Origin of the sequence: Streptococcus sp. A22 (assembly GCF_043674215.1) — a bacterium.
Taxonomy (GTDB): domain Bacteria; phylum Bacillota; class Bacilli; order Lactobacillales; family Streptococcaceae; genus Streptococcus; species Streptococcus suis_V.
Window position 1 is genome coordinate 1 of the sequence record NZ_JBIMJQ010000019.1, and the last position, 42,773, is coordinate 42,773.

Annotated in this window: 51 protein-coding genes and 1 tRNA gene; 2 read left to right on the plus strand and 50 right to left on the minus strand. The window is 45.8% G+C overall.

Annotated features, from left to right (window positions below; all coding sequences use genetic code 11):
* Window positions 1-121: 121 nt before the first annotated feature.
* The gene (locus ACHBHN_RS08005; protein WP_105110993.1) at window positions 122-478 is read right to left on the minus strand and encodes a DUF2500 domain-containing protein; all 357 of its coding nucleotides are present in this window, start codon (window positions 476-478) and stop codon (window positions 122-124) included.
* Window positions 479-600: 122 nt separating this feature from the next.
* Here ACHBHN_RS08005 and ACHBHN_RS08010 point away from each other — a divergent pair, with 122 nt between their 5' ends.
* The gene (locus tag ACHBHN_RS08010) at window positions 601-1,410 is read left to right on the plus strand and encodes a peptidylprolyl isomerase (protein WP_394733904.1); all 810 of its coding nucleotides are present in this window, start codon (window positions 601-603) and stop codon (window positions 1,408-1,410) included.
* A gap of 26 nt (window positions 1,411-1,436) precedes the next feature.
* Here the strand turns inward: ACHBHN_RS08010 and ACHBHN_RS08015 are convergent, their stop codons facing one another.
* The 18 genes from ACHBHN_RS08015 to ACHBHN_RS08100 form a co-directional block, all read right to left on the minus strand.
* On the minus strand, window positions 1,437-2,126 hold the full coding sequence (locus ACHBHN_RS08015) for a 5'-methylthioadenosine/adenosylhomocysteine nucleosidase (protein ID WP_105123221.1): 690 nt from the start codon (window positions 2,124-2,126) through the stop codon (window positions 1,437-1,439).
* Between the two features lie 8 nt (window positions 2,127-2,134).
* On the minus strand, window positions 2,135-2,458 hold the full coding sequence (gene macP / locus ACHBHN_RS08020) for a cell wall synthase accessory phosphoprotein MacP (RefSeq protein WP_172021571.1): 324 nt from the start codon (window positions 2,456-2,458) through the stop codon (window positions 2,135-2,137).
* A gap of 8 nt (window positions 2,459-2,466) precedes the next feature.
* Entirely contained in the window at window positions 2,467-3,012 is a 546-nt protein-coding gene (locus ACHBHN_RS08025) for an NUDIX domain-containing protein (protein WP_172010053.1), read from the minus strand.
* Between the two features lie 9 nt (window positions 3,013-3,021).
* Window positions 3,022-4,404 (minus strand): bifunctional UDP-N-acetylglucosamine diphosphorylase/glucosamine-1-phosphate N-acetyltransferase GlmU, encoded by a 1,383-nt coding sequence (gene glmU / locus ACHBHN_RS08030; RefSeq protein ID WP_172010054.1) that lies wholly within the window; start codon window positions 4,402-4,404, stop codon window positions 3,022-3,024.
* A 301-nt stretch (window positions 4,405-4,705) separates the two neighbouring features.
* Window positions 4,706-5,017: a hypothetical protein gene (locus ACHBHN_RS08035; protein WP_394733905.1), complete on the minus strand. Its 312-nt coding sequence runs from the start codon at window positions 5,015-5,017 to the stop codon at window positions 4,706-4,708.
* A 199-nt stretch (window positions 5,018-5,216) separates the two neighbouring features.
* A complete protein-coding gene (locus ACHBHN_RS08040) occupies window positions 5,217-5,657 on the minus strand; it encodes an ASCH domain-containing protein (protein WP_394733906.1) in 441 nt (146 codons plus the stop codon).
* Entirely contained in the window at window positions 5,657-6,202 is a 546-nt protein-coding gene (locus ACHBHN_RS08045) for a GNAT family N-acetyltransferase (protein ID WP_394733907.1), read from the minus strand. The genes ACHBHN_RS08040 and ACHBHN_RS08045 overlap by 1 nt, the downstream gene beginning before the upstream one ends.
* Before the next feature lie 127 nt (window positions 6,203-6,329).
* Complete coding sequence (locus ACHBHN_RS08050) at window positions 6,330-6,920, minus strand: DJ-1/PfpI family protein (protein ID WP_394733908.1); 591 nt, start codon at window positions 6,918-6,920, stop codon at window positions 6,330-6,332.
* On the minus strand, window positions 6,917-7,297 hold the full coding sequence (locus ACHBHN_RS08055; protein WP_394733909.1) for a hypothetical protein: 381 nt from the start codon (window positions 7,295-7,297) through the stop codon (window positions 6,917-6,919). The genes ACHBHN_RS08050 and ACHBHN_RS08055 overlap by 4 nt, the downstream gene beginning before the upstream one ends.
* Window positions 7,294-7,992 (minus strand): 3-oxoacyl-ACP reductase, encoded by a 699-nt coding sequence (locus ACHBHN_RS08060; RefSeq protein WP_394733910.1) that lies wholly within the window; start codon window positions 7,990-7,992, stop codon window positions 7,294-7,296. The genes ACHBHN_RS08055 and ACHBHN_RS08060 overlap by 4 nt, the downstream gene beginning before the upstream one ends.
* Window positions 7,985-8,221, minus strand: a complete 237-nt coding sequence (locus ACHBHN_RS08065; RefSeq protein ID WP_004194840.1) for a DUF2829 domain-containing protein — start codon at window positions 8,219-8,221, stop codon at window positions 7,985-7,987. Before ACHBHN_RS08065 ends, ACHBHN_RS08060 begins: the two co-directional genes overlap by 8 nt.
* A 3-nt stretch (window positions 8,222-8,224) precedes the next feature.
* Window positions 8,225-9,049, minus strand: a complete 825-nt coding sequence (locus ACHBHN_RS08070) for a class I SAM-dependent methyltransferase (protein WP_394733911.1) — start codon at window positions 9,047-9,049, stop codon at window positions 8,225-8,227.
* 46 nt (window positions 9,050-9,095) lie between these two features.
* A complete protein-coding gene (locus ACHBHN_RS08075; protein ID WP_394733912.1) occupies window positions 9,096-9,890 on the minus strand; it encodes a hypothetical protein in 795 nt (264 codons plus the stop codon).
* Between the two features lie 16 nt (window positions 9,891-9,906).
* A complete protein-coding gene (locus tag ACHBHN_RS08080; RefSeq protein ID WP_394733913.1) occupies window positions 9,907-10,209 on the minus strand; it encodes a PadR family transcriptional regulator in 303 nt (100 codons plus the stop codon).
* Between the two features lie 288 nt (window positions 10,210-10,497).
* A complete protein-coding gene (locus tag ACHBHN_RS08085) occupies window positions 10,498-12,501 on the minus strand; it encodes an FtsX-like permease family protein (RefSeq protein WP_105137781.1) in 2,004 nt (667 codons plus the stop codon).
* A 1-nt stretch (window position 12,502) separates the two neighbouring features.
* Window positions 12,503-13,261: an ABC transporter ATP-binding protein gene (locus tag ACHBHN_RS08090; RefSeq protein WP_394733914.1), complete on the minus strand. Its 759-nt coding sequence runs from the start codon at window positions 13,259-13,261 to the stop codon at window positions 12,503-12,505.
* Window positions 13,262-13,471: 210 nt separating this feature from the next.
* Entirely contained in the window at window positions 13,472-14,452 is a 981-nt protein-coding gene (locus ACHBHN_RS08095; protein ID WP_105137779.1) for a sensor histidine kinase, read from the minus strand.
* Window positions 14,445-15,128, minus strand: a complete 684-nt coding sequence (locus ACHBHN_RS08100) for a response regulator transcription factor (RefSeq protein WP_105123205.1) — start codon at window positions 15,126-15,128, stop codon at window positions 14,445-14,447. Before ACHBHN_RS08100 ends, ACHBHN_RS08095 begins: the two co-directional genes overlap by 8 nt.
* Before the next feature lie 98 nt (window positions 15,129-15,226).
* On the opposite strand from ACHBHN_RS08100, the gene ACHBHN_RS08105 reads away from it, so the two are divergent.
* Window positions 15,227-16,543, plus strand: a complete 1,317-nt coding sequence (locus ACHBHN_RS08105) for a DUF2974 domain-containing protein (protein ID WP_105160683.1) — start codon at window positions 15,227-15,229, stop codon at window positions 16,541-16,543.
* Window positions 16,544-16,593: 50 nt separating this feature from the next.
* On the opposite strand, the gene ACHBHN_RS08110 is transcribed toward ACHBHN_RS08105, so the two are convergent.
* The 31 genes from ACHBHN_RS08110 to ACHBHN_RS08260 all read right to left on the minus strand — a co-directional run bounded on the left by ACHBHN_RS08110 (window position 16,594) and on the right by ACHBHN_RS08260 (window position 42,561).
* Window positions 16,594-17,559: an ABC transporter substrate-binding protein gene (locus tag ACHBHN_RS08110; RefSeq protein ID WP_105160639.1), complete on the minus strand. Its 966-nt coding sequence runs from the start codon at window positions 17,557-17,559 to the stop codon at window positions 16,594-16,596.
* A gap of 13 nt (window positions 17,560-17,572) precedes the next feature.
* Window positions 17,573-18,325, minus strand: a complete 753-nt coding sequence (locus ACHBHN_RS08115; RefSeq protein ID WP_394732542.1) for an ABC transporter ATP-binding protein — start codon at window positions 18,323-18,325, stop codon at window positions 17,573-17,575.
* Complete coding sequence (locus ACHBHN_RS08120) at window positions 18,325-19,293, minus strand: iron chelate uptake ABC transporter family permease subunit (RefSeq protein ID WP_105160637.1); 969 nt, start codon at window positions 19,291-19,293, stop codon at window positions 18,325-18,327. Before ACHBHN_RS08120 ends, ACHBHN_RS08115 begins: the two co-directional genes overlap by 1 nt.
* A complete protein-coding gene (locus ACHBHN_RS08125) occupies window positions 19,290-20,243 on the minus strand; it encodes an iron chelate uptake ABC transporter family permease subunit (protein WP_105160636.1) in 954 nt (317 codons plus the stop codon). Before ACHBHN_RS08125 ends, ACHBHN_RS08120 begins: the two co-directional genes overlap by 4 nt.
* Before the next feature lie 150 nt (window positions 20,244-20,393).
* Window positions 20,394-20,858 carry a phage tail protein gene (locus tag ACHBHN_RS08130; RefSeq protein ID WP_105160635.1) on the minus strand — a complete coding sequence of 155 codons (465 nt, stop codon included), beginning with the start codon at window positions 20,856-20,858 and terminating at the stop codon, window positions 20,394-20,396.
* A gap of 43 nt (window positions 20,859-20,901) precedes the next feature.
* The gene (locus ACHBHN_RS08135; RefSeq protein WP_105160634.1) at window positions 20,902-21,837 is read right to left on the minus strand and encodes a manganese-dependent inorganic pyrophosphatase; all 936 of its coding nucleotides are present in this window, start codon (window positions 21,835-21,837) and stop codon (window positions 20,902-20,904) included.
* 117 nt (window positions 21,838-21,954) lie between these two features.
* Window positions 21,955-22,923 (minus strand): acetylxylan esterase, encoded by a 969-nt coding sequence (locus tag ACHBHN_RS08140; protein WP_105160682.1) that lies wholly within the window; start codon window positions 22,921-22,923, stop codon window positions 21,955-21,957.
* Window positions 22,924-22,927: 4 nt separating this feature from the next.
* Window positions 22,928-23,824, minus strand: a complete 897-nt coding sequence (locus ACHBHN_RS08145; protein WP_105160633.1) for an ROK family protein — start codon at window positions 23,822-23,824, stop codon at window positions 22,928-22,930.
* 12 nt (window positions 23,825-23,836) lie between these two features.
* Window positions 23,837-24,757, minus strand: coding sequence for a dihydrodipicolinate synthase family protein (locus ACHBHN_RS08150; RefSeq protein WP_105160632.1), 921 nt, complete (start codon window positions 24,755-24,757; stop codon window positions 23,837-23,839).
* Window positions 24,758-24,800: 43 nt separating this feature from the next.
* Window positions 24,801-25,427: a DUF624 domain-containing protein gene (locus ACHBHN_RS08155; protein WP_105160631.1), complete on the minus strand. Its 627-nt coding sequence runs from the start codon at window positions 25,425-25,427 to the stop codon at window positions 24,801-24,803.
* A 9-nt stretch (window positions 25,428-25,436) separates the two neighbouring features.
* On the minus strand, window positions 25,437-25,886 hold the full coding sequence (locus ACHBHN_RS08160) for a YhcH/YjgK/YiaL family protein (RefSeq protein WP_105123193.1): 450 nt from the start codon (window positions 25,884-25,886) through the stop codon (window positions 25,437-25,439).
* Window positions 25,887-26,217: 331 nt separating this feature from the next.
* Entirely contained in the window at window positions 26,218-27,048 is an 831-nt protein-coding gene (locus tag ACHBHN_RS08165; protein WP_105110344.1) for a carbohydrate ABC transporter permease, read from the minus strand.
* A gap of 13 nt (window positions 27,049-27,061) precedes the next feature.
* The gene (locus ACHBHN_RS08170; RefSeq protein WP_161943016.1) at window positions 27,062-27,949 is read right to left on the minus strand and encodes a carbohydrate ABC transporter permease; all 888 of its coding nucleotides are present in this window, start codon (window positions 27,947-27,949) and stop codon (window positions 27,062-27,064) included.
* A gap of 94 nt (window positions 27,950-28,043) precedes the next feature.
* Complete coding sequence (locus tag ACHBHN_RS08175) at window positions 28,044-29,357, minus strand: ABC transporter substrate-binding protein (RefSeq protein WP_105160630.1); 1,314 nt, start codon at window positions 29,355-29,357, stop codon at window positions 28,044-28,046.
* Window positions 29,358-29,411: 54 nt separating this feature from the next.
* Window positions 29,412-30,113, minus strand: a complete 702-nt coding sequence (locus ACHBHN_RS08180; RefSeq protein ID WP_105123191.1) for an N-acetylmannosamine-6-phosphate 2-epimerase — start codon at window positions 30,111-30,113, stop codon at window positions 29,412-29,414.
* A 197-nt stretch (window positions 30,114-30,310) separates the two neighbouring features.
* Entirely contained in the window at window positions 30,311-31,819 is a 1,509-nt protein-coding gene (locus ACHBHN_RS08185; RefSeq protein WP_105123190.1) for a PTS transporter subunit EIIC, read from the minus strand.
* A gap of 198 nt (window positions 31,820-32,017) precedes the next feature.
* A complete protein-coding gene (locus ACHBHN_RS08190) occupies window positions 32,018-32,719 on the minus strand; it encodes an HAD family hydrolase (RefSeq protein WP_105123257.1) in 702 nt (233 codons plus the stop codon).
* A 16-nt stretch (window positions 32,720-32,735) separates the two neighbouring features.
* Complete coding sequence (locus ACHBHN_RS08195) at window positions 32,736-33,362, minus strand: TrkA C-terminal domain-containing protein (RefSeq protein WP_394732489.1); 627 nt, start codon at window positions 33,360-33,362, stop codon at window positions 32,736-32,738.
* 137 nt (window positions 33,363-33,499) lie between these two features.
* A complete protein-coding gene (locus ACHBHN_RS08200) occupies window positions 33,500-34,024 on the minus strand; it encodes an Asp23/Gls24 family envelope stress response protein (protein WP_105110349.1) in 525 nt (174 codons plus the stop codon).
* A gap of 29 nt (window positions 34,025-34,053) precedes the next feature.
* Window positions 34,054-34,245 (minus strand): CsbD family protein, encoded by a 192-nt coding sequence (locus ACHBHN_RS08205; RefSeq protein ID WP_105101041.1) that lies wholly within the window; start codon window positions 34,243-34,245, stop codon window positions 34,054-34,056.
* A gap of 24 nt (window positions 34,246-34,269) precedes the next feature.
* Window positions 34,270-34,767, minus strand: coding sequence for an Asp23/Gls24 family envelope stress response protein (locus ACHBHN_RS08210; RefSeq protein WP_394732488.1), 498 nt, complete (start codon window positions 34,765-34,767; stop codon window positions 34,270-34,272).
* A gap of 34 nt (window positions 34,768-34,801) precedes the next feature.
* Complete coding sequence (locus ACHBHN_RS08215) at window positions 34,802-34,993, minus strand: DUF2273 domain-containing protein (protein ID WP_105123189.1); 192 nt, start codon at window positions 34,991-34,993, stop codon at window positions 34,802-34,804.
* A gap of 8 nt (window positions 34,994-35,001) precedes the next feature.
* On the minus strand, window positions 35,002-35,577 hold the full coding sequence (amaP, locus tag ACHBHN_RS08220) for an alkaline shock response membrane anchor protein AmaP (protein ID WP_105123188.1): 576 nt from the start codon (window positions 35,575-35,577) through the stop codon (window positions 35,002-35,004).
* Between the two features lie 21 nt (window positions 35,578-35,598).
* On the minus strand, window positions 35,599-35,838 hold the full coding sequence (locus ACHBHN_RS08225; RefSeq protein ID WP_105110353.1) for a GlsB/YeaQ/YmgE family stress response membrane protein: 240 nt from the start codon (window positions 35,836-35,838) through the stop codon (window positions 35,599-35,601).
* Window positions 35,839-36,263: 425 nt separating this feature from the next.
* Window positions 36,264-36,422 carry a hypothetical protein gene (locus ACHBHN_RS08230; RefSeq protein WP_161948244.1) on the minus strand — a complete coding sequence of 53 codons (159 nt, stop codon included), beginning with the start codon at window positions 36,420-36,422 and terminating at the stop codon, window positions 36,264-36,266.
* 226 nt (window positions 36,423-36,648) lie between these two features.
* Window positions 36,649-38,388 carry an ABC transporter ATP-binding protein gene (locus ACHBHN_RS08235; RefSeq protein WP_394732487.1) on the minus strand — a complete coding sequence of 580 codons (1,740 nt, stop codon included), beginning with the start codon at window positions 38,386-38,388 and terminating at the stop codon, window positions 36,649-36,651.
* Window positions 38,385-40,115 carry an ABC transporter ATP-binding protein gene (locus ACHBHN_RS08240; RefSeq protein ID WP_394732486.1) on the minus strand — a complete coding sequence of 577 codons (1,731 nt, stop codon included), beginning with the start codon at window positions 40,113-40,115 and terminating at the stop codon, window positions 38,385-38,387. Before ACHBHN_RS08240 ends, ACHBHN_RS08235 begins: the two co-directional genes overlap by 4 nt.
* A 268-nt stretch (window positions 40,116-40,383) precedes the next feature.
* Window positions 40,384-40,456 (minus strand) — tRNA-Thr (locus tag ACHBHN_RS08245).
* Window positions 40,457-40,517: 61 nt separating this feature from the next.
* A complete protein-coding gene (locus ACHBHN_RS08250; RefSeq protein ID WP_105123139.1) occupies window positions 40,518-41,015 on the minus strand; it encodes a GNAT family N-acetyltransferase in 498 nt (165 codons plus the stop codon).
* The gene (locus ACHBHN_RS08255) at window positions 41,005-42,027 is read right to left on the minus strand and encodes a PhoH family protein (RefSeq protein WP_105123138.1); all 1,023 of its coding nucleotides are present in this window, start codon (window positions 42,025-42,027) and stop codon (window positions 41,005-41,007) included. The genes ACHBHN_RS08250 and ACHBHN_RS08255 overlap by 11 nt, the downstream gene beginning before the upstream one ends.
* Before the next feature lie 318 nt (window positions 42,028-42,345).
* Window positions 42,346-42,561 carry a YozE family protein gene (locus tag ACHBHN_RS08260; RefSeq protein WP_105111139.1) on the minus strand — a complete coding sequence of 72 codons (216 nt, stop codon included), beginning with the start codon at window positions 42,559-42,561 and terminating at the stop codon, window positions 42,346-42,348.
* Window positions 42,562-42,773: the final 212 nt, after the last annotated feature.

Consider the following 42,773-nt stretch of genomic DNA (forward strand, 5'->3'; position numbering starts at 1 on the left):
ATCAAAAATGAGAGAACGAATTTCGTCCTCTCTAGGTGTTAGCTTTTCATCTACCCACTACAGTTGACAAAGAGCCCAAATAAAATTCCTGCTAGCCAGAAGATGACTGCAGGACCTTGGTCTAATCTTGTCTTTTAAACTGGAGCAAGCGGCTGCCTTGGAAGGTCAATTCTCCCTGGTCACCTTCAGCAAGTAGGGCATATTCCTCAGGCTTGACACGAAATTCCCTGCGCTCCTTCTGCCATTCAAAGGTTACATAGTAATTGGTCCTAGCCATTTCATTGCCAAAGACATGAGTGCGCTTGGACACTAGCTTGGCCTGCCGAATTTCCACCGGAGACTGGTTATTGCGATGCCATTCCAAAAAATTTCGGACGATTTGATAGACAACAATCCCCAAAATAATGGTGGCAACTGCATAAATGAATAGCATAATTACATCCACACTTCCACCTGGACCTAAAAGATTGTCAAACATAGTAGATACTCCTTTTACATTTATAAGAATAGTATATCATATTTTGAATGGCCAGGAAATTGAATATTGACTAAAATCATGATAAAATGAAGCATAATTTTGAAATGAAAGTGATGACACAAATGAAAAAACTACTTTTTCTAGGCCTTGCTAGCAGCCTCCTACTGACAGCCTGCACCAACTCAACAACGACACCAAGCAGCACTGAAGAGGCTAATTCAAGCTCTACCCTGCAAACAACTTCTGACTCGACAGCAGCCAGCAAATTCAAAAAAGACCTGGCCTACGCTATCAACAATCCTGACGCCGTTTTTCCACAGTTGAGCCCAGAGGTTGCTGACAATGAGGCCCTGGTCAAGATAAAAACAACCGAGGGAGACATCACCATCAAGCTCTTCCCTGAATTGGCCCCTATGACGGTGGAAAACTTCCTGACCCACGCCAAAGAAGGCTACTACGATGGTACGATTTTCCACAGGGTTATCAAGGACTTTATGATTCAAGGCGGAGATCCCCTGGGCAATGGTACCGGTGGCGAGTCCATTTGGGCTGGCAAGGGGACGACCAAGGATGCCGGCTATGGTTTCAAGGATGAAATTTCTGCCTTCCTCTACAATATCCGTGGCTCTCTTTCCATGGCCAATGCTGGCGCGGGGACAAACGGCAGCCAGTTCTTCATCAACCAAAACACAACCGATATGTCCGGTCAATTGGCTGGCGCAGGCTATCCTGAAAAAATCCTACAAGCCTACAAAAACGGGGGCAATCCAAACCTGGATACCAAGCACACCGTCTTTGGTCAAGTTACCGAAGGCATGGACGTTGTGGATAAAATCGCCGCTGTAGAAACCGGCGAAAACGACAAACCCAAAACAGATGTGAAAATCGAAAGCATCGAAATCCTGAAAGACTACACCTTCCCGACAGAATAGACCAAAACCCAGTCGACGACTGGGTTTTAATCTTTCTCCAAAAAGGCAATCAATGTCTTGGCAGAACGTTCGCCTGCCTGGATGATAAATTCATCAAAGGTAATATTAGCATCGCCTTGAGCCGTGTCGCTCATGGCACGAATGACCAAGAAAGGCTTGCTCAGATTGACTGCTGCCTGGGCAATGGCGGCTCCTTCCATTTCAACAGCAAGGACCTCTGGAAAATGTCCTTTGATGGCCGCAATCTTATCAGCACCTGCAATAAAACTGTCTCCTGTTGCGATCAGACCCACATGGCTGTCGATTTCCTGCTCTGCCAAAACGGCTGTCACCTTCTCAAGCAAGGCCTGGTCAGCCGGGAAATACAGTTCCTGCCCTGACATTTGCCCATAAGCATAGCCGAAGGCTGTCAAATCCACGTCATGGTAGGCTAACTTGTCAGCCACTACCACATCACCGATTGAAATGCCCTCTGCCACTGCACCAGCCGATCCTGTATTGACAATGGCATCAACCTCAAAGCGGTCCACCAAAATGGCCACCGACATGGCTGACATGACCTTACCGATGCCTGACTGGACCAAAACTACCTCATGCTGGCCAAGTTTGCCTTGATAATAGGTTCTGCCAAGCACTTCTGTCTCGACTGGCTCCTGCAAATAGTCCACCAAAACCTTGAGTTCCTGGGGCATGGCTGCGATAATTCCAAATTTCATAATCTCTCCTACCAAAAAATAACCGCTACGATAAACAGAAGAACAAGAATCACTACCCAAAACAAGATTGTATTGACCTTGCTGCGAAAGGCTTCGCGCTTATTGGTCTCAATCCGTCTACTTTTAACAACCGAGGGTTGGACAGGGATGCGGATGGTATGCCCTTCTACATAGCCCTCGTATCCTTCCTCGTCCAGATAGTCCTGAAAATCATCTGGTTCCAAATAGACTTCCTTATCCGGATTATAATGGCCAAACTGACTGGTATCTTCCAGTTTCTGACCCTTCTTAAATCGTTTTAGTATTTCATCTGTCAACAGGGACTTGCCCATGTTTAGACCTACTTTCTCATTAGTTGTGCATATTGAATGGCCATGATGGTCTTGGCGTCGCAAATGTCACCACTTGCCACCAAGTCCAGGGCCTGATCTAAGGTCACTTCATAGAGCTCGATGACCTCGTCCTCATCCATGGGACGGGGATTTTCTACCTTGACCAGATTTTCAGCCAGATAAAGATAGATGCGCTCGTTACAAAAACCAATAGCAGAATAGAAGTCTGCCAAGAGGGTCAGCTTGTCTGTCCGATAGCCGGTTTCCTCTTCCAATTCTCGCAGGGCTGCATCTTCTTGTGTAAATTCTTCACCCAGTTCCAGCTTGCCAGCGGGGATTTCATAAATAGCGCGTTCAATGGCCTTGCGATACTGCTTGACCAAGATAATCTTACTTTCCGTTGTCAGAGCTAGCACACAGACTGCTCCCTTGTGGAAAACCAGCTCACGCTTGCTGGTTCCGCCATTTGGCAGGGCAACATCATCGACAACGACGTCAAAAATTTTGCCCTTAAAAATCTCTGTCCGCTCAATAGTTTTTTCTTCAAAGTTCATGAAAAACTCCTACTTTTGACTAGGGTGGAAAGGAAAACGTTTGGCAGAGCCTTCTTTATTTTCCTGGCGACCGCGACCGATTCCAATCGAATCCGTCGGAACATCTTTGGTAATGGTTGAACCTGCTGCTAGGAGGGCATTATCGCCAACAGTTACCGGTGCAATGATGGTTGAGTTTGAGCCGACAAATACACCATCACCAATCACTGTCTGGTACTTGTGTTGCCCGTCGTAATTGGCTGTAATCGTACCAGCACCGACGTTGACATCTTTTCCGATGGTTGCATTACCGAGATAAGTCAGATGACCAATCTTGGACTGTTCACCGATTGTCGTAGCTTTAACTTCAACAAAGTTGCCGACGTGGGCATCTTTACCAAGAATGGACTGAGGACGGATATGGGCGAATGGCCCCACTGTCACGCCTGTTTCAATGACAGATTCTTCAATATCGGAGTTTGTAATAACCACATCCGCTGCAATCTTGGAATCACGAACTCGGGTGCCGTTGGTCAAAACTGTCCGCTCACCGATGGTCGTTGCGCCCTTGAGGACAACATTGGCCTCGATGACTGCCTCCGCACCGATTTCTACGTCAATGTCAATGTAAGTCGCATCTGGATTGATAAAGGTTACGCCGTTGATCATGTGTTTTTCATTGATCCGCTTGCGCATAACAGCTTCCGCCGTCGCAAGAGCAATACGGTCATTGACCCCCAAACTCTCATCAAAATCACGGAGGATATAGGCCCCGACCTTCTCACCAGCCTGACGGAAAATAGAAATAACATCGGTCAAATAGTATTCCCCTTGGGCATTGTCCGTGTTGATATCCTTGAGAGCCTCGAAGAGACGCTTGTTGTCAAAGAGATAGGTACCTGTATTGATTTCCTTGACCTGTTGTTCGAAATCGCTGGCATCCTTTTGCTCAACGATTTTCAGAACTTCGCCGTCAGCGTTACGGATAATGCGGCCGTAGCCAAAAGGATTGTCCGCCTGAGCAGTCAAAATCGTCGCCACGTTCTTATGACTGATGTGGAAGTTAATCAGATTTTTCAAGCTCTCACCCGTAATCAAAGGTGTGTCACCTGCGATAACCAAAGTCTGGCCCTCAAGACCTGCTAGAGCTGGCTCCGCCATCATGACTGCATGGCCTGTTCCCAACTGCTCTGATTGCAGGGCAAACTCGGACTGACCTTCAAGGACCGCTTGGACCAATTCTGCCTTGTGACCCACAATTGTCACGGTCTTGGCAGGATTGACAGCATCCACAGCTCGCTTGACATGCTCCAACATGGTGATGCCTGCCACCTTATGGAGAACTTTTGGCAGGTCTGACTTCATACGGGTTCCCTTGCCCGCCGCTAGGATAATTGCATAATTATTGCTCATGATTTACTCTCTTTTCATAGATACTGCTACCATTATAGCAAATTTTGATTGTTTTGGAAAATGGCAGAGCAAAAATCAAGTCTGCATTGGATAAAGAAAAAGAGGTCGAAACCTCTTTAGAATTTATGGAGCCATTTTCTATAGTCCAGTTCGGATAACAAAGTGGCACTAAAAACTGCTAGTAACATAGTGAACCAATTATCTGGTAAATCGAGCAGTCCGAAAAACACACCAAAGACGGACAAAAATATAACTATCATCATCAATAATCGCTTCATCTGGTCATCCTCCTGGCCGACAGTTAAAACAAGTGGACACCTCGAAAAATATCTGTCCGTTCCTTATCTGTCAAGCTTTTTAGTTCTTCCCAGACAGATTTTTCCTCGTCTGTGAAACGCAGTTCTGTTCCCGATAGACTAGCATTGGAAACAGCTTGAACCAAGCCCTGCAAACTTATTCCCAGAGCTATCCCCTCGCCCTGCACTACTTCAGCCCGAGTCTGGTCAAGGATTGCAGTCAGCTGTTCTGCCGTTTCAGCACCGATTGACTCTGCCTTACCAGCCAGTATGGGTTTCAACTGGTCCAACAAACCAAGCACTTTTTCTTTGTCCATAAAGACCTCCTTGTGAATCTTTTATTTATGTTTATTATATCAAATCAACAAAAAAATACAAGGAAATACAGAACGTAGACAAACTAAACTCTGGTTAAATAAACTGAGTAGCTCTGCTAAGAAAAATAAAAATTAAGTTTATTTTGCGAGCGGAGTGAGCCCTAAGTCGGGACTTTGTCTACAAACTCGGATATATTCTCTATTTGGGATAGACTAATTCAAATTCTTCGCAGACCACCAGCATATCTTCAGTGAAGGTCAGACCTACCTCTTCCAGCCAAATGGTGAAGAGTTCCTCATGAACCTGACGCCAATAGGACAGACTACGATCACCCTCGCCCTCTCTCCAAGCATGTTCTTCCGAAACCTGCGAAAAAGGGGTGACATAAACTTTTGTCGTTTTAATAATACAAACGGCATTACCTTGGCTATCCAGAATGATGTCGTAACCACCAGTCTGTGGAATCTCCTCCCCTTCTAGTTCGTAAAGTGGGTAAGCAGAGCTGGTTGCCGTCTTGATTCCACGCGCCACTAGGTCTGCTAATTCATCTGGTACCGCACCAAAAGCCCAAGCCTCTGGCTCAGGGCCCGCCTGCGGATTGACTGTCAAGTATTCTTGCCATAATTGTGTTGGAATCATTATTTTTCTTTACTTTCTAGCCAACTAGCTCTGGTCAGACGGGTCACATGCTCCGTCCGAAACTCACCAATCAGCGGGCACTCGACATTCTCCATCTTGTGCTGATAGGTAAAACTACACTTGACCTGGGCACGCCTGGATTGCTCATTGCCCTCAAAATAGCCACACCAGACAGTTTCTAATTTTAGGGTTTCAAAGGCATGGCAGAGCAGTTTTCGGATTGCCTCTGGAACCAAACCTTGTCCCCAGTAATCACGTCCTAGCCAGTAGCCCAGCTCCGCTTCCTTGTCCGAAGTCGTCAGTTTACTACCACCGCCAATCATCAAACCGATGGCACCGACAGGTTTGCCGGAAACCTTATCCACAAGAGCATAGGTTCCTGACTGAGCAAAGACCGTTTCGATGATATTCCGACTTTCTTCTAAGGATTGGTGGGCTGGCCAGCCTGCACGCGGTCCGATTTCTGGGTCCGAGGCCAGAACAAAGAGATCCTCCGCATCATCCACCGTCCAAGGACGGAGCAATAAACGCGCTGTTTCTAGCATAAATATCTTCTCCTATTTCAAAACTCTAACTATTGATAATCTGCCCTCTACGCAGCAACCAGTTCATCCCAAATAAATCTCTACCTTCTCAAGACTGAGTTCAACGGCCAAGCTGCTTGTTTCCAAATTACCCGGCAGGAGCAAAATCATCCCTGTCTGGGTCATCCTGCCAATGATATTCTGCCTGTCGGGCAATCTGCTCAGCCAATTCCTGACCAAATTGGTCCCGCACAAAACCGAGCACCATATCCATTCCCGCGGAGACACCTGAAGAAGTATAATACTTCCCATCATGGACCCAGCGCGCCTGTCTATTCCAGTTGACAGCTAATCCTTGACTGGTCACCCAGTCAAAAGCAAGTTTATTGCTGGTCGCCTCCTTAGCATCGAGCAGACCCGCTTCTGCTAAGAGGGCGCTGCCAGTGCAAACAGACAAAACAAATGATGCCTGCTCAGCCAGTTGTCCTAAGCTGGTCAAGAAGGCTTCATTTTCAACCAAGGTACGGGTTCCCCGACCACCCGGTAGGAGCAAAACGTCAATAGGACTAGTCAAATCAAGAGGCTGAGTCAGTATTTCTACCCCCTGACGATTGCGGACTAGCCCACCAGCTAGAGACTGATAGGAAAAGTTAATAGCTGGAATACCAGCCAACAATTCCACCGGACCAAATAAATCCAAGGTTTCAAAATCTTCAAATACCAAGGCGATACATTTCATGACTGACCTTCTTCCTTTTTCTTCCATAGGAGCAGACTGATGACGCTGGCTACTGCCCAACCAATGATTAGAAATTTGACAGGATGGGCCATTTGCCAAAAACTCTCACTGGTCTGACCATGTCGATTGGGCAGACCAATGGTGAGAAAGAAAGCCAAGAAAATCAACTGACACCAGAGCGCCGATCGGATAAATGCCAACTTCTTTTTCAACTGCTGCTTTGGCACTTCAAACAGATAAAATGACATCAGATAGGCATTCAAAATGAGCAAATAAACCAAGGCGCTGGGCCAGCCCCACCAGAATTTTGTAATTAGCAACAAGACTATGGGAACAAGCATGGTCTTGACCAAGCCTAGTAAAACATTTTTCATCATTTCAAACTCCAACCACCATCAATGGTAATTATCTGGCCTTGCATGGAGGCAAGTTTGCCAGTAGCCAACATGAAGGTCAGCTCTGCGATTTCGCTGGGTTGGGACCAGCGTCCGATAGGGGTCTGGTCTGCTACCCAATCCGCCAAGCCTCCCGGTTCAAAATCGGCAGCCGTCATACCTGTCTGAACCGCGCCCGGTGCAATGCCGAACACCTGGACCTTGTCCTTGGCATAGTCCAATGCCAACTGCTTGGTAAAACCTGCCAAAGCGTGCTTGGAGGCTGTATAGGCAGAACCGCCGCCACCAGCCAGACTAGAGGCAATGGAACACATGGTAATGATGGTCCCCGATTTTCTAGCCACCATTTTTTCCAAATAGGGGCGGGTCAGTCTAGTCACCGAGAAAAAGTTGACGGCGAAGAGTTGCTCTAATGCTTCATCGGTGACTTGCAAGTGAGGCTTATAATCGTCCAAAGCGCCAGCCGTGTGAAGGAGCAAATCAACTTCCTGACACCAGTCAAATACAGGCGATAAATCGCCTGTCAGGTCTAACTGTAGAAAGTGGAAATCGCCTGCCAAATCAGGCTTGCTGGCCTGGTCAATCCCGAAGATACGCCAGCCATTTTCCAAAAAAATCTTAGCCTGTGCTAGACCAATGCCGCTGGAAACGCCGGTAATGAGGGCTGTCTTAGTCATGGACTTCTACCCAGTCGGTCGCTAGAACGTCGCAGGGGGTCGGGCTCCACATGGAAAAGCCCTCACCCTCGCCGGTCACGTTGATGAGGAAATAGGGCGTCGCCTCCAGCTTTTGCCCGTGGACCTCGATGGTGTCAAAGAGCTGGACGTAGTTCTCCGCTCCGCCCCAGCCTGTGCGTACGTACTTTTTCTTGGCTTTTAAGCCCGGTAAAATCTCTTCAAATGTCATGGTTTACTCCTTTGTGAATTCGTCTGTTTGGCAAATAAATAGAAAATGGTTGCTGTCTCCGAGTAAATGGGAATCCTTGCAGTGAGCAAAATGCCAGTCCAGATAGGTCTGATAGGTCCTCTGGTCCATAGCATTGATCTGGGGAGCCAGCATTTCAGCAAATCCGTCAGTGGCAAGGATAGAAAGAATAGACAGACCAGCTTGTTCCAGCATTTCTTGACACTCCTTCAGGGTAAAGAACACAAAAGGCCTATTCTTGACGCGTCCTTTCTCTGCCTGAAAACCGCTGTCTTGAGCCGTTAGATAGTAGGGATTGCGAGCAGTTTCTGTCATCGGTATCATGTCATGATTGATAAAAGCGATGAACAGCTTGCCTCCTGGTGCCAGAAGTCGCTTGGCTTGGCGGAGGGTCTCCTCACGGTCTGCTACTTGCGATAGGTGGTAGAGCGGTCCGAACAGTAAAACGATGTCAAAATATCCGCTGGGAAACTCTTCCAGTTCCAAGGAGCTTTTCTGCTGGGCTTCTAGATTGGTTAGCTGGCTAGCCGCAATCTTTTCTGTCAATCTTTGGTAGTTTCGAGTAGCAGGCTCTAGTGCGACTACTTCCCTAGCAATCTTTGCAAGAGGAAAAGAATAAACTCCCGTCCCTGCTCCGATGTCCAATATTTTAGACTGGTCCGTCACATACTTTTCCAACTCACGAAAAGTTGTCAAAAATTCAACCTGTCCAGCTTGACTGACCAACCGCTCATCCTCGTTAAAAACAGAATACAAGGCATCATTGCGTTGCAAATCGTCTTCGATGCGAAGAATTTCCTCAAACTCCATATAGGCACCTCCTATTTTTCTTTATTATACCAAAAATATCAATCCTTTACTGTCTCTTTCTCACCAACAAAACCGCAGTTCCAATCCAAAAGGCCATAGCTGGCAGAATGAGCAAAATCAGATTAAGCCAAACCGGAACGGTCATAGTCATATGTACGACTCCGCTCAACACTATAAAAAGATAAGTCGGTAAAAAGACATAGCGGACCAACTTTTCCTTTTGGAAGAATAGCAGAGCGAGACCAATGAGGAGGACTGGAATCAGGCTTGTCCAACCAGTCAAAGAGATGTCTGTACCATCCGGCAATAGGATGAAACGACCGACCAAAATTGCTACATAGACCAGTGGAAAACCAATATAGGTCGCCCAAATCTTCAGCTTAGAAGTTTGGTAAATCAAGTTCCGTAACAAGAGCATGATGCCAGCCGGCAATAGAAAGGCCAGCAAACTATCACACACCAGAGCTAACCAGTTAAATTGGACTGTGCCTGATCCTGCGAATTCAATAAGAAATTGACTGCCGACGTATACCAGCCAGACAAGCCCTGCCAGGCGACCAACTTCCTTGACTCCAATCGGAGGCAAATAGTTCAACAAATCATCCGCCATCTGCTTGCTATCTTTTCCTAAGAATTCCTCGGCCGAAAGCCCGGCTTTTTGGGCTTCCAGAACATCTTGGTAAATGGATAAAAGCTGGGCAGTCACAGCTTCTTCCTGCCTGTGGAAGATCGAGGTAATCATCATGTAGCCATTGATTCGGCCCATATACTCCTTATTTTCCTTGGTCAGTTGGTCTTCAATCACCTCAATTTGCTTACGGTATTCCATGTGCTTCAACATCCTACTCTCCTTTCAATCACTGAACCTTTTGAACCAATTCCGTCCATTGGCTCCAGAAATCTTCTAAATAAACTTTGCCCTGGTCTGTCAGATAAAAATACTTCCTATCGGGCCCATCCGAAGATGGTTTTATCTCTCCAAGGATATAACCATGCTTCTCTAATTTTTGCAAGAGGGGATAAACTGTACCGCCAACCATGTTTTCAAATCCTGACTGTCTTAGCTTTTGGACCAATTCATAGCCATAAATCTCCTTCTGGCTGATAATTTGTAATACACAGCCATCCAAGACACCTTTTAATAATTGCGTTTCTCTCACAAGATTCTCCACTTTTTTTCATCATCTGAAACAAGGTCTGTTAGGTAACACAGACCAACGACCGCCATTGGAATACCTATAAGCCACGATTTCGTAAGAAAACCTACAACAAATGCATTCACAATAAAAATGATCCCAATTATTTGACTCGTTTTCACAATGCCCTACTAGTTTGTTTTACCTATTAGATTGTATCTATAGTGTAACACAACTCAACTAGTATGTAAAGCAAATTAGTGAAGATTTTCAAAAAATTTAAAAATAAAAAACTTGAGGTTGCCCCCAAGTTTACAGGTGAATGATTTTCTTATAGGCTCCTGTGGTAATAGCATAGATTAGCAGATAAACCAGCAGATAGCCCACACAGATAGCCAGAGTCACTTGCAGTATCAGCTCTGCATTGACCACACCGATAGACAACAAGATAGACGATAGCATCTTGTAGGCAAAGGATAGATGGACAAAGGCAAGTAGGATAGGCAGGAAGAAAACTGTCAGCAATTGCTTGCGAATGGACTGTCTGGTTTGTAGCTCGTCAAGGCCGACCTTTTGCATGATGACAAAGCGACTTCTGTCCTCGTGAGCCTCTGAAATCTGCTTGAAGTAGATAACCAGGGTTGTCGCCATGAGAAAGACTAGTGACAGGAGCAGGCCGATAAAGAAGAGCGAACCCGCAAAGCTGAAGTAATTCCGTATGCTCCAAGCGCGATAACCTAAACTAATGGATGAAAAACCATCTGTTAAACTATCTGACCAAAGCTGATTTTCAAAAGTGCTTGAAAGGAATAATTCCTGGACTGCAACCTGCTCTTCTTCCGATAGACTAGATGTATAACCTAGATAGGTATGTTCAATCCCGTCAACCTCTATACTATTCCTGTCCTTGACGATTAGGATAAGAAATTTGGGCAGAACTTCTGAAAGATGAAATGGAATATGCCCCTCCACTGGGTTTTTGCTGAAAACCTGACCAACCTGCCAGTCTTTATTGGCAAAGGATAGTATTTGACCACTTGTAAAAGTAGTCATTGGGCTAAAGATAGCGATTTGGTCCGAACCTAGCCCCAGAGACTGACCTGTCATTTCTTGATAGGTTGCTTCATCCAAAATGGCTGCATAGCCAAAATCATCCTCAAAACCAATCTGTGCAACCTCTTCTTCTGACAGGACCTGCAGGGTCTGGTCGGTCACCTTAGAAAGTTGAACTTCCTTGTAGTCGTAGCGCACACGGTCCTTGACTGCTATGCCTGTATTTTCCATCAGCTGATCTGCCAATGCCGGTACCTGGTCCTGTTCAAGCTGATTCACAATTCCTACATCCAAGGAGAAATCATGGGGATTTTGCTTGTTCACATAATCCTTCCCACCGATATAAATATTGAGTCCCCCAACCAGGGTCACTAGAAACATGGTAGATAGGATAGTAATGGTCGCAAGACCCATGGCATTCTTCTTCATGCGGAAGACCAGATTGGAAATCGAAATGAAGTTAGCCGGCTTGTAGTAATAGGTCTGGCGTTTTTTCAGCCAATGGAGCCAGCTGATGATGCCTGCATTAAAGAGCAGATAGGTGGCGAGAATGACCAGCAAAACCGCTCCAAAGAAACCTGGAATGGCACTGATCGGCGATGTCACTGTCTGTGCAATGGTATAACCTGCCACCAGCAAGCCCAAACCAACTAGGGTCTGAAGCCAGAGGAACTTGTTCTTCTTATCTCCGCTCTTTCTATCCTTGACCAGCTGGAGCGAGTCGGTCATGCCAAGTTTGCCAGCGTTAAATAGGTTGACCAGGAAGAAGATAGCCAGGAGATAGGCTGTCACCAGAAAGACATTTGACAGCTGAAATGTGGACACAAGAATCACTGGCATTTGCATGGCTTTGAGGAGAATGGCATAAAATAGCTTGTCCAAGGCCATTCCCAAAAGTAAGCCTAGGAAGATGGACAGGAGGGAAAAGACTAGATTTTCCAGGAAATTCATGAAGAGCAGGTGCTTTTTCTCCAGACCTAGGATGCTGTAGAGACCCAGCTCCTTGGACCGCTGTTTCATGACAAAGCCGTTGGCGTAGATAATCATAATGGCTACAGCAATCATGACCACAATCATGCCAAAGCCCAGCACCTGGATGACTCCGTTGGCCCCCTTGACTTGGCCAAGTTGGGGATGAAAGGCCAGGGAGGCGAAGATATAGGAGATGGCGGTGGACAGGACGGTCATGATGGCATAGGGCAGGTAGATAGTGTGGTTTTTCCGCAGATTGGTCAGGGCCAATCGTAAACTTAGTCCCAGCATATTACTCACCTCGATTCGCCATTAGGGTCAGAGTATCTGAAATAACCTGATACATTTCCTGGCTAGTCCGGTCGCCACGATAGACTTGATTGTAGAGGATGCCGTCCTTGATAAAGAGGACCCGCTTGGCCCGGCTGGCTGCCGCAACGGAGTGTGTCACCATGAGAATGGTCTGCCCTGCCTGATTAATCTGCTCAAAAATGTCCAGCAAAGTGGCAGATGACTTGGAATCTAGGGCTCCTGTCGGCTCATCCGCCAGCAGTAAATCCGGTCGGGTAATAATGGCACGCGCCACCGCTACCCGCTGCTGCTGACCACCGGAAATCTCGTAGGGCATCTTGTCCTGCAAGGTCGCAATTTCCAGACTATTTAGGGTATGGACCAGCCGCTTATTCATCTCATCAATCGGGTACTGGGACAGGACCAAGGGCAGGAGGACATTGTCCTTGACAGACAAGGTATCCAGCAGGTTGAAATCCTGAAAGACAAAGCCCAGTTTCTCCCGACGAAAGGCAGACGCCTCCTTACTCTTGATAGCCTGAGTATCCACCCCCTTGAGCAGGACCTTCCCCTGAGTGGGCTTGTCCAGGGTTGCCAGGATATTGAGCAGGGTGGTCTTACCAGAACCTGACTCACCCATGATGGCCAGGTATTCGCCCTCCTCCACCGTAAAATGGATATCCTTGAGAGCCTCGACCTGCCCCGCCATAAACCGAGAACTATAAATCTTTTGTACATGTTGCACGTCTAGTAGAACCATGATACTTCTCCTTTGGAAACTGTATTCACAAGTGCGGTCATTGAGATAAGTGATAGTTTTTGCTAATCAAGGGCTATGAGGGACAGCAAACTATCCTTAAATCAGGTACCGAACTGTGAATACAAGTTCTTATTTTTATAATCCCATTTTACAGTTTCAACCCAAGACCTGCCATAGCCCAAACTTTCATTTGCCTTACAAAATTGTCACTTAATCCAAGGCCAGTTCTGTCTCTTTTATCCCAATCCGAACTTCAGTGCCTTGGCCTAGCTTGGATTTTAGGGTGAGGGAATAGCCCAGCTCCGCAGCGATTTTCTTAGAGAGATAAAGCCCAAGGCCCGAAGACTGTTGGGTTCTACGACCGTTGAAACCTGAAAAACCACGCTCAAATATCCGCTGCAGGTCACTCTCCGCAATCCCCAGACCCGTATCTCGAATGACCAGGTCATGACCGTCTAGGAAAATGGAAATGGTCCCATTCTCACAATATTTGAGGGCATTGGAGAGGACTTGTTCAATCAAGAGACCCAGCCAGCGTTTGTCTGTCTTTAGGACTCGCGATAGGTCTCCCAAATCCAGCTTGGTTCTGGCCTGGATGAAAAAGAGGGAATATTTTTTAATCAGGCTCTTGACCAGTTCTTCCAGGTCCACCCGCTCAATAACCAGGTCGTCATGGAAGGATTGCAGGCGGAGATAATTGAGGACCAGACCTGTGTATTGCTCGATTTTGAAAAGTTGATTTTCCAGCTGGTAACGGATGTCTGGCTGGTCGATTTCCTTGGCCAGGAGCTGACTGGCAGCGATAGGAATCTTCATCTGGTGGGCCCAGAGGGTATAGTAGTCGTCCAATTCGGTCTTGGCTTGAAGTTGCTGCTCCTGCAAGAGCTTGTTTTGGGCTTCTAACTGCTGGACCTTTTCCTGCAAATACCGCTCTGCTGGGCTGCCTGATGCCGCCTGCTGGCCACGCCAGTATTTACCAAAGCGAGAAACATCCGCCAACAAGTCCCAGCCTAATGCCAAGAGCCAGACCAGGCTCAGGAGCAAGAGACCATAGGAGATGAGGGGGCGGTCCAGCTCAAAGAGGTAACTGAGGCCGTAGATGAAGAGGGCCAGGGCCGGGTAGGCCAGGAGATAGGGCAGGCGGTGGCGGATCCAGCTGGTCAGAAAGAGCCGATAATCTTCTCTAGTCATGAGCTTTCACCAGGCCGTAGCCGACCCCTTTCTTGGTAGCAATCAAGCCCGGTAGCCCCAGTTCATCCAACTTCTTCCGAAGGCGGGCCATGTTGACAGACAAGGTATTGTCATCTACGAAAATATCGCTATTCCAGAGCTGGCGCATGAGCTCCTCCCGGCTGACCACTTCCTGACCATGCTCGAAAAGAACCCGCAAAATCTGAAATTCGTTCTTGGTCAACTCCTCCACCTTCTGGTCGTACTGAACCTGCATGGTTTTAAGGTCAAGGGAAATCTCTCCAAACCAGAGCAGGCTCTGCTCACCAACAAAATCATAGGTCCGACGGAGCAGGCCTTGTATCTTGGCCAAGAGGACCGTCATCTCAAAGGGCTTGGTCACATAATCATCAGCCCCCATGTTAATGGCCATGACAATGTCCATGGGCTGGTCATGAGAGGACAAAAACATAATCGGAATGCGGGAGGTCTTGCGAATTTCCTGGCACCAATAGTAACCGTTGAAAAAGGGCAAACCGATATCCAGGAGAATCAAGTGTGGCTGAAAGCGGTCAATCTGGCTGAGAATATCCTGAAAGTCAGCCACTTCCTCCACCTCATAGCTCCAATTTCGTAAATTCTTGGCCACCAGCTGGCTGATGACCTTATCGTCTTCTATCAATAGAATCTTTTGCATAGGGACCTCCTTGGCTATACTATTATTATATCGTAAAATCGCTCCAGAAACCTTTCAAATTTGTCATTTTCCACAATATCCGCTATACTAAGACTACTATGGCAAACCTACTTGATTACCTAAAAGAAAGTCAATTCGATAGTTTTTATGATCGGCCGCTCAATAAGCTAGATATTTTGGCCCTGACCGAGCTAGCCTATCTGCCCTTCGACAGTCTAGTCCCAGCTGACTTTACTGAAAAAGGCGTCCGAATCGACCAATTAGCAGAAGATTTCGCAGCTAAATACCAGGATGAATTCCCACCTTTTTCTATGGTGACAAAGAGCCGACTAGCCATGTTTCAGTTGCTAGCCCAGGCCAAGCGCTTCAAGCATCTACGGGCCTTTGCCTATGTCGACCAATATGAATTGGACCTGCAGAAACAGTTTGCGGTCATCAGCTACCGCCTAGACCGGCAGACCATTGTCACCTGCTTCCGGGGGACAGATGATACCATTATCGGCTGGAAGGAAGATTTCCACATGACCTACATGGAGGAGATTCCTGCCCAAAAGTCCGCCAAGGAATACTTGGAAGGGCTGATAGAGAGCCAGCCAGGACTGTTTTATATCTCTGGTCACTCCAAGGGGGGCAACCTGGCACTCTATGCCAGCAGCAAGCTTGCGGCTGACTTGCAGGAACGGATTTTACAGGTCTATCCCTACGATGCTCCTGGACTCCATAAGAAACACCTGGAAAGTCCGAGCTACCTGATGCTTGCTGATCGGATCCACCCCATTATCCCGCAAAATTCTGTGGTCGGTATGATGCTGGAAACTCCTGACCATGTTCAAATCGTCCAGAGCAATACCATTGGTCTCCTCCAGCATATTAGCTTTTCCTGGGAAATTAACGGCAACGACTTCAAGCCTGCTCCAGCACTAACAGAGGATAGCTTGCAGGTTGACCAAACCCTCAAAACCTGGACAGCCAGCCTGACAGAGGAGGAATTACAGGAATTTTTCGACCTCTTCTTCGGGCTCATCATGGAGGCTGGTATTGAAAAACTAGCGGACTTGACCGTCAACCCCCTCCAAAAATTGCAGGAAATCGACCGACTGCGCAAGGAATTGCCAGATGAAAAGGCCCAGATGTTGGACAAATTGAGCCGCTTACTAATTGACACCCGCTATAAAATCTGGCTGGAAGGCATCTACCAAAACCTTCCTCATACCAATTTCAAATTGCCTCAGTTCTCCCTCCATTTTCCTAGTCCTGAATTGAAGGTTCCTGGTTTTAAAAACAACACAGAAAACTATGTGAACGATAGAAGGAAGGTCCAGCCGGACGATTTTCTCAGAGTACCCAACTTCAAATTCCCGGATTGGAACGACTGGTTGAGAGGACCAAGCGATAAGAAAGACAAAGAAAACTAGCCTGGAAAAGCTAGTTTTTTCTATTATATTTGATGTTCTAGTCGAGCATTTTATTTTTCAAGATGAGCAACTACTTCTTCAAACATAAGCTTGGTTGACTCAAGACCACCACCTGACAGGTACCAGAGGTCTGGTGTCAGCGTGATGATTTTCTTGTTCTTACCAGCATTGGTATCCTGGATGAGGGCGTTGTTGAGAATGTCCGAATTTTGCGTATCGTCGCCACCGATGGCCAGGGTGCGGTCAACAACAAAGATGATGTCTGGGTTGATCTGGCTGACACTCTCTAAGCTCAGGCTGGAACCGTGACTTCTGCCTTGATTTCCTTGGGTGTTTTCTTTCAGCTTGAGGTCAGTTGGTTGAAAGCCCAATGTCTTATAAATAAAGGAATAACGGCCGTCTGGAGCAATGCCTGCCATACTGCCTTCATTGAGCAGGACAGTTAGAGTGGTCAATTGAGTGTCCTTGTTTTTGTCTTGAGCCGTTTGAACAAGTGTGTCGATATCAGCCAGCTTGCTTTCAGCTTCTTTGACTACCTCGTCTCCGAAGAGTTTTGCCAATTCAGTAGCATTGGTCTTGACAGAGTTCAAATAATCAGAAGTAGAGTTCTCAAAGTATATAGCTGGCGCAATTTTCTCAAACTCTGCCTGCTGGTCCTGCGTACGACTGGACAGGATAATCAAATCCGGTTCCAACTCCGCAACCGTTTCAAGGTTGACTTCGCGCAGATTACCAACGTTTGTAATCTCTTTTTTATCCTTCAAGTCCTTCAAATAGGTTGGCAGGCTGTCTTTTGGCATCCCGACGATAGTGTCTTCCTTGCCAAGGGCACGCAGGCTGTCAGCCACACCGTAGTCCAAAACCACAATCTTTTGGGGATTACTTGGAACGGTTGTCTCACCCGTCGAGGTTTGAATAGTAATGTCCTGAGAGGTGCTGACCTGCTCCGCTGACGAACAAGCAGCTAGAGCAATGATGCTAAAGAGTGCTAAAAATGCGAGTGTGATGCGTTTCATAATTTTTTCCTTTCTATTTATAGAGACAAATTTTCTTGCCGTCAATATCGGCGATGGTCAGCTCCATATCATAAAGGGAGCTGAGGATAGGCTCCGTCATGACCTCATGGGGTTGCCCCTGGGCATAGACCTTGCCGTCTTTAAAAGCGACCATCTGGTCGACAAATTGGCTAGCTACATTGATGTCGTGAATGACAACCACCACCGTCTTGTGCAGGTCATCCACCAGACGACGGAGGGTTTTCATCATCAAAATCCCTTGCTTGATGTCCAGATTATTGAGCGGCTCGTCCAAGAGGATAATCTCCGTATCCTGAGCCAAAATCATGGCAATGTTGACCCGCTGCAACTGCCCCCCCGATAACTGGTCAATAGGACGATCGCGGAAATTATCCAATTCCATATAGGAAATAGCCTGATTGATATGCTCATAGTCGACAGCTGTCAAGCGTCCCTTGCTGTAGGGATAGCGACCGAAGGAAATTAGCTCCTCGACCGTTAATTTGACTTGATAATCTACCTTTTGCTTGAGCATGGATAATTCCTTGGCTAATTCAACCGAGTCCCAACTTTCGATTTCCTGCCCCTTGATATAGAGCAGCCCCTGCTCCTTGGGCAAAAGTCGGCTAATCAGCGATAAAAGCGTTGATTTGCCTGCGCCATTTGGTCCGATAAAGGCGGTAAACTTAGCTTTTTCGATGTTAAGACCAATTTCGTCTAAGATTGGATTGGTCCCATATTTCTTGGAAATATTTTCCATTTTAATCATAGCTTATTACGCTCCTTGTACAAGAGATAAAAGAAGAAAATGCCACCGATCAATTCAATGACCGTCCGAATGCTGATATTGAAGTTAAAGACTCTTTCGACCAAGGTTTGAGCCAGTAAAAGGCTAACAAAGCCGAGCAGAGAGCCAACTAAAAAGAGAGTTCGATGACGAAAATCATTGACCAGCTGATAGGTGAGATTGGCCAGAATGAAGCCCAAGAAAGACAAGGGACCTACCAAGGCTGTGGAGGCTGAAACTAACAGAGCAACCAACCAGAGAAGCTGTTGCTGCTCCTTTTCCACGTCCACGCCCAAGAGCCGAGCATTGTCTTTTCCCAGATAAAAGGTATCCAGTACCTTGCCCTTGCGGTAGAGCAAACCACAAATCAGAATGGCCAATCCCACCACCACAAGTAGGACGCCCTCATTGACATTCTGCAAGGAGGCAAAGAGTTTGGACTGCAGTTTGTCGTATTCATTGGGCTCCATCAAGACTTGTAGAAAGGTGGATGTGCTACGGAAAAAGGTTCCCAAGGTCATGCAAATGAGAAGAATAAGACCAATTCCCTTATTCAAAAGTGCCTTGATAGCTGGTTGCAAGAGCAAGAAAAATCCAGCCTGCAAGCCCAGCACCATGAAAAATTCGGTCAGGGAATTGGGTGCCAATCCCTGCGACCATTTCCAAAAGAAAAATAGGAAAAGAGACTGCATAAGGACGTAGAAACTTTCCAGTCCCAGCACAGACGGGGTCAGGAATCGATTGCCCGTCACCGCCTGAAAGCTGAAGGTGGAAAAACTAGCAATGACAGCCACCACCAGATAGACCAGCAATTTTTTCAAGCGTAGGTTCAGGATGTAAGAATTGGGCAGGCTACCATCTGGCAGGAGATAAAATAGCGTCCCCAAAACAGCGATGGCCGACAAAATGCCAATCAGAAGCAAGGTTGAGCGTTTGATACGGTTCATGCACGCGCTCCTTGCCAGATAATGAGGAGAAAGGCTAGGGTGCCGACCACCCCCAAAATCAAAGAAACTGAGACCTCGTAAGGCCAGATGACCAAACGTGCCAAGATGTCACAGACCAAGACCAAGAGGATGCCCCAGATGACCACCAAGCCTTTGACTTTCTTGAAATAATCGCCTGCGTACTGCCGAACCAGATTGGGAATGATAACGCCCAGAAACGGCAGAGCGCCGACCGTAATCATGGTCACAGCCGAGGTCAGAGACACCAAGGCTAGAGCCAAGGTCTCATAGGCTTGGTAAGGCAAACCCAAATTCCGACTGGCATCCTCACCCAGAGCCATGACCGAAAAGGCATCCGAATAGTACCAAATGGCAATCAAAACGAAAACCAACAAGAAGAGCCATTCGTACTGATTGCGCTGAATCATGGAAAAAGAACCCTGACTCCATGCGGTCATGGACTGAATGAGGTTAAACCGAAAGGCAATCATCTGGGCAAAAGAGCCGATAATACCACTGTAAATCAGCCCTACCAAGGGCAGAACCCACTTTTCCTTGAACTGCAAGCGCCGGATAACTTGGATGAAAACCGTTGTAAAGAGCAGGGCAGCAAGAAAGGCAAAACTCATTTTTTGAAAGAGAGTGGCCTTGGGAAAGGCAAATAAAGACAAGAGAATACCCAGCTGGGCTGCCTCTGTCGTCCCTGTTGTCGAGGGGGCTGCGTAGGGATTTTGTGACACGGTTTGCATGAGCAAGCCCGACAGGGAAATGGCCCCACTGGCTAAGATAATGGCAAGAGTTCTGGGAAGACGCGATTCCCAAAAGAGGATCCTAGACGTATCCTGTCCCTGAAAAAGCCCAAGCCAGGAAAAGCCGGCATGACTGCCAATGGATAAAGAAAGAATGATTAAACTAGCCGTCAGACCAGCTAGGAGAATTTTATTTTTCATGATACCTCATTTTTCAATAGTACAAGCTTAACAGAAAAGCAGGTAAATGTCAATCTTTGATTATAATTGTCAGATAATTCTAATTTAAAACAGAGTCAGTCTCAACAGCATAAAAAATCCCAAGCAAAATCAACTGCTTGAGATTCTAACTTATAAATATTCACCCTTAACATTAAAGTAAGTTCCACGGATTTCCCCAGCTAGTTTGGAGCGTTGGCGGGCAAACTTGAATTTGCCTTCAAATTCTTTGGGAATGTCAATGCCGTCTGACAATTTGAAACCGACCGCTCGTTTGCCTCCTTCTTCCAGCGTATAGAGGACATTGACAGCCAGGCCATTGTCATAAAAGACAAATGACCAGAGAATGCCATCTACTTCAAGCTGGGCTACGTTAAGCGGGGTATATAGAAAGTTCATGTCCCGCTCTGCCAAGACCTTCTCGATGAAGGGCAGGATTTCAGGCTTCTCCTCTGGGCTATAGACCACGAACTCCTGCTTGTATTTGTTCCAGAAATAGCGGGCTTCGTTGGCACGCAGACCGGCCAAGACTTCTGCGACTGGACTTGTTTCCAAGCCTATCGTTTCGACTTCTTTGAAATTTACTGTATAAGACATGATTTTCCTTTCAATAAAGAAAGCACCCGAAGGTGCTAGGTATTTATGCGTTAAACGCTTCTGTCAATTGTGGTACCACTTGTTTCTTACGTGAAACGGCACCAGCAAGGAAAGCGTGGTTGTCTTCCAACTTGAAGTTAAAGGCCGCCTCCACCTTGTCAATGTTGCTACCAAGCGCAAGGATTTCAGAGTTTGAGTTAACGATGTCTGTAATCATCAAAACAAAGTCAGAGTAGCCATTTGCTGCTGATGCTGCTGTCATAGCTGCTTCGATTTCTGCTTGACGTTCCAAGACTTCCGCAATGTCCACTGTATTGACTTGGGCTACACGCACGTCATTTCCATTCAAGCCGAATGTTTTTGCATCGATGTCGATCAATTCTTCTGCTGACTTGCTAGCAAGATTGGTACCTGCTTTCAAGAGTGCCAAGCCGTATTCTTCCAAGTTCACACCAGCAATTTCAGCCAATTCAGCTGCAACTTGTGGATCTGTTGCGTGAGTGGTTGGAGATTTGAGCAAGAGCGTATCTGAAATCAAACCTGATAGAAGAAGTCCAGCTACTTCTTTTGGAGGTGTCACACCATTTTCTTTGAAGGCACGGTAAACGATTGAAGATGCTGAACCAACCGGCTCCAAACGCATGTACAATGGATTTGCCGTTTCAAAGTTTGCGACACGGTGGTGGTCAATAACAGCTGCCACTTCCACATCCTTGATGTCTGCGATTGATTGTTGGAATTCATTGTGGTCAGTCAAGATGACTTGGCTAACGCCTTCTGCCTTAGCAGACTCAACCACGCGCGGTGCAGTAACACCAAAATAGTCAAGGGCAAAAGCTGTTTCTTCATTTGGCGTTCCAAGTGCAACTGCTTCCGCATCACGACCAAACACTTCGCGCTCCAAGTGAGCCCAACCATATGATGATGCAATGGCATCTGTATCCGGATTTTGGTGACCAAAAACTAAAAATTTAGACATGTCTACAACCTCATTTTTTCTAATAATCTCCTACATTTTACCATAAAAGCTGACGCTTGAAAACAAAAGAAACCAGGCTTTTCACGACCTAGTTTCTGCATTCATTGTATCGAAAAATTAATCACCTAAAAATCGTGTCCCCACCAAGTAATCAAAGGCATAGTCATTAACCTTGACGTTGAGGGCATCGTGCCCATAGTCTGGAAGGATTTTCATTTCTTTTTCAACTTCCAGGCGGTTATAGGCCGCAAACTGGGTCGAAGGTGGACAAACTCCGTCCTCTAGACCAGTCACCATGGCCACAGGGCATTTTACCAAATGAGCCAAGTTTTTAATGTCAATGTAGGACAGGGTCTGCAATACCTGCTCCTCCGTCTCATGGAAGGGATCCGAGTATTTGAAATAACGGAAGAGCTCATCATAGGCCTCGCTGTTATTACCCAATTCCAAGACTCGCTTGAAGTCCGATAGGAAAGGATAAATAGACAGGCATTTTGATAGGTCTGAATAGAGGCTGGCCGCTACCAGAGCCAAGGCCCCACCTTGGGAGGCCCCATAACTCATCAGCTGGTGCTCATCCACAAAGTCAAAGCCAGCCACTAGCTTAATCAGCTGGTAGACATCCAGGTAAACATCCTTGTAGAAAAGATGGTCTGGTCCCTGCAACATGCCACGAATGACCTGCCCCTTGACTGTCAGGCCCTTAAATTGGCCCAAATCCTGGGAACAACCGGCCTGACCACGCACGTCCATGGCCACAACACCGTAGCCAGCTGCCGTAAACTTGAGCAATTCAGCCCAGTCAGGTGATTGGCCTTGGTAGCCGTGGAAATAGAAGAGAACAGGCACAGGCTGTTCAGCTTCCGGAAAAATAGTTTTGGCAAAGACCCGTGAACCGTTGGTACCTGTAAAATAGAGTTCATAACAAGTCACACCAAGCAAACCAGCTGGCTTTTCAAGCAAATCATAATCTGGCAGTTCTGGCAAAGCAGCTAGTTGTTGCTGCCAAAAACTATCAAAATCTTCTGGAAGTTCGTGACGACCACGATAGGTACGCATAGCCTCCAGGGACATGGTATCAATCATAGACTCACCCAACTTTCAAGCCCTGTTTTTGGGCAAAATGATAGAAGGCCCCTAGCATGCCAGCTGCATTTTCATGTTTAGCAAATGCAATCCTTGTTTTTTCAACCAAGCTTGGTAATAAATGACGTTTTATTGCTTCTTGAATCATGGGTTCCAGATATTCTTTCTGCCCCATTATTCCACCACCTAGGATGACAATCTCCGGATTGACTACATAAGTAATGGTTGCAATGCCCTTACCAAGATTGTCCACTAGTTGATGAATAGCCACTTGACACTTGCTGTTGCCATTTTTGGCTTCTTGAAAAATCCGATACCCATCCCATTCGGATGGATTATCCCCATGCAGGTCTGCCACATGCTGAACTAGAGCTGTCGTTGAAGCAATATCCTGAAAGGCCCCGTCAGACAAGGGGAGATAGCCTACTTCACAGGCTGCATTACTGGATCCGTGGTAGATTTCCTTGTCGATAAGGAGACAGCCACCAATGCCTGTTCCAATAGTCAGGCAGAGGCTAATCTGACTGTCCCGACCTGCTCCAGAAATCCCTTCGGCCAGGCCAGCACAATTGACATCATTTTCTATTTCACAAGGCAGGCCAAATGTTGCCTCAATTTCAGCCTTAAATTTTGTCCCAGCGTAGTTAGGAATTTGCGGCCCAGAGTAGAAGATTTCCCCTTTAACATGGTCGACCATTCCTGCTGACGAAATAGCTACACCTGCAATATCAGAATTGTCCTTGTATTTTCTTACCAAATCCTTAACTGTCGCAAGAATATGTGGCCCTCCCAGGTGAGCCTGGGTATCCATTTTATACTGCTCCAGAAGTTTCCCATCCTGATTAACCAGTCCGTATTTGATCTGGGTACCACCTATATCTACTGCTAAATAGCGTGTCATAAGTCACCTCCATTAGCTGATAAACGTTATCTTAGCTTGAGTAATCATGGCCGCCGCCTCCTTGGCAATGGCCAAATCTGTATCTTTAAGAGAGGACAATGGTTCCCGAACTGATCCTATGTCCAGGCCTTCATTGATGCGGAGAACTTCCTTGATGACAGCGTACATGTGACCGTGACCGGAGCAGAGTTTCGTAATAATTCGGTTGATTTCAGCCTGGAGTTCACGGGCTTTTTCCAGTTCTTTCTTGGCAATCAAGTCATCTAGGGCCAGGAAGAGTTCCGGCATAGAACCATAGGTACCACCGATACCACCGCCAGCTCCCATGAGACGACCGCCCAAGAATTGCTCATCTGGACCATTGAAGACAATATAGTCTGGACCAGCAATGTTGATAAAGGTGTCAATGTCCTGCACTGGCATGGATGAATTTTTCACCCCGATGACACGAGGATTCTTCAGCATTTCCTTGTAGAGGCTTGGCGTCAAAGCCACACCAGCCAACTGCGGAATGTTGTAAATCATGAAGTCCGTATTTGGTGCGGCACTGCTGATGCCGTTCCAGTAGTCAGCGATGCCGTACTCTGGCAGGCGGAAATAAATCGGCGGAATGGCCGCAATGGCATCAACACCCAATTCTTCAGAGTGACAGGCCAATTCTTGACTGTCCTTGAGATTGTTGCAGGCCACATGGTTGATAATGGTCAATTTACCACGCGCCTCTTCCATAACTGCTTCAAGGACTAACTTACGATCCGCCACACTCTGATAAATGCATTCACCAGAAGAACCATTGACATACAGTCCTTTTACTCCTTTTTCAATAAAATAGCGGGTCAGTTCTTTGACACGTTGCGAATCAATTTCTCCATTTTCGCCGTAACAGGCATAAAATGCTGGGATAATTCCTTTGTATTTTTCTAAATGAGACATAAGATTCCTTTCAAATTTATCAGTTTTTCAGGATTTCAAGATTTCAGGATTTATAGTAAAGAAGGAAGAGATAGACCAGGCCCGCGTAGCCGAAAGTAGCCAGCAATGAGAGGACGACCAAAAAGGTCAGACCATTGAAGAAAGCTACAAAGACTAGGACCAGAAGTACCACGACAATAGCCAAGGTCAACCAAAGGTTTCGAGCCGACTGCATCAGGGCGGTCAGGCCCAGCTGAACCAAGGGCAATTCTACTTGACTGGCCACTTGATAGAGGTAGGGAATCATCAACTGACTAAAGATGAGGGTCGCAAAGCAGACCAGGCGCAGAATTTGTATGGGCAGCGAGGTCACACCCGAAGTCAAGAATAAGTTCAGGATGCAGACTCCCACCAAGAGACCTTCCAGCAGACCCAAGGTCAAGCCCTGTTTCCAATACCGCTTCACCATGACAGGATAGGTCGCAAGAACAGCTACTTTTCCTTCCTTTCTAAGGATGTCCAAACTGGCAAAGAGAGCTAGGCGGGCAATTCCAAAGGTCAAGACAGGCAAACTGGTCACCACAAAGCAAATATTCAGAAGGAAAATGGTGAAGACCTTTTCCACCGATTTCCAAAATGGGTGATTGACATCGAATAAAGATTGTAATAACTGACCACCTGTCTTTTTCATGGAAATCTCCTATTCTATCAAAATTTTGTACACAAGTTTGCGGACCTGTTCTCCTTCACCCGCTTTTTGGTTGGGCAAATGAGACTCTCCTGGCAGGAAAAAGGCAAAGTACTCATCATTGATGGTCAAATCAAGCTGACTGGATGCCATCACAAAGCCAACATCTGACTGGGCTTGATAAGGTTCTAAGTCCTCCAGACCGTCATATCCGTAGGAAATCATTTCTTGACCAGCTAGAAGAAAATGCAGATCTGCATAATTTCTATGGTATTCAAAACGCTGCCCTGGCTCCACTAGCTGATTGTCCTGAACAAAGCAGAAAACCTTGTCCCCAGCCAGCTCGTACCTGCCAGGATCTTGTGTCTTGAAGTCACCACTCAAAATACTATCGATGGCCAGATCCAGATGCGGATCCAGTCCCTTATATGTTGCAATATTTTCAATCAGATCGTAAATCATATACAACCTCTAATCTATATTTGCTTTAATACTCTGCGAAAATCAAAATCATCCGTTGTTAAGAGCCTTGGTGAGTGAAAAGCTACGGTGGAGGTTTTCACTCGTCAAACCAAATCGACCAAGTCTCGTACTATTTCCCACGAAGACTGAACAACCAACCCAACGGGATTTGGCAATGTAAATTTCTTTTAGCCTAGCTGAAACAGTCTTCATCAACACTCCAACGGGATGCTCCAAGAAAATGGCTTGGCATCTAGGCAAGGAAGTCAAAGGTATAACTAAAGTTTACCGAGACGACATAACGACGAGACAAAGCCATTTTCGACGAGCATCAGCCTTTCACAGCACCCATGGTAATCCCCTGTGTAAATGATTTCTGGAAGACAAGGAAGACGGTTACGATCGGTACGGCCGCCATGGCAGCACCCGCCATGATGAGACCGTAGTTGGTCGCCATCTCGGCCTGCATGGTCGCAACCCCCAGGGAAATGGTCAGGTTCTGACGAGAGGTCAACATAACCAATTGCATGAAGTAGTCGTTCCAAGAATTGATAAAGGTAAAGATTGCCAGGGCCGCAAAGCCAGGTTTTACGATTGGGAAGGCCACATTCCAAAAGGTAGATAGCTCGCCACAACCGTCAATCTTAGCTGATTCCAAAAGCTCGGTCGGGATATTTTCTGAGAATTGCTTCATGAGGAAGACACCGAATGGCCAGCCAACCAGTGGCAAAATAACCGCTGCAAGCGTATCGTGGATACCCATGAAATTAACAATCCGTACCAGCGGCACCAAGACTACCTGCTTAGGCAGGGCCATGGCCGCGATGAAGATAGAGAAAAGAATTTTCTGACCGTAGAAGCGTTTCTTGGCCAGAACATAGCCTGCCAAGGATGAGGTCGCACAGACCAAAATCATGGTAGCTAAGGAAATAAAGACTGAGTTCCACAACCATTGCAGGGCTGGGTTTTGCACAGTCAACTTGACAAAGTTTTCCAGGGTTGGCTCAGTTGGCCACCACTGGGGCGGAATGACAATGGTATGGGGTTGAGACTTGAAGGCCCCTGTCATAATCCAGTAGAAAGGAAAGATAAAGAGGACAGTCAAGGTCAACAAAATCACTGAAGATAGGATTGAAAATGGGGTAATGGTTTTCTTTTTCATCTTGACCTCCTTTCTAATATTCCACATCATTTCCAAGAACCTTGAATTGGATAAAGGAAATGATAGCAATCAAGACTGCAAGGAAGACACCCATGGTATTGGCATAGCCATACTCAGAAAGCTTGAAGGCTTTTTCGTAGAGATAGTACATGAGGGTCGATGTTGAATAGTTTGGTCCACCAGATGTCAAGAGCTGGATAAGCGCGAAAATCTGGAAGGAGTTAATGGTTGTAATAACTGTAATGTAAAGGGTTGTAGGCAAGAGGCTAGGCCACTTGATTTGCCAGAAAACCTGGGTTTCATTGGCACCATCTACCCGTGCTGCTTCTACCAAGGAATTATCAATATTTCCCAGAGCAGCGATATAGAGGATAATGGGCTGACCGACAGATGTAGTCAGGAGAATGATGACAATTGCCCAGAGGGCCCACTGTTTGTCCCCAAGCCAAGAGATATTTTGTTCAATAATACCACCTGATTTCAAAACAAAGTTAAGAATACCCGACAGAGGATCGTAAATCCATTTCCAGACAACCGTTACGGCTACCGAACCAGTAACCACCGGTAGGAAGAAGACTGCTCGATAGAAGGAACGAGCGATGACATTTTTCTGGTAGGTATTGGCCGCTACAAAGAGCGAGAAAAAAATCACGACTGGCACTGATCCCACAACGATAACCAAGGTGTTAATCAAGGATTTGATGAAGATAGGATCGTTGAACATCCGCACATAGTTATCTAAGCCGACAAAGGTAAAGTCCGTCATGGTGTAGTTGAAGAAACTAGTCACAAATCCCATGACCATAGGTGCCAAGACAAAGACGGTAAAGAATACCAAAACTGGGGCCAAGAACGTGTAAGAAACAATGGTTTCCCGCATTCGTATTTTGTTGATTTGCAATGCAAACACCTCAATTCTTTCAAATTAGAAAGCAAGAGCTCCCTTTCTAGACCTCGATAGAAATGGGATTAGAAAAGGAGCCAACTTTCAAATATTATTTAATGGTTGCGTTCGCTTTTTCAGTGAAGTCTTTCAAAGCTGTTTCCGCGTCTTGTTCGCCATTTGATACTGCTTGCAACATTGGGAACCAAAGTGTTCTCATTTCAGCAAAACCGTCAATGGTGTTGTAGTATGGAGAGTAGTATTGAGTCCACTCGTCAATCATTGCCATGCGTTCATCATCATAGAGTGCTCCAAAGGATGTACGAACTGGGAAGGCACCTGTACGAACAACGTTCTTAGGTCCCCACTCAGCATCATCTGCGATGAATTGAAGGAATTTCTTAGATGCTGCTACACGCGCTTCGTCGCCATTGTTGAAGACTGCAAAGCCGTTTACAAGGTATTCAAGGTCTGGTTTACCATCTTCTGATGGGAAGAGAACTTCAAGCACTTCTACGCCTGATGCTTCCAACAATTGTTGTTGGATACCATTTTGAGATGGTGCCCAAAGGATGGTGTAAGATGTTTGACCATTTGCAAAGTTTTGGATATCGTCACCACCAGCATATTGAGAACCGTTCATCATGTAGCCATCTTTGATCCAGCCAGCTGCCTTATCAAGGGCTTTAATCATTTGTTCTGAGTCAGTTGTGTACTTGGTTACTTCAGGGTCTGTGATGCTTCCGCTGTAAAGGTTCGCAAGGAAGGCACGAGTACCTTGGTCACCACCTTGACCATTCGAGAAGAGGGAACCTGGGTTGTAGCCTTTGTCTTTCAAAGCCTTGATGACTTTTTCAAAGTCATCTGTTGTCCAGCCATCTTTGACAAGATCAAGAACACCAGCATCTTTCAACATCGCTTTGTTAAAGGCCATGTAGAATGGAGCAGAGCTGATTGGATACATGTAGGCTGTATCACCAGCTTTAGACGCTTGGATGATGTTATCGTTGTTGACATCCTTAACAAAATCATCTGTAAAGAGGTCGTTCAAATCAGCCAATTTACCATTTTTTCCGTAGGTAATGATACGACCTGGTGCGTCAAAGAGCACATCTGGCGCAGTGCCCGCTTCAATAGCTGTCGTGATTTTTTCAGGTCCAGATGTGAAGTCGATGGTTTCCAATTTTACATCGATATCCGGGTTTGCTTCCTCAAAAGCAGCAATAATTTTTTGCTCATAGGTACCCACACCATCTTCTGTTTTTTCTTGCGTGAAGACTGGGAAGGCCCACCAAGTGATTTCTGTCTTGTCAGAGCTGCCTGACTCTGCTGCAGATGATGCGGTAGTGTCACTTGCCTTATTGGCACAAGCTGCAAGTGACAAAATAGCTGCACCTGCTAACAATGAATGCATGATTTTTTTCATCATTCTACTCCTTTTATTTTTTTAATTTTCCCCTGTGGGGAGTTTGATGACAATTTAAGCCTGCAAAGCCTTGATAAAACGCTCTGCGATTTCTTTTGGTCGAGTAATAGCCCCACCAACTACAATTCCTGCCACACCAAGGTCGTGAATCGTTTTAACCTGGTCCGGATAATGGATTTTGCCTTCAGCAATGACATCTATGCCCGCCTTAACCAATCGATCTACTAGCTCGATATCTGGTCCTTCTCCCTGACGGCTATAAGAAGTATAGCCTGAGAGAGTGGTGCCGACAAAGTCAATACCTGCCTCGTAGGCTGTCAGACCTTCTTCATAGGTGGAAACATCTGCCATGAAGAGCTGGTCTGGGTATTTTTCCTTGATTTGCTTGATAAACTCGACGATAGTCAAACCGTCGTACCGCTCCCGCTTGGTACAATCTAGTGCAATGACCTCAATGTCCAGGGCTGCCAGCTCATCGACCTCCTTCATGGTCGCTGTGATAAAAGGCTCCTGTGGTGGGTAATCCCGCTTGATAATACCGATAATAGGTAGGTTGGTCACTTCTTTAATTTCTTTAATATCTCGAACACTGTTGGCCCGAATACCAACAGCTCCTGCTTCCTGGGCTGCCTTAACCATGAGGGGCATTATCCCGCCTTCTTCCCTATACAGAGGCTCACCTGGTAGGGCTTGGCAAGAAATGATGATTCCTGGTTTTATTTGTTCAATCAAGGCCTCCTTACTCAATTTAGCCATGAATTCTCCTTTCAATGACGGATCCGAGTTAGCGCTTACATTGTTATTATAACGCCTCGGATACAATAATTCAATATATTGCCATATAATAGGTTTCAGTTTCAAAAATTGTAAAATCTAACATATTCCTAAAACTACTTTCAGAAGTCAGAAAATTTCAAAAGTAAAAACCAGCCGAAGCTGGTCGATTGTCCTTGCTATTCTTCTCTGCCCAAAATCTGATTGATTTCTTGGCTATAGAGAATAGCCCGTCCGCCATAGATGGCTTGAATACCATCTTTCACATCCAGAACTGCTGTTGCTCCAATCGCTTTCAGGACATCCTTGTCAACCATTTGACTGTCCTTCAAGGATACTCTGAGGCGAGTCGCACAGGCTGTCACGTGTTCAATATTGGTTTCGCCACCCAAGGCATCAATGATTGAAATGGCACTATCATAGAGGGTTGAGCCGTTTTTCAATACCTTATCAGAATTTGCAGAGCTATCACCCGTTTCCATACCAGGCACTAGAACATGGAACTTGGTCACTAGGAATTTGAAAACAACATAATACATAGCTGCCCAGACCAAACCGACTGGAAGCACCAAGAGCCAGTTGGTTTTGTCATTGCCTTGGAAAACACCAAAGATAAGATAGTCAATCAAACCACCAGAGAAGGAATTCCCGATACGAATTTGTAGCAAGTCAGCTACCAAGAAGGAGACACCATCTAGGAAAGCATGGACGACGTACAACCATGGAGCAACAAATAGGAAGGAGAATTCAATTGGTTCTGTAATACCTGTCAACAAGGACGTAAGGGCACTACTTGAATAGAAACTGCCAACTTTTTTACGATTTTCCTTTGGAATGGCATGATACATCGCCAAACAAGAAGCTGGCAAACCAAAAATCATAGTCGCAAAGCGTCCAGCAAAGAAACGAGTCCCGTATGTAAATAATCCAGTATGGTTGGGATCAGCCAATTGAGCAAAGAAAATATTCTGAGCACCTTGAATCGTTTCACCGGCAACTACTTCACTTCCACCCAGTGAAGTATACCAGAACATCGGATAGATAGTATGGTGTAAACCAAAAGCTCCGGTTAACCGTAAGCCAAATCCATAAAGGAACGTTCCTAGACTTCCCATTTCTGATATTGTTTCACCGAATGTCACCAAAAGCCCCTGAATCGGTGGCCAAATCAAATAGAAAATCCCACCAAAGGCAATGGCTGCAAAAGACGACACTATTGGAATAAAGCGCGAACCTCCAAAGAAACCTAGGAAGGCTGGTAACTCAATTTTCCTATATTTATTGTGGAGATTTGCTACTGTGATACCAATAGCCAAAGCACCGACCACTCCTGTGTCAATACTAGCACCTTCTTCTGCAAATAACTGTAGAAAACCACTAATCGTAGCTGTATACACCAAGTAGGACACCGCAGCTGATAAACCAGCTGTTCCCTTGTCGGCATCTGCCAGACCAACTGCAACTCCGACCGCAAAAATAAGGGCCAAATTAGCAAAGACAGCACTACCAGCTGTACTCATAATGGTGAAAGTTGCCTGTAACCAAGCCTGGTCTAATACAGGAAATTGAGAAACCGCGTTGCTGTTGGACAAGGCACCCCCGATACCCAGGAGCAAACCAGCAACCGGTAAGATAGATATGGGCAGCATGAAAGCCTGCCCCAACTGAGAAAACTTCTTGAAGTTCATCAGAAACTCCTTTCTAAAGCATGGAGCGACATCATCGCTCTTTTACAAAATGTTAACGTTTACAAAAACATTATAAGCATAGTTTTTAGGAATTTCAACCATCTGAACTTGTTTAGAAAGTAGTTTTAAGATTATAGATAAATTTTATAAATTGTGAAATTACTTTCGATTAGCTCCAAAATAAAAAACCAGCCTAAGCTAGTTTCCCATCTCTATAATAGCTGTTTCTAAGTCAAGCCATTCGGTCACAACCTTATCCGGTTCCACACTTGTCTCCGGCTGCTGCCGTTTTCTGTGGTTGAACCAGATGGCCTGCCAGCCAGCTGATTTGGCACCGATGATATCATTTTCAAATGAATCACCGACATAACAGATTTCTTGACCCGCCATTCCCAGGCGCTCTTCCATCAGCTTGAAAATAGCTGGATTGGGCTTGGTCATCCCAACCTGCCCCGAGATAACCATCTTCTCCTGCTCTATCCAATCTTGTAGGCCCAAGGTTCGGATTTTCCGCAATTGATGCCGATGGGGACCGTTGGTAATGATGCCAAGAGAAATACCCCGCTGCTTGCAAGCCTCAAAAATAGCTGGATAAATCGGACTGAGTTCCAATTGCCCTTGATAATAGTCGTAGTCGATTTGAATGGTCAAGGCCATCCCATCGGACACCTGGTAACCAAAATCAGCTAAGGCTGCCTTCATCCGATAAACATGACTGTCCTTGAGGCTGATCTTGCCAGTCGCAGCCGCTTCAAAAACCTGATCCGCATAGTGGCGAAAGGCCAGATACAGGTGAACCAATTGCTCCTCAGGCACCGACAAATGTCGTTTCAAGGCCCGTTCAAAGGGCTGAATCTGGTCATATAAGGTATCGTCTAAGTCAAATACAAGTGCCTTTATTGTCATTACTTACCTCTTATAAACCGAAGAGATTTTTCATCCGCAGATAACTCTGCTCTTCTCCGACAAAATACACCAGGTCATTTTTCTCCAGAGTCTGGTATGGACTAGGAGAAATCAAGAGCTCTTCATTGCGCTCAATACCGACAATGATGGCTCCTGTGTGGTGCCAGATACGTGCATCCACCAACTGCTTGCCCAGCAACTCACAGTCAGCTGTCAACTTTAAACCGTAGGGCTCCAAAGGGTATTTCTTTTGCACGCGCTTGGTCTGATCCAAGTAGACAGAAACCAAGCCACGCAATTCCTTGAGCATATTTTCCTGCTGGTCCATCTTCTCCAAAATCCGGTCTTTTTGCGATTTTAGGGAGCTGGTCATTTCAAAATTATCAATGAAATCGTGGGCCTTTTCCTTGGATAAGACAATCGCTCCACTACCATGCTTTACCGACACGATATGGAGGTCGGCCAGAATATTTAAGGCCTTACGAGTGGTCTCCGGCGAGACCCCAAACATACTAGCCAGGGTCGAACGAGACTTGATTCGCTCACCTACTTCATATTCACCTGAGACAATCCGTTGCGCCACTCCGACCGCAATCTGCTGGTACTTAGACGCTTTTACAATTTTTCGATTTGGCATAAATCTTCCTTCTTTCCATAGACAAAAGGAGCGGTACCGTATCACCTTCCATGATCCCGAAACTCACTCCTTTAATTGGTCCTAGGCAAGAATCATGCCCTGAACCCTATTTAATTGATGAACTGATTAGACTGAGTCTACTCTACGCGAGATGATTGGATTTGTTCCTTCACTTGTCCTGTTTTTTCTGAGACAAATTCACCAGCCTTGTTTGCTTGAGAAGCGATAGCCTGACCTGTAGCTTGACCTGCTTCAGTTACACGATCTTGCAAGGTAACAGATGCCGCTTCAAACTCTTCACGCGTTTGTACGTCTACAACTTCTACGTTCACTTCTACTACTTGCAAGTGAGTCATAGCCGCAACTTCTTTGCTGATGACAGCTTTCATTTGTTCAACGATAGCTGGAATATCTTTACCATATTCTACCACAATCTTCAGGTCTGTTGCAACTTGTTTGGTACCAACTTCGACGTTGATGCCTTCTCTCACATTGTCACTATTGACCAGCTTGTTCTTGAAATCCGTCAAGAAACCACCGCTGACTGACAAAAGACCTGGAACAGTTTTCAAGGCATAGCCAATCATTTTTTCAATCACTTGGTCTGCGTATTCTACAGTACCTTTTACAGCTTCAACTTGTGTATTCTTCGTTTCTTTCATTTCCTATTCTCTCTTTCTATAGATAAAACTTATTTTTTCAAACCTTCAACAGCGCCTTTAACGGCATCTTTAGCGTCGGCAATAGCAGCCTTAGCCTTACCAGCCAATTGCTCTACCTTACCTTCTGCTTCTACTTCCTTGTTGCCAGTTGCCTTACCGACAAGGTTTTTAGCACCACCAACAAGTTCTTCTGCTTTTGCATTTACTTTTTCTTCTGACATAGGATTTCCTCTTTCTTTTATTTCTTAAATGACACGGGGTTCTTTAGCAGTCAATTCTTCAATACCTCTTGAAGTTTTCTTGACCTGACTACCTGTAAAATCTGCTACTGATTGAGTTGCATCTGAAACACGGTCCTGCAAGCTAATAGAATCAGCTTCAAATTGAGCCCGCGTCTTGATGTCAGATATTTCAACGTTGATTTCAACAACTTCCAAGTCCGTCATACGCTTGACTTCTGACTCAACAACTGTCTGGATAGCCTTGTAGATAGTCGGCAAATGTTTTTGGTATTCAGCTACAATCGACAAATCGACTGCAACCTGTTTTTTCCCAACTTCTACATTCACACCTGAACGGACATTTTCAGTGTTGACCAATTTATCCTTCAAGTTAGCTAAAAATCCGCCATCCACAGCCAATAAGCCGTCTACTGATTCCAAAGCTAAGCCAACAATTTTTTCAATGACCTTGTCCGCATAGGTCAATTCACCATTGATTACCTGTGTATTTTGTTCTGTCATAATGACCTCCGAAAATATAAAATTCTATTTAAACTTAATAGCGCTTATTGAAATAGTTTTCCAAGAGACCTGTCTCCTGGAGGCCGAAGCCTACCCCTACTCCGATTGCAACCAAAACTAAGACTAAGAGAGTTTTGAAAAATCCAAGACTCAGAAATAAGATAGATAATACAAGACCGACGGCACCTCCCACTAGAGGAAGAGTCCATTTATTGACTGATTTCATGTACACCTCTATTCTACGCGAGAAGGACGCGACTGTTTACTGCTTGCAACATCTTTGACAAGAACAGTAAAGTTGATTGGCTGCTCCATTCCAAAGAATTGACGCAAACCATGTTGAATGCTTTTCTCCAAAAGACTAGTCTGCTCACCAAGGGAGCCAGCTTTAGCAAGATCACCCGCAAGCTTGACTTTAAGACGCTTCTTATAGGGAATAACTGTTACACTTGCAGATTTCATATAGCCAGATTCTTCTGCTAGGATCGCTACATAGGACTCGAGAGCAGATTTTTTCATTAGAAGACTGCCACCATTTTCCTGGATGAGGTTAATCTCTGCATAGCGCTTAGGGTAGAAAAGGACTACCAGGAGCAGGACCGCAGTCAGAATTGCCAGTCCTATCAAGCCCCAAAATGCAAGGGGATTGAGAAAGGGAGCAACAACCTGATGGACAGGCCATTGAGGAATCCATGCTACTAGCTCCGCTGGAAGATGGCCCCCTCCTGCAAACTTCAAAGAAGTCAGCAAGAGGAAGAGCAGGACCAGCAATAAGAGGCTAGCAGTCAGTATTTTTTTTACTTTAGACATCGAGGCCTCTTTCTAGTTTCATTAACCCTTACGGCCAAAGAAGAAGGATACAACTGCTACAACGATAACCGCACCAAGGATAGATGGGAACAAGGCCATACCTGCAAGGCTCGGACCGCCGTGACCAAACAAACTTTGACCAACAGATGATCCGACTAGACCAGCGATAATGTTCGCGATCCAACCCATTGAACCACCCTTTTTCGTAATCGCACCAGCGATAGCTCCAATAAATCCACCAACAATAAGTGACCAAATCATATAAATTCTCCTTTTAGATAAAAATAGTAAAAATCGATTTTTGGGTTATAAAGATGAATAATAGCAATGTCACTTTATAAGTGACAACTTTTATTCATCTTTATGTTGTCAGTATATCATCAATTTGGAGAATTGGCAAGTCTTTTTTCTTATTTTTTCAAAAAAAGTTGGAAAATTTCTTAAAAATGCCTATTTTATGCGATTTTTAGGTGCTGTTTTTTTGATATTTCTTTTCAGGAGGAGCCAGTTTCTAACCTAAAATGTCAGATAATGAGGAAAATAAGAGGAAAAAATAACACGATTTTTCAGTTTTCACTTCAAAAGAAACCACATTGACTAGCTTTTTTAATTTATAAGTTGTCACTTTTTCTGAACAAAAAAAGCCGTTGAATATCCAACGACTTCCTCAAATGAGACAACTTAAGCTACTTCTCCTTATAAAAGAGCACAAAGGGGAGCACAATTCCGACCGAAATCCACCATTTGACCTCCATATGGAGCAGATACTTGCCAAGGCTGGCCACTAGGACATAGAACAAGGCCAAAGCGATGCGGATGTAGATATTCTTCAAATCAAATTTCATAGGCAAATCTCCTTGTACTATCATTATACTATCTTTACTCTTGAAAAATCAAATCTATCCATTGTCAACAGCCTTGTTGAGTGAAGAGTTTCGGGGGAAATTTTCAGCCTATCGCCTTGAAATAAGGGCACGACAGAGTTCAACCATGGACATTTTCATTGAGTATTATAGATAGAAACAAAGAAAATCCCAGCCCGTAGACTGAGATTCAATAGATTTATAAACACTAGACTTTAGACTGAATAGCCTGCATCTGGGCGTAGACACCACCTAGAGCGACCAAGTCATCATGACGGCCTTGTTCAATGATGCGACCTTGGTCCAGGACCAGAATCTGGTCTGCATTTTGAATGGTCGACAGGCGGTGGGCGATGATAAAGGTTGTCCGCCCCTCCTTGACCACTTCCATGGCATGCTGGATGATTTCCTCAGTCTCCGTATCAATGTGGGAAGTCGCCTCATCCAGGATCAGAATCTTTGGGTCAGAATAAAGGGTCCGGGCAAAGGCAATCAACTGCCGCTCTCCACTGGAGAAGGCCGAACCTTTTTCGACAACAGGCTCATCGATTCCCTTTTCCAGACGAACCAACATCGGCCCAGCTCCAACCTTTTCCAGAGCCTGGTGCACGCGCTCCCGGTCCATTTGGTCCACATCCATGGCCACATTGCTGGCAATGGTCCCCGTAAAGAGATAAGGATCTTGCAGGACAATCCCCATATGGCTGCGCAGGCTTTCGCGAGAATAGTCGCGAATATCCTGACCATCAATCAAGACCCGCCCAACCTGGGGATCGTAAAAGCGATAGAGTAGGTTCATAATCGACGTCTTACCCGAACCAGTATGGCCCACCAGAGCCACTGTCTGTCCCTTGTCCGCCTGGATAGAGATATCCTTCAAGATTGCCTTGCCTTCTTCATATGCAAACTGGACATGATCAAATATAACTTGACCATCAGTCACCTGCAAGATCTCTTCTCTATCTGGCTCCGTCTCTTCTTCCAAGAGGGCCATCAAACGCTTGCCCGTTTCAAAGGACCGCAGCATATTTGGAAATTGCTGTACCAAGGAACCCAGGGCAATAAAAATTCCCTCAATATAGTTGACATAGACAAAGAGCTTGCCTGGACTAACCCCCGGCTGGCCCTTGAGAAACTGATAGCCAACCACCGTAAGAATACCAGTGACCACCAAGTTTTGCAGGAAACCACTCAGGTTCCAGGTCGCCAAGGATTGGGCCCAGATAATTCGGTTATCGGCCCGTCGCATCTTATCTGCCGTTGCCTCAAACTCTTCCATGACTGCCTCTTCCTGACCGAAAAGCTGGATCAGACTAGCCCCGTTCATGGTTTCATTGACCTGGGTATTGACATCACTCCTGGCATCATAAAAGTCCTTCATGGGTTTGTCTGTCATCCGCTTATAGGCATACTGGATAGCGATATAGAGTGGGATCAAGACCAGCATGAGCCAGCCCAGGGTGGCATTCATGTAAAAGAGGACACCGTAGGTAAATGCCAGACGGATGAGGTTATTAAAGGCGTAGACCAGGGTCCCATAGAACTGGTTGCGCAGGGTCTCGGTATCATTGACAATCCGAGTCGCAATCTTACCTGCTGGTTTGTCATCAAAGTAGGAAATAGGCAGGCGCTGCATGACATCGTAGGCCTGATTTCGCAAAAGCTCCGCAATCCGATTGGCACAGTGCATAAGCAGGCGCATGGACAGATAAAAGCCCAGACTACCGATGACCGTCATCCCCATATACTGACTAGCCTTGGTCAAAAAGGCAGCCTGATCAAAGGGCAGCCCCTTGCTCAAATCCGTCAAGGGACCGTCAATAGCCTGCTGGACAATGAGCGGTGCCAAACGCACCATGGCAGAAGCCAGGAGATAGAAGGCTATCGCAATGGCAAATAGCCATTTGACCTGCTTGATTTGTCGCAATAAAAATCCTAAAATCTTCATTCCCCTCCTCCTTCCTGGCTTTGTTGTCGCTGGTATTGTTCAAAGTACCAGCCACCTTGCGCCAGCAAATCTGCTGGACGGCCCTCTTCAACGATGCGGCCCTCATCCAGAACCAGCACCCAGTCTGCATGGTTAACAGCCGACAGGCGATGGGTAACGATGACATTGGTTTTACCCACCCGTTCTTTTTGGATATTTTCAATAATCTGGCGTTCTGTACGAGCATCTACTGCCGACAGGGAATCATCCAGGATCAGCAGGTCTGGTTTTCGCAGAAAGGCCCGTGCAATGGAAATCCGTTGCTTCTGGCCGCCAGAAATGGACACACCCCGCTCACCAATCATGGTCGACAGCCCATCACTCATCCGCTCCAAGTCTTGAATGAAGGCCGCTGTCGCAATCGATTGCTCAATCTCCTTAGGACTGGCATCCAGCTTACCAAGAGCAATATTTTCGCCGACCGATTTGGAAAAGAGGATATGCTCTTGAGGAACGTAGCCAATTTTTTCCTCGATAGATGCGCGTTTAAAGTCCAGAACTGATTGGCCATTTATCGTAAAACTGCCTTGACCGACTGGATATTGACGGAGGAATTGGCGGACCAGAGTGGTCTTGCCTGACCCTGTTTTCCCAACGATACCGACTGTCTGCCCTCTTTTCAGGGTCCAATGGATGTCCTGCAAACTCGGCCGGTCTGCCTGTGGATAGCTAAAGCTGTACCCTTCAAAAGCCAGACTGGACAGCTCTGCTATTTCCCCAAAACCATCAACTTCCAAATCATCCCCTGTATCAATCAGCTCCTGCAGCTTTTCAAATGAGGTCTTGCCGGTCTGGTAGACCAAGATGAAATCCGACAGCATCCAGAAAGGCTCGAGAAGTGAACCAACGTAGAGCTGGAGGGCGATGACCTGGCCGATAGACAGTTGACCGGACTTGACAGCCACTGTCCCCATGACCAGAACCAAAATAGTGGATAAGCCCAGAGCCAAAGTAGCCAAGGGATTGTAGAGGGACTGGAGGGAGGTAATCCGGTCTCCTCCCTTGGCAAGCTGCCGTGTCCGCTCCTGAAACTTGGCCTTCTGAGTGGCCTTCTTGCTATAGGCACGTGTGACCCGAATACCTTCTACGACTTCCAAAACCTCATTATTGAGCTGGGCAACGGCCTCCCGGTTGGCCTCAATGGCCTCATCCTGCTTGCGGCCGATGAAAAAGATAGCCGCAGTCATAGCCAGCATAGGAAGCAGAGCCACCAGAGAAATCTTCCAGTCGATGATAAACATATATGGAATGACAAAGGCAAACATGCCTCCTGCATAGACCACAATCATGAGCCCGTAACCAACCATTTCCATCAGCCCGTCCACGTCCGTTGAAAAGCGGGTCATGACATCCCCAGAGCGAAACTTCTCATAGAAAGGCGTCCGCATGACAACCATTTTTCGGAAGGCCCGCTGCTGCATGTCAAATTTGAAATTGATAGAAGACTGAAAAAGCTTGAGATGCCAAATGAAGGCTGTAGCATAGTTGACCAGGGTCACCAGGAAAAGCAGGGTCATATCCTGGACCAACATTTTCTCGGTCAAGCCATTAGACGCCAGGGTGTCGACCATTCTTTGGATAACCTGGGTCGGCACCAAGAGCGTGGCGTCGTAAATAATCAAGGTCACAGCGATCAGCAAGTAGAGCCACTTGTGCCGCTTGACATAATCAAAAATTAAGCTGAACATATATCTCCCTTATCTTAAAACCTTTCTAAGCACGCAAAAAAGCCTAGACGACACACTCCGCCTAGGCTCCCTCAAGTCCGTTCAAATAGACTATTATAGTTGCTTAAAAAGGAGTGGTTTATGAAAAACAGTTTGTTTTGTGATAAATACTGTATTGTTCATTGTAGTACTCCTTTCCTTATTCTACCACTTATTTTATCAAAATATATTGACTTGTCAAGGTATTTTAGGTAAAAAAACGACCCATCCGGACCGTTTGTCAACTATATGCTAGTTGCCGGGATTGAACCGGCGACCTCATCCTTACCATGGATGCGCTCTACCGACTGAGCTAAACCAGCAGTACCTTATCAGTATATCATACTCTGGAAATTTGTCAATATTTTTTGAAAGAAAAAAAGCCTATAAAAGACTCTTTTCCGCTATACATATCTGAATAGATTCTACAGTTTTCTCAGCAACTCTTTCAAAGCCCTGCTTTTGCCAAAATCGACTGGCCTGTGGATTGGCCGCCACATAGCCTAGTCTGACTTTTTGGAAATACTGTCCTAACTGACTTTCTAGCTCTGCCATGATTTTGGAGCCTATCCCCTGACCAGCCCAGCTACCGTCCACCATAAAGAGACCAATGTAAGCTATCTGGTCATCAGGATAGCCAGCAATCAAATCCAGCACTGCCACCAACTGATTGTCCCACCAGTAACCGACAAAATACTTATCTGACAGGTCCTTCCCAGGCGGACAATTGACTAAATCTTGCCGCAAACCTTCCAAACTCGGACTAGGCGGATAATGTTCAAAATAGAGGGGATTGGTCTGGTAAAGAACCAAAACCCGCTCTAAGTCAGCTTCAGTTAGCTTTCGGACTTGATAATGATTTGAAAATTGACTAATCTTCATCCTCTTCGCTCCCACTAGGCTCCCCAATCACCTCAAAACTTACTCGGCTATCTGCTACTAATGCATCTTGTTCGTAAGCATTGATAATCTGAGCAACAACCGGATGACGGACCACGTCCTTGGCAGAAAAATAGACAAAATCAATCTGCGAAATATTTTTCAATTTTTCCGTAGCATCAATTAAACCAGACTTGACCTTACGAGGTAGGTCAATCTGACTAATATCCCCGTTGACAATCATCTTGGAATTAAAACCGAGACGGGTCAAAAACATCTTCATCTGCATGATAGTAGTGTTTTGCGCCTCATCCAGAATGACAAAGGCATCTTCCAGCGTCCGCCCCCTCATATAAGCCAAAGGTGCAATTTCGATAATCTCCCGCTCCATGAGACGAGTGGTCTGCTCCTTACCCAAAATCTGATAGAGGGCATCGTAAACGGGACGCAGATAAGGATCAACCTTCTCCTTCAAATCCCCCGGCAAAAAGCCCAGACTTTCACCAGCCTCAACCGCAGGACGAGTCAGGACAATCCGCTTGACCTGGCCACGCTTGAGGGCGGTGACAGCCAAGGTCACAGCCAGGAAGGTTTTTCCCGTCCCTGCTGGACCGATACCAAAGACAATATCATGTCGCTTGACAGCATCCACATAAACCTTCTGCCCCAAGGTCTTGACACGAATGGGCTTGCCAGAATTGTCCTTGATGATTTCTTCCTCATAGAGGGCGACAAATTTTTCGATTTCATCATTTTTGGCCATGGAAATAGCCGTCACCACATCTGGCGTTGACACAGTTAGCCCGCGATTGACCAAGACCAAGAGGGACTGGATGACCAGACGGGCCTGCTCAACATGGTCAGCTTGACCAATGACCTGGACCTTTTCTGTCCGAGCATGAATGACCACTCCCAGCTCCTGCTCCATCAGACGCAAATGGCGCTCATTGGACCCAAAAAGACTAAAACTATCATCCGGATGGCTGAGTTGAATATCAATAGAATGTTCTTGCAAAGACTTGCTCCTTTACCTGTGCTTTTCTATTATTATACCAAAAATCTCTCAAACTGGCCTTGTGAAAACAAAAAGAACAGAGAAGATCACCTCTCTGCTCCTATGGAGACCGTGTTCATTATATAAAGGGATTAGGTTATAAAGGAATAAGTAGATCTCCACGATTTTCGTAAGGAATTATTCTTACACTTGTATTATAACCCTATTTAGTGATAAATTGCAACTAAATGAACATTAATTTTTTATTTTTATGTATATTTTACATTTTTGCTTTTATATTAGTATGATTATATGAAACAATCCTATATGCAGAGTAGGCTAATGGGCCATATAGTCCTCCCAAATGGCGTCAAAATCAGACATTGAAAAAGCAAAACTGGCCGACTCCTCCAAAAAGCGACTGACCTCATCAAAATCCGTTGATTGCTTTGGGAAATCATACTCTTCAAAGGCATAATCAGCCAAAATAGCCACAGGCTCGTTGGACTTGGGATTGCGCTGGGTCATCAACCAGCTATAAAAGGTTCTTCTCATTATATCCTATTCTCCTTAATAATGAAAGAATCCTTCAGTTCAGAACCAAAGGATTCTCCATAAAGTAAAACAAACTCAGTTTGTAGGCAAAGTCTCTTTTCAGACTTTCCTGAGGTGATGTTGGATGGCTCCGAAAGTCAGGGGAGTGACTTTCGGAGGTTGGAAATAGAACGAACGCAGTTCGATTCATTTAGTCAGGGGAGTGACTTTCG

Coding starts and splice junctions, on each gene's coding strand:
- ACHBHN_RS08005 (WP_105110993.1), bottom strand. CDS start 478: ATGTTTGACAATCTTTTAGGTCCAGGTGGAAGTGTGGATGTAATTATG.
- ACHBHN_RS08010 (WP_394733904.1), top strand. CDS start 601: ATGAAAAAACTACTTTTTCTAGGCCTTGCTAGCAGCCTCCTACTGACA.
- ACHBHN_RS08015 (WP_105123221.1), bottom strand. CDS start 2,126: ATGAAATTTGGAATTATCGCAGCCATGCCCCAGGAACTCAAGGTTTTG.
- macP (WP_172021571.1), bottom strand. CDS start 2,458: ATGGGCAAGTCCCTGTTGACAGATGAAATACTAAAACGATTTAAGAAG.
- ACHBHN_RS08025 (WP_172010053.1), bottom strand. CDS start 3,012: ATGAACTTTGAAGAAAAAACTATTGAGCGGACAGAGATTTTTAAGGGC.
- glmU (WP_172010054.1), bottom strand. CDS start 4,404: ATGAGCAATAATTATGCAATTATCCTAGCGGCGGGCAAGGGAACCCGT.
- ACHBHN_RS08035 (WP_394733905.1), bottom strand. CDS start 5,017: ATGGACAAAGAAAAAGTGCTTGGTTTGTTGGACCAGTTGAAACCCATA.
- ACHBHN_RS08040 (WP_394733906.1), bottom strand. CDS start 5,657: ATGATTCCAACACAATTATGGCAAGAATACTTGACAGTCAATCCGCAG.
- ACHBHN_RS08045 (WP_394733907.1), bottom strand. CDS start 6,202: ATGCTAGAAACAGCGCGTTTATTGCTCCGTCCTTGGACGGTGGATGAT.
- ACHBHN_RS08050 (WP_394733908.1), bottom strand. CDS start 6,920: ATGAAATGTATCGCCTTGGTATTTGAAGATTTTGAAACCTTGGATTTA.
- ACHBHN_RS08055 (WP_394733909.1), bottom strand. CDS start 7,297: ATGATGAAAAATGTTTTACTAGGCTTGGTCAAGACCATGCTTGTTCCC.
- ACHBHN_RS08060 (WP_394733910.1), bottom strand. CDS start 7,992: ATGACTAAGACAGCCCTCATTACCGGCGTTTCCAGCGGCATTGGTCTA.
- ACHBHN_RS08065 (WP_004194840.1), bottom strand. CDS start 8,221: ATGACATTTGAAGAGATTTTACCGGGCTTAAAAGCCAAGAAAAAGTAC.
- ACHBHN_RS08070 (WP_394733911.1), bottom strand. CDS start 9,049: ATGGAGTTTGAGGAAATTCTTCGCATCGAAGACGATTTGCAACGCAAT.
- ACHBHN_RS08075 (WP_394733912.1), bottom strand. CDS start 9,890: ATGTTGAAGCACATGGAATACCGTAAGCAAATTGAGGTGATTGAAGAC.
- ACHBHN_RS08085 (WP_105137781.1), bottom strand. CDS start 12,501: ATGCTGGGACTAAGTTTACGATTGGCCCTGACCAATCTGCGGAAAAAC.
- ACHBHN_RS08090 (WP_394733914.1), bottom strand. CDS start 13,261: ATGGTTCTACTAGACGTGCAACATGTACAAAAGATTTATAGTTCTCGG.
- ACHBHN_RS08095 (WP_105137779.1), bottom strand. CDS start 14,452: ATGACTAGAGAAGATTATCGGCTCTTTCTGACCAGCTGGATCCGCCAC.
- ACHBHN_RS08100 (WP_105123205.1), bottom strand. CDS start 15,128: ATGCAAAAGATTCTATTGATAGAAGACGATAAGGTCATCAGCCAGCTG.
- ACHBHN_RS08105 (WP_105160683.1), top strand. CDS start 15,227: ATGGCAAACCTACTTGATTACCTAAAAGAAAGTCAATTCGATAGTTTT.
- ACHBHN_RS08110 (WP_105160639.1), bottom strand. CDS start 17,559: ATGAAACGCATCACACTCGCATTTTTAGCACTCTTTAGCATCATTGCT.
- ACHBHN_RS08120 (WP_105160637.1), bottom strand. CDS start 19,293: ATGAACCGTATCAAACGCTCAACCTTGCTTCTGATTGGCATTTTGTCG.
- ACHBHN_RS08125 (WP_105160636.1), bottom strand. CDS start 20,243: ATGAAAAATAAAATTCTCCTAGCTGGTCTGACGGCTAGTTTAATCATT.
- ACHBHN_RS08130 (WP_105160635.1), bottom strand. CDS start 20,858: ATGTCTTATACAGTAAATTTCAAAGAAGTCGAAACGATAGGCTTGGAA.
- ACHBHN_RS08135 (WP_105160634.1), bottom strand. CDS start 21,837: ATGTCTAAATTTTTAGTTTTTGGTCACCAAAATCCGGATACAGATGCC.
- ACHBHN_RS08140 (WP_105160682.1), bottom strand. CDS start 22,923: ATGATTGATACCATGTCCCTGGAGGCTATGCGTACCTATCGTGGTCGT.
- ACHBHN_RS08145 (WP_105160633.1), bottom strand. CDS start 23,824: ATGACACGCTATTTAGCAGTAGATATAGGTGGTACCCAGATCAAATAC.
- ACHBHN_RS08150 (WP_105160632.1), bottom strand. CDS start 24,757: ATGTCTCATTTAGAAAAATACAAAGGAATTATCCCAGCATTTTATGCC.
- ACHBHN_RS08155 (WP_105160631.1), bottom strand. CDS start 25,427: ATGAAAAAGACAGGTGGTCAGTTATTACAATCTTTATTCGATGTCAAT.
- ACHBHN_RS08160 (WP_105123193.1), bottom strand. CDS start 25,886: ATGATTTACGATCTGATTGAAAATATTGCAACATATAAGGGACTGGAT.
- ACHBHN_RS08165 (WP_105110344.1), bottom strand. CDS start 27,048: ATGAAAAAGAAAACCATTACCCCATTTTCAATCCTATCTTCAGTGATT.
- ACHBHN_RS08175 (WP_105160630.1), bottom strand. CDS start 29,357: ATGAAAAAAATCATGCATTCATTGTTAGCAGGTGCAGCTATTTTGTCA.
- ACHBHN_RS08180 (WP_105123191.1), bottom strand. CDS start 30,113: ATGGCTAAATTGAGTAAGGAGGCCTTGATTGAACAAATAAAACCAGGA.
- ACHBHN_RS08185 (WP_105123190.1), bottom strand. CDS start 31,819: ATGAACTTCAAGAAGTTTTCTCAGTTGGGGCAGGCTTTCATGCTGCCC.
- ACHBHN_RS08195 (WP_394732489.1), bottom strand. CDS start 33,362: ATGCCAAATCGAAAAATTGTAAAAGCGTCTAAGTACCAGCAGATTGCG.
- ACHBHN_RS08200 (WP_105110349.1), bottom strand. CDS start 34,024: ATGAAAGAAACGAAGAATACACAAGTTGAAGCTGTAAAAGGTACTGTA.
- ACHBHN_RS08205 (WP_105101041.1), bottom strand. CDS start 34,245: ATGTCAGAAGAAAAAGTAAATGCAAAAGCAGAAGAACTTGTTGGTGGT.
- ACHBHN_RS08210 (WP_394732488.1), bottom strand. CDS start 34,767: ATGACAGAACAAAATACACAGGTAATCAATGGTGAATTGACCTATGCG.
- ACHBHN_RS08215 (WP_105123189.1), bottom strand. CDS start 34,993: ATGAAATCAGTCAATAAATGGACTCTTCCTCTAGTGGGAGGTGCCGTC.
- amaP (WP_105123188.1), bottom strand. CDS start 35,577: ATGTCTAAAGTAAAAAAAATACTGACTGCTAGCCTCTTATTGCTGGTC.
- ACHBHN_RS08225 (WP_105110353.1), bottom strand. CDS start 35,838: ATGATTTGGTCACTTATTGTTGGTGGATTTATTGGAGCTATCGCTGGT.
- ACHBHN_RS08230 (WP_161948244.1), bottom strand. CDS start 36,422: ATGAAATTTGATTTGAAGAATATCTACATCCGCATCGCTTTGGCCTTG.
- ACHBHN_RS08235 (WP_394732487.1), bottom strand. CDS start 38,388: ATGAAGATTTTAGGATTTTTATTGCGACAAATCAAGCAGGTCAAATGG.
- ACHBHN_RS08240 (WP_394732486.1), bottom strand. CDS start 40,115: ATGTTCAGCTTAATTTTTGATTATGTCAAGCGGCACAAGTGGCTCTAC.
- ACHBHN_RS08250 (WP_105123139.1), bottom strand. CDS start 41,015: ATGAAGATTAGTCAATTTTCAAATCATTATCAAGTCCGAAAGCTAACT.
- ACHBHN_RS08260 (WP_105111139.1), bottom strand. CDS start 42,561: ATGAGAAGAACCTTTTATAGCTGGTTGATGACCCAGCGCAATCCCAAG.